The 55624-nt window shown below is 72.1% G+C and carries 53 protein-coding genes, 4 tRNA genes and 2 pseudogenes (2 of these 59 only partly in view); 23 read left to right on the plus strand and 36 right to left on the minus strand.

Going from position 1 to position 55624, the window contains the following annotated elements; genetic code table 11:
* The 4 genes from AB0C28_RS27460 to AB0C28_RS27475 all read right to left on the minus strand — a co-directional run.
* Window positions 1-51, minus strand: partial view of a chitosanase gene (locus AB0C28_RS27460; protein WP_358078407.1) — the start only. 738 nt of this gene lie to the left of the window's left edge; the window shows 51 of its 789 coding nt (coding positions 1-51); it begins with the start codon at window positions 49-51; its stop codon lies off the left edge, out of view.
* A gap of 10 nt (window positions 52-61) precedes the next feature.
* A complete protein-coding gene (locus tag AB0C28_RS27465; protein ID WP_358078410.1) occupies window positions 62-757 on the minus strand; it encodes an FMN reductase in 696 nt (231 codons plus the stop codon).
* A 43-nt stretch (window positions 758-800) separates the two neighbouring features.
* Window positions 801-1895, minus strand: coding sequence for an LLM class flavin-dependent oxidoreductase (locus AB0C28_RS27470; protein ID WP_357850784.1), 1095 nt, complete (start codon window positions 1893-1895; stop codon window positions 801-803).
* 140 nt (window positions 1896-2035) lie between these two features.
* On the minus strand, window positions 2036-2569 hold the full coding sequence (locus AB0C28_RS27475; protein ID WP_358078413.1) for an ABATE domain-containing protein: 534 nt from the start codon (window positions 2567-2569) through the stop codon (window positions 2036-2038).
* 93 nt (window positions 2570-2662) lie between these two features.
* Here AB0C28_RS27475 and AB0C28_RS27480 point away from each other — a divergent pair, with 93 nt between their 5' ends.
* Window positions 2663-4051, plus strand: a complete 1389-nt coding sequence (locus AB0C28_RS27480; RefSeq protein ID WP_358078416.1) for an MFS transporter — start codon at window positions 2663-2665, stop codon at window positions 4049-4051.
* Here the strand turns inward: AB0C28_RS27480 and AB0C28_RS27485 are convergent.
* The 9 genes from AB0C28_RS27485 to AB0C28_RS27525 form a co-directional block, all read right to left on the minus strand.
* Complete coding sequence (locus AB0C28_RS27485; RefSeq protein ID WP_357850793.1) at window positions 4020-4688, minus strand: epimerase; 669 nt, start codon at window positions 4686-4688, stop codon at window positions 4020-4022. The two genes, AB0C28_RS27480 and AB0C28_RS27485, sit on opposite strands and share 32 nt — an antisense overlap.
* Window positions 4689-4727: 39 nt before the next feature.
* Window positions 4728-5459, minus strand: a complete 732-nt coding sequence (locus AB0C28_RS27490) for a helix-turn-helix domain-containing protein (protein WP_357850796.1) — start codon at window positions 5457-5459, stop codon at window positions 4728-4730.
* 131 nt (window positions 5460-5590) lie between these two features.
* Entirely contained in the window at window positions 5591-6727 is a 1137-nt protein-coding gene (rodA, locus tag AB0C28_RS27495) for a rod shape-determining protein RodA (protein ID WP_358078419.1), read from the minus strand.
* Window positions 6724-8577, minus strand: coding sequence for a penicillin-binding transpeptidase domain-containing protein (locus AB0C28_RS27500; RefSeq protein WP_358078423.1), 1854 nt, complete (start codon window positions 8575-8577; stop codon window positions 6724-6726). Before AB0C28_RS27500 ends, rodA begins: the two co-directional genes overlap by 4 nt.
* Before the next feature lie 107 nt (window positions 8578-8684).
* Window positions 8685-9146 (minus strand): hypothetical protein, encoded by a 462-nt coding sequence (locus tag AB0C28_RS27505; RefSeq protein ID WP_357850805.1) that lies wholly within the window; start codon window positions 9144-9146, stop codon window positions 8685-8687.
* 122 nt (window positions 9147-9268) lie between these two features.
* On the minus strand, window positions 9269-10012 hold the full coding sequence (gene mreC, locus AB0C28_RS27510; protein ID WP_357850807.1) for a rod shape-determining protein MreC: 744 nt from the start codon (window positions 10010-10012) through the stop codon (window positions 9269-9271).
* Window positions 10009-11241: a rod shape-determining protein gene (locus AB0C28_RS27515; RefSeq protein ID WP_357850810.1), complete on the minus strand. Its 1233-nt coding sequence runs from the start codon at window positions 11239-11241 to the stop codon at window positions 10009-10011. Before AB0C28_RS27515 ends, mreC begins: the two co-directional genes overlap by 4 nt.
* 192 nt (window positions 11242-11433) lie before the next feature.
* The gene (locus tag AB0C28_RS27520; RefSeq protein ID WP_357850813.1) at window positions 11434-11865 is read right to left on the minus strand and encodes a nuclear transport factor 2 family protein; all 432 of its coding nucleotides are present in this window, start codon (window positions 11863-11865) and stop codon (window positions 11434-11436) included.
* A gap of 57 nt (window positions 11866-11922) precedes the next feature.
* Complete coding sequence (locus tag AB0C28_RS27525; RefSeq protein WP_357850816.1) at window positions 11923-12549, minus strand: TetR/AcrR family transcriptional regulator; 627 nt, start codon at window positions 12547-12549, stop codon at window positions 11923-11925.
* Between the two features lie 71 nt (window positions 12550-12620).
* Here AB0C28_RS27525 and AB0C28_RS27530 point away from each other — a divergent pair, with 71 nt between their 5' ends.
* Window positions 12621-13001 carry an ester cyclase gene (locus tag AB0C28_RS27530; RefSeq protein ID WP_357850819.1) on the plus strand — a complete coding sequence of 127 codons (381 nt, stop codon included), beginning with the start codon at window positions 12621-12623 and terminating at the stop codon, window positions 12999-13001.
* Window positions 13002-13016: 15 nt separating this feature from the next.
* Here AB0C28_RS27530 and AB0C28_RS27535 read toward each other — a convergent pair whose 3' ends face one another.
* The 5 genes from AB0C28_RS27535 to AB0C28_RS27555 form a co-directional block, all read right to left on the minus strand.
* A complete protein-coding gene (locus AB0C28_RS27535) occupies window positions 13017-15971 on the minus strand; it encodes a hypothetical protein (RefSeq protein WP_358078426.1) in 2955 nt (984 codons plus the stop codon).
* 175 nt (window positions 15972-16146) lie between these two features.
* Window positions 16147-16221, minus strand: a tRNA-Val gene (locus AB0C28_RS27540).
* 6 nt (window positions 16222-16227) lie between these two features.
* Window positions 16228-16298, minus strand: a tRNA-Cys gene (locus AB0C28_RS27545).
* Window positions 16299-16313: 15 nt separating this feature from the next.
* Window positions 16314-16385, minus strand: a tRNA-Gly gene (locus AB0C28_RS27550).
* An 80-nt stretch (window positions 16386-16465) separates the two neighbouring features.
* Window positions 16466-17194, minus strand: coding sequence for an SDR family oxidoreductase (locus AB0C28_RS27555; RefSeq protein ID WP_357850825.1), 729 nt, complete (start codon window positions 17192-17194; stop codon window positions 16466-16468).
* Window positions 17195-17329: 135 nt separating this feature from the next.
* On the opposite strand from AB0C28_RS27555, the gene AB0C28_RS27560 reads away from it, so the two are divergent.
* The 3 genes from AB0C28_RS27560 (at window position 17330) to hutH (ending at window position 20246) form a co-directional block, all read left to right on the plus strand.
* The gene (locus AB0C28_RS27560; protein ID WP_358078428.1) at window positions 17330-17881 is read left to right on the plus strand and encodes a hemerythrin domain-containing protein; all 552 of its coding nucleotides are present in this window, start codon (window positions 17330-17332) and stop codon (window positions 17879-17881) included.
* A gap of 90 nt (window positions 17882-17971) precedes the next feature.
* Window positions 17972-18679, plus strand: coding sequence for a winged helix-turn-helix domain-containing protein (locus AB0C28_RS27565; protein WP_357850831.1), 708 nt, complete (start codon window positions 17972-17974; stop codon window positions 18677-18679).
* A gap of 16 nt (window positions 18680-18695) precedes the next feature.
* Window positions 18696-20246, plus strand: a complete 1551-nt coding sequence (gene hutH, locus AB0C28_RS27570; protein ID WP_358078431.1) for a histidine ammonia-lyase — start codon at window positions 18696-18698, stop codon at window positions 20244-20246.
* Window positions 20247-20274: 28 nt separating this feature from the next.
* Here the strand turns inward: hutH and AB0C28_RS27575 are convergent, their stop codons facing one another.
* On the minus strand, window positions 20275-21480 hold the full coding sequence (locus AB0C28_RS27575) for a Rid family hydrolase (protein ID WP_358078434.1): 1206 nt from the start codon (window positions 21478-21480) through the stop codon (window positions 20275-20277).
* A gap of 58 nt (window positions 21481-21538) precedes the next feature.
* Between AB0C28_RS27575 and AB0C28_RS27580 the strand changes: the two genes are divergently transcribed.
* From AB0C28_RS27580 to AB0C28_RS27590, 3 genes are read left to right on the plus strand one after another with little or no spacing between them, the layout of a single operon-like run.
* Window positions 21539-22456 carry a LysR family transcriptional regulator gene (locus tag AB0C28_RS27580; RefSeq protein ID WP_357850839.1) on the plus strand — a complete coding sequence of 306 codons (918 nt, stop codon included), beginning with the start codon at window positions 21539-21541 and terminating at the stop codon, window positions 22454-22456.
* A complete protein-coding gene (locus AB0C28_RS27585; protein WP_358078437.1) occupies window positions 22423-23448 on the plus strand; it encodes a chorismate-binding protein in 1026 nt (341 codons plus the stop codon). The genes AB0C28_RS27580 and AB0C28_RS27585 overlap by 34 nt, the downstream gene beginning before the upstream one ends.
* Window positions 23449-24279, plus strand: coding sequence for an aminotransferase class IV (locus AB0C28_RS27590; protein ID WP_357850845.1), 831 nt, complete (start codon window positions 23449-23451; stop codon window positions 24277-24279).
* A 44-nt stretch (window positions 24280-24323) separates the two neighbouring features.
* On the opposite strand, the gene AB0C28_RS27595 is transcribed toward AB0C28_RS27590, so the two are convergent.
* Complete coding sequence (locus AB0C28_RS27595; RefSeq protein WP_357850848.1) at window positions 24324-25547, minus strand: hypothetical protein; 1224 nt, start codon at window positions 25545-25547, stop codon at window positions 24324-24326.
* A 329-nt stretch (window positions 25548-25876) separates the two neighbouring features.
* On the opposite strand from AB0C28_RS27595, the gene AB0C28_RS27600 reads away from it, so the two are divergent.
* On the plus strand, window positions 25877-26410 hold the full coding sequence (locus tag AB0C28_RS27600) for a DUF305 domain-containing protein (protein WP_358078439.1): 534 nt from the start codon (window positions 25877-25879) through the stop codon (window positions 26408-26410).
* A gap of 33 nt (window positions 26411-26443) precedes the next feature.
* On the opposite strand, the gene AB0C28_RS27605 is transcribed toward AB0C28_RS27600, so the two are convergent.
* Window positions 26444-26860 (minus strand): SsgA family sporulation/cell division regulator, encoded by a 417-nt coding sequence (locus AB0C28_RS27605; protein ID WP_103958541.1) that lies wholly within the window; start codon window positions 26858-26860, stop codon window positions 26444-26446.
* A gap of 462 nt (window positions 26861-27322) precedes the next feature.
* On the opposite strand from AB0C28_RS27605, the gene AB0C28_RS27610 reads away from it, so the two are divergent.
* A tRNA-Val gene (locus AB0C28_RS27610) sits at window positions 27323-27394 on the plus strand.
* Between the two features lie 106 nt (window positions 27395-27500).
* Here the strand turns inward: AB0C28_RS27610 and AB0C28_RS27615 are convergent.
* Window positions 27501-27806 (minus strand): annotated as a pseudogene (locus tag AB0C28_RS27615) (tyrosine-type recombinase/integrase); the annotation flags it as partial.
* Window positions 27807-27870: 64 nt separating this feature from the next.
* Window positions 27871-27972 (minus strand): annotated as a pseudogene (locus AB0C28_RS27620) (hypothetical protein); the annotation flags it as partial.
* A gap of 216 nt (window positions 27973-28188) precedes the next feature.
* On the opposite strand from AB0C28_RS27620, the gene AB0C28_RS27625 reads away from it, so the two are divergent.
* Window positions 28189-28422, plus strand: coding sequence for a hypothetical protein (locus AB0C28_RS27625; protein ID WP_358078442.1), 234 nt, complete (start codon window positions 28189-28191; stop codon window positions 28420-28422).
* A 196-nt stretch (window positions 28423-28618) separates the two neighbouring features.
* On the opposite strand, the gene AB0C28_RS27630 is transcribed toward AB0C28_RS27625, so the two are convergent.
* Entirely contained in the window at window positions 28619-29455 is an 837-nt protein-coding gene (locus AB0C28_RS27630) for a helix-turn-helix transcriptional regulator (RefSeq protein ID WP_357850915.1), read from the minus strand.
* 104 nt (window positions 29456-29559) lie between these two features.
* Here AB0C28_RS27630 and AB0C28_RS27635 point away from each other — a divergent pair, with 104 nt between their 5' ends.
* The 6 genes from AB0C28_RS27635 to AB0C28_RS27660 all read left to right on the plus strand — a co-directional run bounded on the left by AB0C28_RS27635 (window position 29560) and on the right by AB0C28_RS27660 (window position 34475).
* Window positions 29560-30282: an SDR family oxidoreductase gene (locus tag AB0C28_RS27635; protein WP_357850917.1), complete on the plus strand. Its 723-nt coding sequence runs from the start codon at window positions 29560-29562 to the stop codon at window positions 30280-30282.
* 8 nt (window positions 30283-30290) lie between these two features.
* A complete protein-coding gene (locus AB0C28_RS27640; RefSeq protein ID WP_326642252.1) occupies window positions 30291-30659 on the plus strand; it encodes a hypothetical protein in 369 nt (122 codons plus the stop codon).
* Window positions 30660-31047: 388 nt separating this feature from the next.
* Window positions 31048-31596, plus strand: a complete 549-nt coding sequence (locus tag AB0C28_RS27645; protein ID WP_358078445.1) for a YceI family protein — start codon at window positions 31048-31050, stop codon at window positions 31594-31596.
* Window positions 31597-31799: 203 nt separating this feature from the next.
* On the plus strand, window positions 31800-32333 hold the full coding sequence (locus AB0C28_RS27650) for a hypothetical protein (protein WP_358078448.1): 534 nt from the start codon (window positions 31800-31802) through the stop codon (window positions 32331-32333).
* Window positions 32285-32878, plus strand: a complete 594-nt coding sequence (locus tag AB0C28_RS27655; RefSeq protein ID WP_358078450.1) for a hypothetical protein — start codon at window positions 32285-32287, stop codon at window positions 32876-32878. Before AB0C28_RS27650 ends, AB0C28_RS27655 begins: the two co-directional genes overlap by 49 nt.
* Entirely contained in the window at window positions 32859-34475 is a 1617-nt protein-coding gene (locus tag AB0C28_RS27660; protein ID WP_358078453.1) for an FAD-dependent oxidoreductase, read from the plus strand. The genes AB0C28_RS27655 and AB0C28_RS27660 overlap by 20 nt, the downstream gene beginning before the upstream one ends.
* 29 nt (window positions 34476-34504) lie before the next feature.
* Here AB0C28_RS27660 and AB0C28_RS27665 read toward each other — a convergent pair whose 3' ends face one another.
* A complete protein-coding gene (locus tag AB0C28_RS27665) occupies window positions 34505-34933 on the minus strand; it encodes an MEKHLA domain-containing protein (protein ID WP_358078456.1) in 429 nt (142 codons plus the stop codon).
* A gap of 214 nt (window positions 34934-35147) precedes the next feature.
* Between AB0C28_RS27665 and AB0C28_RS27670 the strand changes: the two genes are divergently transcribed.
* Together AB0C28_RS27670 and AB0C28_RS27675 are read left to right on the plus strand one after the other, a co-directional pair.
* Window positions 35148-36497 (plus strand): HAMP domain-containing sensor histidine kinase, encoded by a 1350-nt coding sequence (locus AB0C28_RS27670; protein ID WP_358078459.1) that lies wholly within the window; start codon window positions 35148-35150, stop codon window positions 36495-36497.
* Window positions 36498-36695: 198 nt separating this feature from the next.
* Window positions 36696-38435 carry a peptidoglycan recognition family protein gene (locus AB0C28_RS27675; RefSeq protein ID WP_358078462.1) on the plus strand — a complete coding sequence of 580 codons (1740 nt, stop codon included), beginning with the start codon at window positions 36696-36698 and terminating at the stop codon, window positions 38433-38435.
* 9 nt (window positions 38436-38444) lie between these two features.
* Here the strand turns inward: AB0C28_RS27675 and AB0C28_RS27680 are convergent, their stop codons facing one another.
* The 6 genes from AB0C28_RS27680 to AB0C28_RS27705 all read right to left on the minus strand — a co-directional run bounded on the left by AB0C28_RS27680 (window position 38445) and on the right by AB0C28_RS27705 (window position 44675).
* Window positions 38445-41444 (minus strand): lantibiotic dehydratase, encoded by a 3000-nt coding sequence (locus AB0C28_RS27680; protein WP_358078465.1) that lies wholly within the window; start codon window positions 41442-41444, stop codon window positions 38445-38447.
* On the minus strand, window positions 41441-42769 hold the full coding sequence (locus AB0C28_RS27685) for a lanthionine synthetase C family protein (RefSeq protein ID WP_357850943.1): 1329 nt from the start codon (window positions 42767-42769) through the stop codon (window positions 41441-41443). The genes AB0C28_RS27680 and AB0C28_RS27685 overlap by 4 nt, the downstream gene beginning before the upstream one ends.
* The gene (locus AB0C28_RS27690; protein ID WP_357850946.1) at window positions 42766-43347 is read right to left on the minus strand and encodes a hypothetical protein; all 582 of its coding nucleotides are present in this window, start codon (window positions 43345-43347) and stop codon (window positions 42766-42768) included. The genes AB0C28_RS27685 and AB0C28_RS27690 overlap by 4 nt, the downstream gene beginning before the upstream one ends.
* A 63-nt stretch (window positions 43348-43410) precedes the next feature.
* Complete coding sequence (locus AB0C28_RS27695; RefSeq protein WP_357850949.1) at window positions 43411-43560, minus strand: hypothetical protein; 150 nt, start codon at window positions 43558-43560, stop codon at window positions 43411-43413.
* A complete protein-coding gene (locus tag AB0C28_RS27700; protein ID WP_357850951.1) occupies window positions 43557-43682 on the minus strand; it encodes a hypothetical protein in 126 nt (41 codons plus the stop codon). The genes AB0C28_RS27695 and AB0C28_RS27700 overlap by 4 nt, the downstream gene beginning before the upstream one ends.
* Before the next feature lie 102 nt (window positions 43683-43784).
* Window positions 43785-44675 (minus strand): LysR substrate-binding domain-containing protein, encoded by an 891-nt coding sequence (locus tag AB0C28_RS27705; RefSeq protein ID WP_358078613.1) that lies wholly within the window; start codon window positions 44673-44675, stop codon window positions 43785-43787.
* A 79-nt stretch (window positions 44676-44754) separates the two neighbouring features.
* Between AB0C28_RS27705 and AB0C28_RS27710 the strand changes: the two genes are divergently transcribed.
* The gene (locus AB0C28_RS27710) at window positions 44755-45699 is read left to right on the plus strand and encodes an NAD-dependent epimerase/dehydratase family protein (RefSeq protein ID WP_358078468.1); all 945 of its coding nucleotides are present in this window, start codon (window positions 44755-44757) and stop codon (window positions 45697-45699) included.
* A gap of 6 nt (window positions 45700-45705) precedes the next feature.
* Window positions 45706-46605 (plus strand): aldo/keto reductase, encoded by a 900-nt coding sequence (locus AB0C28_RS27715; RefSeq protein ID WP_358078471.1) that lies wholly within the window; start codon window positions 45706-45708, stop codon window positions 46603-46605.
* 41 nt (window positions 46606-46646) lie between these two features.
* Here the strand turns inward: AB0C28_RS27715 and AB0C28_RS27720 are convergent, their stop codons facing one another.
* Both AB0C28_RS27720 and AB0C28_RS27725 read right to left on the minus strand, forming a co-directional pair.
* Window positions 46647-47018: a cupin domain-containing protein gene (locus tag AB0C28_RS27720; RefSeq protein WP_357850959.1), complete on the minus strand. Its 372-nt coding sequence runs from the start codon at window positions 47016-47018 to the stop codon at window positions 46647-46649.
* A 50-nt stretch (window positions 47019-47068) separates the two neighbouring features.
* The gene (locus tag AB0C28_RS27725) at window positions 47069-48535 is read right to left on the minus strand and encodes an MFS transporter (RefSeq protein ID WP_358078474.1); all 1467 of its coding nucleotides are present in this window, start codon (window positions 48533-48535) and stop codon (window positions 47069-47071) included.
* 62 nt (window positions 48536-48597) lie between these two features.
* On the opposite strand from AB0C28_RS27725, the gene AB0C28_RS27730 reads away from it, so the two are divergent.
* Together AB0C28_RS27730 and AB0C28_RS27735 are read left to right on the plus strand one after the other, a co-directional pair.
* Window positions 48598-49590, plus strand: coding sequence for a WYL domain-containing protein (locus AB0C28_RS27730; RefSeq protein WP_357850964.1), 993 nt, complete (start codon window positions 48598-48600; stop codon window positions 49588-49590).
* Window positions 49591-49787: 197 nt separating this feature from the next.
* Window positions 49788-51317, plus strand: a complete 1530-nt coding sequence (locus tag AB0C28_RS27735; protein ID WP_358078477.1) for a hypothetical protein — start codon at window positions 49788-49790, stop codon at window positions 51315-51317.
* Window positions 51318-51429: 112 nt separating this feature from the next.
* Here the strand turns inward: AB0C28_RS27735 and AB0C28_RS27740 are convergent, their stop codons facing one another.
* The 3 genes from AB0C28_RS27740 to AB0C28_RS27750 form a co-directional block, all read right to left on the minus strand.
* Window positions 51430-53913 carry an FtsX-like permease family protein gene (locus AB0C28_RS27740; protein ID WP_358078480.1) on the minus strand — a complete coding sequence of 828 codons (2484 nt, stop codon included), beginning with the start codon at window positions 53911-53913 and terminating at the stop codon, window positions 51430-51432.
* Window positions 53910-54680 (minus strand): ABC transporter ATP-binding protein, encoded by a 771-nt coding sequence (locus AB0C28_RS27745; RefSeq protein WP_357850972.1) that lies wholly within the window; start codon window positions 54678-54680, stop codon window positions 53910-53912. Before AB0C28_RS27745 ends, AB0C28_RS27740 begins: the two co-directional genes overlap by 4 nt.
* Window positions 54681-54965: 285 nt before the next feature.
* Window positions 54966-55624 carry the 3' portion of a response regulator transcription factor gene (locus AB0C28_RS27750; RefSeq protein ID WP_357850974.1) on the minus strand. The gene runs 7 nt beyond the window's last position, so only the last 659 of its 666 coding nucleotides appear in the window; its start codon lies off the right edge, out of view; it ends in the stop codon at window positions 54966-54968.

The following is a 55624-nucleotide window of genomic DNA, read 5'->3' on the forward strand; positions in this document are numbered from 1 at the left end:
GGGGACGGTGCTCAGGGTGAGGGAGAGGGCCACGAGGGCGGCGGCGATCACGGAGGAGAAGCTACTCCACGGGGCGCAGGGCCGCGAGCTGCTGCTCGAACGGAACGACCTCTTCCTCGTCGTCCTGCTTGTCCCGCTTCGCACCGGGCGCGCGGTGCAGGAGCAGGCCGGCCAGCTCGTCGGCGGCGCGGCCGATGCGCTCGCCGAGCCCGTCGGTGAAGGCGTCGCGGCCGCCGCCCCAGTCCTCCGACGCCGCGTACACGGCGGTCGGGACGACCACCGCGCGCAAGTACGCGAACAGCGGCCGCAGCGCGTGCTCCAGCGCCAGCGAGTGCCGGGCGGTGCCGCCCGTGGCCGCGATGAGCACCGGCTTGCCCGCCAGCGCGGTGTGGTCCAGCACGTCGAAGAACGACTTGAACAGGCCGCTGTAGGAGCCGCTGAAGATCGGCGTGACCGCGATCAGCCCGTCGGCCTCCGTCACGGCCGCGATGGCCTCGCGCAGCCTGGCGTTCGGGAAGCCGGTGACGAAGTTGTTGGCGATGTCGACGGCCAGGTCACGCAGCTCGATCACGCGGACCTCGGCGCCGGTCGGGGCGCCGGTCTCGGTCCCGGTCCCCGTCTCGGCCCCCGTCTCGGCCCCGGTCTCGGTCGGGGTCTCCGCCGCCGTCCGGTGAATGACCGCCTCGGCCAGGCGGTCGGCGAGCAGGCGGGTGGAGGAGGGCTGGGTGAGCCCGGCCGTGACGACGGCGAGCTTCATGATGCTCCTTTCCGGAAATATCAGGATTCGAGGGCCGGGGCTGCTAGGCGCCGACGGGCTCGGACGCGTCCTTGGCGGCGAGCAGGCGCGCGTGCGTCGGCGCGCCGGGCACCTCGGCCGGCCGGTTCTTGGCGAACTCCTTGCGCAGCACGGGCACGACCTCCTCGCCGAGCAGGTCGAGCTGCTCCAGTACGGTCTTCAGCGGCAGGCCCGCGTGGTCCATGAGGAACAGCTGGCGCTGGTAGTCGCCGAAGTACTCCCTGAACTCCAGGGTCCTGTCGATGACCTGCTGCGGGCTGCCCACCGTGAGCGGGGTCTCGGCCATGAACTCCTCCAGCGAGGGGCCGTGGCCGTAGACGGGGGCGACGTCGAAGTAGGGGCGGAACTCGCGTACCGCGTCCTGGGAGTTCTTGCGCATGAACACCTGGCCGCCCAGCCCGACCACGGCCTGCTCAGGGGTGCCGTGCCCGTAGTGGGCGTACCGCTGCCGGTAGAGGCTGATCAGGCGCATGAAGTGCTCCTTCGGCCAGAAGATGTTGTTGGCGAAGAAGCCGTCGCCGTAGTAGGCGGCCTGCTCGGCGATCTCGGGGCTGCGGATGGAGCCGTGCCAGACGAACGGCGGCACCCCGTCCAGCGGGCGCGGTGTGCTCGTGAAGCCCTGCAGCGGGGTGCGGAAGCGGCCCTCCCAGTCCACGACGTCCTCGCGCCAGAGCCGGTGCAGCAGCGCGTAGTTCTCGATGGCCAGCGGGATGCCCTGCCTGATGTCCTGGCCGAACCACGGGTAGACGGGCCCGGTGTTGCCCCGGCCCAGCATGAGGTCCACCCGGCCGTCGGCCAGGTGCTGCAGCATGGCGAAGTCCTCGGCGATCTTCACCGGGTCGTTGGTCGTGATCAGCGTCGTGGCGGTCGACAGCTGGAGGCGCTCCGTCCTGGCCGCGATGTACCCCAGCATGGTGGTGGGGGAGGACGGCACGAAGGGCGGGTTGTGGTGCTCGCCTGTCGCGAAGACGTCGAGCCCGACCTCTTCTGCCTTGAGCGCGATCGTCACCATCGCCTTGATCCGCTCGTGCTCGGCCGGGGTCCTGCCGGTGGTGGGGTCCGTGGTGACATCGCCCACGCTGAAGATGCCGAACTGCACTTTAGTCACCATCCATGACTGTTGAATCTTTGACGACTACGCTAGCGCCAAGGCGCGCCCAGGTATTCCATCATCGAGCACACCCGGCCCCGCAGGGCGGACTCGCGGTGAGCGGACGGCTTGGGGAGCAGGTGGGGCGGTCAGGAGTGGCGGGCGCGGAAGGCCGCCGCCTTGGCCCGGTTGCCGCAGCGGCGCATGTCGCACCATCGGCGCGTACGCCGATGCGAGGTGTCGAGGTAGAGCCGGGTGCAGGGAACGGCCTCGCACTCCCTGATCAGTGTCGCCTGCGGCCCGCCCAGCAGCTCGGCGGCCGAGCGGGCGGCGCTGGACAGCGCGGCGGACAGGTCGCCGCCGCGCTCCACGCCGTGCTCGCCGAGCAGCACGCTCGCCGGCGCGGGCGCGGCGAACCGGTTGAGCGTGCGCCGGTCGGCCGCCTCGAACGCCGCCCCCGTACGGGCCGCGGACGCCAGCCGGTAGATCGCCTCACGCAGCGCCACCGCCCCGGCCAGGTCGTCGTCACCGGCGGTGGGCGGGACGTCGAGCAGCCCGGCGGCGACCGTCCAGCGGGCCAGCTCCGCGGGCGTCGCCAGCAGGTCGACCCGCGCGCCCCGCCGGTCGCCGACGGTGCCGGCCAGGTCGAGCCCGAGGTTCCCGCTGACGAACGTGAAGTCCATGCCCCCATAGTAACCAGGTTGACAAGTTACTTCGGCGGCTGCCACGGTTGATAACCGCTGTAGACGGTTACTTGAAGCAGGAGCAGTGGTGTGATGGCAGTGCCGACCGTGACCCCGGGAGCGACACGGCGCCCATACGGGCCCCACCACCGCTGGGTCGTGCTGGCCGTGGGCGTCGGGGCGCAAGGCAGCTTCTCGGCGATGTTCTCCGGCATCCCGGTCACCGGCGTCTCGATGCGGGCGGGTTACCACCTGTCCACGGGGGCGCTCGGGCTGGCGCTGGCCTGTCTCGGGCTCGGCGTGGCCGTCTCCGACATCGTCTGGGGTCTGCTGACCGACCGGTTCGGCGATCGGCGCGTCCTGCTCACCGGCCTGACGTCCACCGGCGTCCTGCTGGTGGTGATGGCCACGGCCGTCACACCGGCGGACGGGGCCGGGACGGTGCTGCTGGCGGTGTGCCTGACGATCGCGGGCGCGCTCGGCGGCAGCGTCAACGGCGCGTCGGGGCGCGCGGTGATGACCTGGTTCGGGGAGGGGGAGCGGGGGTTCGCGATGAGCGTGCGCCAGACGGCGATCCCGGCGGGTGGCGCGGTCGGGGTGGCGCTGCTGCCGTGGCTGGCCCAGTCGTACGGCTTCCGCGCCGTCTACGCCGTTCCCGCCGCCTTCTGCCTGCTCGCCGCCGCGGCGACCTGGCGCTGGCTGCACGAACCCACTCCGCGGCCGGCCGTCCTGCCGACGACCACGACAGGACCGCGCGGCCCCTCGCCCGTTCCGCAGACCACCACCGGCCTGTCCGCCCCCGTGGCGGAGAGCGCCGCCCGGACGTCGCCGGCTGCGGAGAGCGCCGTTCCGGCGTCACCCGTCGCGGAGGACCTGGGGCTCAGGTCGCCGTTGCGGCGCTGGGACGTGTGGCGGCTCGCGCTGGCCGGAGCCCTGCTCACCGTCCCCCAGTTCGCCGTGCTCACCTTCACCGCGATCTTCCTGCACGACGCCAAGGGCGCGGGCACGGCCCTGGCCGGCCTCACCGTGCTGATCGCCCAGCTGGGCGGCGGCGCGGTCCGCATCTGGACCGGCCGCCGCACCGACCGCGCGGAAGACAGCGCCTCCGCCCGCCGCGCCTGCCTGCGCCGCATCGGCGTCCTGGCCGGGATCGTGATGGCCGGGGCGGCGGTGCTCACCGACGCGCCCACCCCGATCACCGTCACCGCACTCGCCCTCGGCGGCCTGCTGGCCAACTCCTGGCACGGCGTCGCCTACACCGAGATCGCCGCCATGGCCGGCGCGGGCCGCGCGGGCACGGCCCTGGGCCTGATCGGGACCACGCTGTTCGCCATGGCCTTCCTCACCCCGCTGCTCATCCCCGTGGTGCTGGCCCACACCTCATGGGCCACGGTGTGGGGCCTGGCCGCGGCCGCCTCGCTCGCCGCCGTCCCCCTCGCGCCGGCCGCGTTCAGCGCGCGCCGGTCTCGCAGAGCGCGTTGATGTCGGCGGGGCCGAGGATCCGCTTGGGGGCGCCCCGCTCGGCCACCGTGATCATCGCCTGGCCGATCCGCTCGGTCGTGGTGATCCCCGCGCCGAACAGCCGCCGCAGCACCGGGTAGAACGGCCGCACCACCACGTAGGCCAGCCGGTAGAAGCGGGTGCGCGAGGTGACGCCGTACATCGGCTGGATGTAGCCGGGCCGGAACATGTACGCCTCCAGGGGCAGCTCCAGCAGGGCGTTCTCGGTCTCGCCCTTCACCCGCGCCCACATGGCCCGGCCGTGGGCGTCGGTGCCGACGCCGGACACGTACACGAACGTCGAGCCGGGATTGAGCCGCGCCAGCGTCCGGCCGGCCGACAGCGTGAAGTCGTACGTGATGCGCCGGTAGTCGCGCTCCTTCATGCCCGCCGACGAGACCCCGAGGCAGAAGAAGCACGCGTCGTAACCGCGCAGCTCGTCCTCGATCGCGGACAGGTCGAGCAGGTCGTCGTGGCGCAGCTCGCGCAGCTTGCCGTGGGTGACCCCCGTGACGGCCCTGCCGACCGTGAGCACGGCCGTGACCCGGTCGTCGAGCAGGCACTCCCTGAGCACCCCGCGCCCGACCATCCCGGTCGCCCCGAACAAGATCACTCGCATCTCGGCACCCCTCCAGAGCAAGCGTAAGGCGGCGCGGGATCAGGTGAGGTCACGCAGCGCTTCGCGCAGCCGGGCGCGGGCCAGCGCCGGGATGGACAGGCCGCGGGTGGAGATGCCGATCGCCCACTGCGTGCCGGGCACGACCGCGCCCGCGCAGGCCACGTCCTCCCTGAACTGCCCGTACTCCTCCACCACCTGGCCGGGGCGTAGGAGCGCCAGCTCCTCCTCGACGTCCTCGACGCTGGTGGGGGTGGCGGAGGTGAAGCGGCGCAGGCCGTACTCGGTGAGGATGCCCCGCCGGATGCGCGGCGGCAGCGACAGCAGCAGTGCCTTGCCGAGCGCGGTGGCGTGCGGGGCCGTCTCCAGGCCCGCCTGGAGGTCCTCCAGCCACGGCGAGCGCGGCCCCTCCGCCACGTCCACCACCACCAGCCGCGCGTCGGTGAGCTGCGCGAGGTAGGCGGTGTGGCCGGACTCTGCGGCGAGCTGCCGCAGCACCTCCGCCGCCCGAGGCGGGCGCTCGAACGCCTCCAGCATCTCGTGGAAGCGCTCGGCCACCTTCGAGCCGATCATGTAGTCGCCGTCGGGTCGCCGGTGCAGGTAGCCCTCGTAGCAGAGGGTGCGGACGAGATGGTAGGAGGTGGACAGGTTGAGGCCGCACCGGCGGGCTATCACCTTGACCGACAGCGGCCGGTCGGCCCGCGAGACCTCCTCCAGCACGCGCAGGGCGCGTGAGACGCTGCGGATCAGATCGCTTGGTTCATCGTCGGTCATCCTTCAAGCATGTTCGTCATTTGAAAAACGGACGCCTACCTCAGGCGGCACACCCGTCCGACGACGAGGTCATGCCGGAGATACCGCAGTGGGCCAGTCAGGCGCTGTCCGGGGTCCACGACCGGAACCTGCTACGGCTGCATGGCCTTGGTCCTGTGCACGGCCTGTAACAGCCCGACGGCCAGCAGCTCCGCCACCGTGGCCGAACCGCCGTAGGAGACGAACGGCAGCGGCACGCCCACGACCGGCACGAGCCCCAGAGTCATGCCCACATTCATGAACGTCTGGCAGGCCAGCCACGACACCAGCGCCCCAGCCAGCACGGTCCCGTACGGCGACGCGCTGCGCCGCGCGATCGACAGCCCCCGCCACAGCAGCGCGAACACGGCCAGCACGATCAGTGTCGCGCCGGCGAACCCGAGCTCCTCGCCGGCCACGGTGAAGATGAAGTCGGTGTGCTGCTCGGGCACGAAATGCCCCGCCGTCTGCTCGCCGTTGAACAGCCCCTTGCCGTAGAGGCCGCCGGAGCCGATCGCGATGCGCGCCTGGGCGGCGTTGTACCCGACGCCGCCCGGATCGGCCCCGGGGTTCGCCAGCACGAGCAGCCGCTGCACCTGGTACGGCCGTACCAGCCCGAACTGCCACGCCGCCACCGCCGCGCCCGCCGCCCCCAGAGCGAGCACCAGCAGCCACCGCTTGGGCGCCCCCGACACCAGCAGCGCCCCTGCCACCATGGCCGCGAACACCAGCATCGTGCCCAGGTCCGGCTGCAACGCGATCAGGGCGATGGGCACCGCGGCCAGCACCAGCGCCAGCAGCACCCCGCCGAACCCCGGCCGCCGCCGCCCGTCCAGCAGCTCACCCAGGGGAACGGCGAACGCCAGCGCCAGCGCCACCTTGGCGAACTCCGACGGCTGGAACTGCACCCCCGGCGCCAGCACGATCCACGAGTGGGCCCCGTTGACCCGCACCCCCAGCGGGCTCAGCACCCCGGCCAGCGACAGCAGCGCCAGCACGTACGCGAGCGGCACGTACGCCCGCAGCACCCGCAGATCCACCCGCGAGACCAGCCACATCAGCACCAGCCCGGCCCCGACGGAGACCGCCTGCCGCACCAGCAGCCCGTGGTCGCCCTCCATCCGGGTGGCCGACCACACCAGCAGCAGCCCGGTCCCGGACAGGGCGAGGGCCAGCAGCGTCAGCACCCGGTCGGGCGGGCCGAGCGACGCTGCCCACACCAGCGGCCGCCTGCCGGACATCGTGATCATCGCCGCTCCCTCAGCCCGAGAACGCCCTCCCAGATCTCGCGGGCGGCCGGGGCGGCGCCCTCCGCGCCCCTGCCGCCCTGGGACAGCACGACGACCACCGTGTACGCGGGGTCGGGGGCGAACGAGGCGAACCAGGAGGTGTCCCGGTGCCCGAACGACTCCGCCGTCCCCGTCTTCCCCGCCACGGCGATCTTCCCGAACGGGAAACCCCTGAACGCGCCTTCCGCGGTGCCTTCCCTGGGCACCTGGGCGAGGGCCTGCCGGATGAAGCGCAGAGTCCCGGGGGAGGCGGGCAGCCGGCCCGCCACCGGCGGCGTGATCGTGCGTGCCGTGGTGCCGTCGGGGCGCACGACGCGCAGGCCGACACGCGGGCTGTGCAGGGTGCCGCCGTTGGCCACGGCCGCGTACGCCCGCGCCAGCTGCAGCGGCGTGACCAGCACCCCGCCCTGCCCGATGGAGAAGTTGGCGGCGTCGCCGCCCCGCCACGCGCCGCCGCCCCGGCAGTTCTCCCCGGCGATGGTGGTCAGGTAGGCCGCCCGCGCCCGGTCGGCCAGCTCCGGGTAGCCCTTGACGGCCCGGCGGCAGCTCTCCGCGCGGGTGGCCCGCCAGTGCGCCTTCTTCGCGGCCGCGTCAGGCACCGCCCCGGCCGCCTCGCCGGGCAGGTCCACGCCGGTCGGCGCGCCGAAGCCGAACCCGCGGGCGGTCTCCTGCGGCACGCTGGAGCGGCGCTGCCACAGCTCGTCGGCCAGCCGGTAGAAGATCGTGTCGCACGACCGCACCAGCGCGCCGTGCATGGTCATCCGGCCCAGGTCGGCGCTGCCGAAGTTGCCGAAGGTACGGCCGCCGATCGGGTAGCCGGCCGGGCAGTCGTAGGTGGCGTCCAGCGCGTACCCGGCGGACGCGGCCGCCGCCACCGAGGCGACCTTCCACGTCGAGCCGGGCGCCCACTCACCCTGCACGGCCCGTGACAGCAGCGGCAGCGCCCGGTACTCCGCCGCCGTCACGCCGTCGGTCCACACGCCCGGGTCGTACGAGGGCCGCCCGGCCAGCGCGACCACCCGGCCCGTCATCGACTCCATGATCACGGCCGCGCCCGACGTGCCGCCCGTGGCCCGCAGCGCCCGGCCGAGCGCCCGCTCGGCGACGGCCTGGATCCGGGTGTCGATGCTGGTCACGAGCGTGTTCCCGGGGACGGGCGGCACCTCTCGGACGGTCCGCGTGACCCGGCCGGTGTTGTCCACGGCCACGTCCCTGCGCCCGGCCCGCCCGGCCAGTTCCCCGTCATAGACGCCTTCGAGCCCGTCGCGGCCCTCGGCGCCCTGCACGTAGCCGAGGGTGTGCGCGGCGGAGGCGCCGGACGGGTGCGCCCTGACCGGGCGCAGCTCCGTACGCACGCCGGGGAAGTCCTGCTGGCGCTCGCTGATCTGCAGCGCCGTCGGCACGCTCACGGCCTCGGCGACAGGGATCGGCTCGTACGGGGAGCCCGGCCAGCACGGGCGCGGCACCGAAGGCCCGCACAACCGCACCTTCTCCGCGATCTGCCGGTACGACCGCCCCAGCGCCTCGCCCAGCCGCGTCAGCACCTCCCGCCCGCCGTCCGGCTGATGGGCCAGCTCCACCGCGTTGACGGTGACCACCGGCCTGGTCCTGTTGGTCACCAGCGGGCGGCCCGCCACGTCGAGGATCGGGCCCCTGACCGCCGGCAGCGTCACGCTCCTGATCCGCACGTCGGCCGCCGCCCGCACGTACCGCTCGCCGCTGACCACCTGAAGGAACCACAGCCGTCCGAGCAGCGTGATCACCATGCCCGCGACGGCCAGCCGCAACACGAACAACCGCCCCCTAGACACGCCACACCACCCCTCCGGCCGGCCGACTGCCGGACGCGACCCGACACCCCTTGTCCGGCCGCCTTTCAGACACCACGCGACACCCCTCGCCCGGCCATCGTCCGCGTTCAGACATGGCGGGGCACCCTCTCGGCCGGATGCCGTCGAGCGAGCACCGCCCCGACGGCGACCCCGAGACCCACCGTCCAGGCCAGCGTCAGCGGCAGCCCGGCCACCACGGCGGGCCACGGCTCGTCCCCGAGCGCCACCGCGGCGGCGCTCTGCAGAAGCGGCCCCAGCACGGCCCCGGCCACCGCCGCCGGCAGCGGCCTGCGCTCGCGCCACCACCCCACCAGCAGCCCGGTGACCGACAGCGCCAGCGCCGCCCGCCCCACCGTGCCGTCGGCGGGCGGCGTCACGTCGGCGGCCAGCCCGGCGACCAGGCCCGCCGCACACCCCCAGACCGGCCCCCTGGCCACCGCCAGCCACACCACGGCCAGCGCCACCAGGTCAGGGCCGCCCCACGGCGACCGGTTGACCAGCAGCACCTGCAACAGCGGCGCCGCGAGCACCAACATCACCAGCCCCACGGCACACCTCTCCCTGCCGACGCGAGCGGCCACAGGGCCGCGCGCACGCGTAAGTGCGGAAGCGGCCACACCGCCGGGCGCACGCGTAAGTGCGGGAGCGACGCCCGTGCCGACCGCACGGCTCACCGCTCCGGTTCCGGCACGATGACCGTGACGAGACTGAGCGCGGAGAGTCGGGCGGCGGGGCGTACCAGCGCCGTGCGGGTGGCCGCGCCCGGCACCCGCTCGATCGCGGTGACCGCACCGACCAGCACCCCCGCCACGTACGGCCGCCCGCCGGCCGACCCCAGCGTCTCCACCTTGTCGCCGACCTGGAGTGGCGCGTCCGGGTCGAACAGGCTGAGCCGCAGCAGCCCCTCGCCCGGCAGCCCCGTCACCACCCCCAGCTCACCGCTTCCGGCCAGCCGCACCCCCACGGAGGAGGCCGCGTCGGTGATCAGGGACACCGAGGCGGTGCCGGCCCCGGCCCAGGTGACCTTGCCGACCAGGCCGTCGGCGTTCAACACGGTCACGTCCCGCACGACCCCCGAGCCCGAGCCGACATCCACGGTGACCCGCGGCCCCCGCCCGAACCCCACGACATGCGCGGCCACCCCACGCGACGCGGAGACCCCGGAGATCGGACTGCTCACCGAACGGGCGCCCGCGGACACCAGCTCGGCCCGCAGCGCGGCGTTCTCCCGCTCCAGCTCCCGCAGCCGCCCGTCCCCGCCGAACGCCCTGGTCACCGTGCCGGCTGCGCTCTCCGCGCCCCCGTACACGGCCGCGCCCGCCGCCCGCAGCGACGTCAGCGGCACGAACCAGCGGTCGGTCACGACCAGCAGGACCGCGGTGCCGAGCAGGAGCAGGACGAACGTCCGCCTCACCGGCGTGACCAGTCGGGCAGCAGCACGTCACGCATGGCCTGGAACCGCTCGACGCAGCGGCCCGCGCCGAGCGCGACCGAGTACAGCGGCTTGTCCACCACCCGGATGGGCATGCCGGTGGCCTCACCCATGCGCTCGGCCAGGCCCCGTAACAAGGCGCCGCCGCCGGTCAGGACGATGCCGTTGTCCAGCAGGTCGCCGGCCAGCTCCGCCGGGCACTGGTCGAGCGTCGTCTGCACCGCGTCGATGATGGCCTGGACCTCGTTCTCGATGGCCTCGCTGATCTGCTCGGCGGTGATGGTCGCGGTTTTTGGCAGGCCGCTGACCAGGTCGCGCCCGCGTACGGGGGCGGAGGCACGCGGCTCCAGCGGGCGCGGAGCGGCGGCCGGCGCGGCGCTCCGGGGCTTCGGCCGGGACCGGAACGGGTTCCAGCCGCGCGGCGCGGGCGGCTCGGCGGCGTCCTCGTCCGGCACCTCGACCTGCGGCCCGTCAACCGGCAGCTCGCAGACGCCCACCCGGTGCCGGCCCTTCGGCTCGGGATCGGCGTCGCGGGCCGTCACGGGCGCCGGCCTGGCCATGCCGAGGTCGATCTTCAGCCGTTCGGCGGTGCGCTCGCCGAGCAGCAGCGCGTGCTCCTTCTTGATGTGGGTGATGATCGCCTCGTCCAGCTCGTCGCCGCCCACCCGCAGCGACTTGGCCACCACGACGCCGCTCATCGAGACGATGGCCACCTCCGTGGTGCCGCCGCCGATGTCGACGACCATGTTGCCGGTGGCCTCGCCGACCTTCAGCCCGGCGCCGATCGCCGCCGCCATCGGCTCCTCGATGATGTGCACCCTCCGCGCGCCCGCCTCGTACGCGGCCTCCTTGACCGCCCGCTGCTCGATCGAGGTGGTGCCGCTCGGGACCGCCACCACGATGCGGGGCTTGGCGAGGAACCTGCTGGGATGCGCCTTCTGGATGAACATGCGCAACATCCGCTCCGCCGCGTCCAGGTCCGCGATCACGCCGTCCTTGAGCGGCCTGATCGTGGCGATGTGCGGGGGAGTGCGGCCCATCATGCGCTTGGCCGGTCTGCCGACCGCGACGACGGTGTTCTTGTGCAGGTTGATCGCGATGACGGAGGGCTCGTTCAGCACGATGCCCTTCCTGCGGACGTACACGAGCGTGTTGGCCGTGCCGAGATCGACCGCTATGTCATGACCGAGAAGAGCCCATGCGAACGCCATACCGCACAGCCTTTCGACCGGGAAGGGCAGGGGGACACTACCCGCTGTGGCGCTGCCCTCCCCGATCTACCCACAAACGCGATAAATCCGTACCTGTGGTTATTTGCGCAGGTCAGCTTGGGTCGGGCACGTGCCGCGCGCCGGTCCGTACGGCGGCGCGCGGCTCCTCCCGCTGACGGGATGGGCTATCGCTCACCGCGCGGTGCGCCAGCTCTGCTCCTCCACCAGCTCGACGCTGCGCCAGCCGCTGCCGGTGCGGCGCATGCGGTGGTGGTAGTAGCCGCCCCCGTGCAGGAACCCTTCGGTACGGGCCGCGACCAGCTCGCGCGTCGGGGCCAGGGTGTCGGTGAACGGGGCGCTCACCCGGGCCTCGCCGTCCAGGAAGTCGATCCGCGCGGCGCCGATCAGGTGCAGGCGGGCCGGCCAGTGCGTCAGCACCTCGGCCAGCCAGACCTTGACCTCGTCCCGCGTGCCCTTGATGCCTCCCGACGAGCTGTAGTCGATCGACGCGTCCGGGGTGAACACCTCGTCGAGCAGGTCCCACTGACCGGAGTCGATCGCGAAGGTGTAGCGAGCCAGCAGGCCGGTGATCTCTAATCGGTCGGCGATCTCCTGAGTCTCCATGAGCTGATCGTCGCGCCAAGCGGCCCGGATGACCAGATCGTCCGCTCTTGCGAGCGATCACGAGGCCGGCGGGCGGATCCCGACGAGCTTGACGAGGAAGCGTTCGACCTGCTCCTCCAGCGGCGGCCATGGATGGTCGGGCTGGTGCAGGCGCATCGAGACGGCTCCGTGAACGGCCGCGCGCAGGTCGAGCGCGACGGTGGCGGCGTCGTCGGCGGGGGCGCGGCCGGCGTCCATGCAGCGCTGGACCGCGGCGGTGGTGCGCTCGGCCAGGTGCCGCTTGAACGGCATCTCGGCCCGCTCGTTGAGCGCGCTCTCGTGCAGCACCTTGTACAGGCCGGGATGCCGGTGCGCCCAGGCGCCCAGCACCAGAGTGCGCGCGCGGAGCCGGGCCACCGGGTCGCCCGACGCGGCCTCGGCGTCGTCGACGGCCCGGGTCAGCTCGTCGTGGCAGCGGTCGAGCACGGCGAGCACAAGGGCGTCGCGGTCGGCGAAGTGCAGGTAGACCGAGGTCGCGGCGCTGCCGACCGCGCGGGCCACGGCGCGCATCGACAGGGCCTCGTCGTCGCCGAGCTCGTCGAGCAGCCGGGTGGCGGCCTCGACGATGTCCTCCCGCAGCCGCTCGCCCTGGCCTCTCCGGTTGCGCCCGCGCGCCTGGCGGTCGCTCGACGCAGTGGTGCTCATACCCGGCATTGTATCCCGACGCTCGTAGCGCTACAGTCGTAGCGCTACGGCCGTTCAGTCAAGGAGTGCGCATGCCCACCGTCGCGTCGAACAAGCAGACCGTCCTCGACTTCTACGAGGCCGCCTTCAACGAAAAGGACTTCGACACCGTCGCCAAGCTCGTCGGCGACGGCTACACCCAGCACAACCCGCTGATCGCCGACGGCGCCGACGGCCTCCAGGCGCGGCTGCGCCAGCTGAAGGAGACCTTCCCGGCGTTGCGGGTCGAGGTCAGACGCCTGCTCGCCGAGGACGATTACGTCGTCGGGCACGTGTACGCGGTCCGCGTGCCCGGACAGCGGGGCACGGCGATCATGGACATCTTCCGGCTCAAGGACGGAAAGCTGGTCGAGCACTGGGACGTCATGCAGGAGATCCCGGCGGAGGCCCTGAACCGGAACGGGATGTTCTGACGGTGCCCTGTCTTGCTACCCGCGCCTGAGACCGGCGAGCCGTGCGTCCAGGACCCGGACCGTGACCGGGGCGCAGGGGGCGCAGAAGTAGTCACGGCCGAACGCGAACTCCACGGCCCCCGGAGCCAGGTTGACCAGCAGCCGGTCGCTGTCCAGGCTCACGGTCCTCGGCACCTGCCCCTTGGGCATCAGCGGCCGCAGCGCGGCGGCCAGTTGCCGCCGTCCGGCGGGGGTGAAGGCGGCGGGGACGAACAGGTCCCGCACCTCCAGCACCCGCCCCTCGGCCCGCCCGTAGGTGACGGCCCGGCCGACCTCGCCGGACAGTGCATAACGCACGGAAACGACCCCGGCATCGTTACGCACCACCGTGTAGCCCCCGGTCACGGCGCTGGTCGTCGGGGTGGTGGTGGGACCAGTCGCAGGGGTGGCCGTCGGGCCGGTAGCTGGGCCAGGGGCGCGTGAAGGATCCTCCCGGTGCCGCCGCAAGACCTCCTCGACGTGCGTGCGTACCGGAGCAACCAGCGCGGCCCCGGCCCGCGCCGCGTCGGGCCCGTCCGCGACCGCCGGGTAGGAGATCTCGACCGTGAGCCCCGGTGCCCGCGCCCGCCACGTCGCCGTCGTGATCGTGAGAGGCTCACCGGCCGGCGCCCTTCGCACCAACGGCGCCGCCGCGACCAGCAGCAGCACCGCGCCCGCGACCACGAGCACCCTGCGCCGCCCCGCCAGCAGCGGCCCCGCCACCACCCCCGCGACCGCGAACGGCCCCGCGACCAGCCCCAGCAGAAAGCCCGCCGGTGTGGCCAGCCCCGCCGCCACCCCCGCGACGACGGACGCGCCCCACACAGCCGCCCAGACCGCCCCTCGCCGCTCCCGCAGGTTCACCCTCATCAGCGACACGTAGATCAGCCCCGCGAGCAGCACCAGATAGGCCGCACACGTCAGGGTGTCGGCCACCGGCGCCACCAGAGACGGCACCGGAAACCCCAGCCCACCACCCGCCCCAAGCTCCCCACCCGTGCTGAGCCCACCGCCCCATCCGAGTCCGCCACTCGTGGCGAGTTCGCCACCGGACCCGAGCTCGCCACCCGCGGCGAGTCCGCCACCCGACCCGAGCCCGTCGCCCGTGATGAGGCCGCGAGGCGACCCTGCTGCCCCCAGGGGGACCAACTGCACCAGCGCACCGGCCACCACCAGCGGCACCAACGCACCCGCCGTCGCCATGCCGGCGATCATCAACCGCTCACGCCAGGAAGGCACGTGATCGCGCACCCGCTCCCGCCACGCCCGGTACCGTTCGGCCGCCTGCTCCCAGGTCTGCTCGTCCTCCAGATCCACGATCCTGGCGAACCTCGCCACCCCGACCTGCGAGTGCACGATGAACAGCAGCGCCGCGAACACCGGCACCACGAACACGGCGAACTCCACCGCCTGCGCCGCGGGCGAGATCCCCACCGGCTCCTCCTCGGTCACGACCCGCCCGATCACCCCGCCCACGGTCCAGGCCAGCGCGGTGGCCAGCGCCAGCGCCCCCACCAGCACCACGTAGGAGGAGGCGGGAAAGAGCCGGACGAGCTGCCCCCGTGCCGCGACGTAGACCAGCCCGGCCGCCGCCACCGCGAACACCGCCGCCATCGCCCACGACCACACCACCGCCGTCCCACCGAGCACCGGATCGGGCGGGGAGAGCAGCGCGAGCGCCCGCAGCATCACGGGCGTCTCGGCATCGAACGTCCGCCGCGTCAGCAGCGGGAAGCGCGACGTGACGGCCAGGCAGAAGTACGTCAGCGCGAGCGCGGCCCCCGCCACCAGCAGCGCCCACCGCCGGTCCGTGCGCACCGGATCCGGCGTGCCCGCCGCCGCCCTCCGCAGCGGCGGCACCAACTGCACCCCGACCGCGGCGAGCGCCAGCACCAGCGGCGGCAGGGCCACCTGTACGGGCTCGGCCACCAGTACCGCGCCCAGATCACCGAGGTACTCGGCGACCCAGGCCGGGTCCAGCGGCGCGGCCAGCAGCCGTTCCCGCATGCCGAGGTCGATGGCGACGACGGCCGCGTACACGACGGGCGCCACCGACGCCGAGATCCACGCCAGCACGAACGCCCGCCCCGGACGCCTCTCCACGGGTAAGCGGCGCCGCAGCATGCCCTCCACGTATCCGGCCGCGATGCTCCCCAGGATCACCGCCACCTGCGTGAAGTAGCTCAGAGACAGTGGCAGCCAGGCCATCAGGGGCTGCCGGTCCCGCACCAGCACGCTCCACACCACCGCCCACCCGGCCACCAGACACGGCAGCGCCCAGGAGCGAGGGTGAAAGGCCAGACTGCGCACGAGCGTGGGAGGCCGCTTCGGGGACTCCTTCTTACGAGTGGCCGACCGGTCTTTGACCGCCGCCCCCTTGCGACCGGTGGCCGGTGTCCCCTTCCGGGTGGTAGCGGGCGCTTCCTTGGCGGGTGTCCCTTTTCGGGTGGTGGCGGGTGTCTTCTTGCCGGCGGGCGCCGGGACCTGTTCGCCGTCCGGAACGGACGATCCCTCGCTGACCGGGGCGGGCAGGAAGCGCGTGGCGGCCATCGTGAGCAGCGCGGCCAGCAGGGCGGTCGCCATCCCCCACGAGGCCGCGTACCGGGCATACTCCTCGAACGGTACGCCGTGCCCCCGCGCCCACAGCAGCACCGCCAGCACCCCGGCGGGCCCGCCCGCCAGCCCCCAGCACACGAGCAGCCCGACCCGCGACGCACCGAACCCCGACCACCGGAACGCCGCGTACGCCCCGAAAGTCAGCAACACGGCGTAGACCACCAGCGTCACCGCCGTGCCCGCCGCGAGCCCGCGCCCCAGTCCGGGGAAGACCAGCACGGACGCCACGGCCCGCCCGAGCAGGAAACCGCCGACGGGCGGCAGCGCGCACAGGCCGCAGACCCCGAGCGCGATGCCCGCGGCGGCGAGCAGGAAGGTGCGGGTCGTCTTCGCCACGCCCCGTCATGTGCCCGCCACGGAGCTCAGTGCGCATACCGGTGACCGGGAAGTGGCCACCAGGTGAGCGCTTCCGCCTATCGCCGACCCGAGTCGGCCCACGCCGAGCCGGCCTGCAAGACGAAGTCGGGCGAAAAAAACAGGGCCCCGGCTCATCAGCCGGGGCCCTGAAAGGTGGTGGACGATACTGGGATTGAACCAGTGACCTCTTCCGTGTCAGGGAAGCGCTCTCCCGCTGAGCTAATCGTCCTTGCAGAGGTGGCGACGGGATTTGAACCCGTGTGGACGGCTTTGCAGGCCGCTGCCTCGCCTCTCGGCCACGCCACCGAGCCGGAAGCTCCGAGCGGAAGACGGGATTCGAACCCGCGACCCTCACCTTGGCAAGGTGATGCTCTACCACTGAGCCACTTCCGCCTTCGCCCCGTTTCGCGGGGCGACGAGAGAACTCTAGCGAAAACTGGCCCAGTCCCCAAACTGGAATACGCGCGCCGAGGTCACGTGTGGCCGCCGTTGACGGTGATGCGCTGTCCGGTGACGAACGCGCCGCCCTCCGAGGCGAGGTACGCCACCGCCGCGGCCACGTCCTCGGGCGTGCCCATCCGGCCCAGCGGCACCTCCGCGAGGTAGCCGCTCTCGTCCAGCCCCGCGTGCCGCTCGACCGGGATCCAGCCGGGCGCGACCACGTTGACCGTGATCCCGTACGGGCCCAGCTCCTTGGCCCAGACCTCGGTGATCGCGTGCTGGGCGCCCTTGGCGGCGGTGTAGGCGGACATGCCGGGCAGCTTGCGATCCACGATGTCGGAGCCGATCTGGATGACGCGCCCGCCGCCGCGTTCCCTCATGCCCGGCAGCACCGCCTGGACCAGCAGCGTCGGGCTCTTGACGAAGAAGGTGAGCTGGTCGAGGTGGTCCTGCCAGGTGAGCTCCGTGACCGGGACGGACGGTTGCGGGCCGGTCGCGTTGGCCACCAGGACCGACACGGGGCCGAGCCGTTCGGCGACGGCGGCGACCAGGCCGGCCACGGCGGACTCGTCGGTGACGTCGGCGGCGAACGTCTCGGCGGTGCCGCCGGCGGCGCGGATCGCGCCGGCCACCCGTTCGGCCCCGTCACGATCTTTGGAGTAGTTGACGGCGACGGCGAAACCGTCCGCGGCCAGCCGGCGGGCGATCACGGTGCCGAGGCCGCGCGAGGCGCCGGTCACGAGCGCGACATGAGACGTCATAGGACCCGACTGTAGCCAGCGGCGGGCCCCGGGCCGAGGGCGGTCCGTACGGGCAGGCTCCGGGTTCGGTGTCCGGGCGGACTGCGTTCGGTATGGACGCGCGTGCGGGCGGGCCGGACAGGGTAAGGCGCGGACGTGGCTGAACACGATGTCATCGACCTGCTGGTGGCCCAGCACGGCCGGATCAGGGACCTGTTCGACGAAGTGGAGCGGGCGCCGGCGGACAAGGTCGGTGAGGCGTTCGACCGGCTGACGCACCTCATGTCCGTCCACGAGACGGCCGAGGAGGAGATCGTCCACCCGTACGCGCGCAGGAAGCTCGACAACGGCCAGGGCGTCGTAGCCGACCGGCTGACCGAGGAGAACAGGGCCAAGCGCATGCTCGTCGCCCTGCACAAGGCCGGCGTGGACCATCCGCGCTTCTGGGACCGCCTGGCCGAGCTCCGCACCGCCGTGACCGCGCACGCGCGCAGCGAGGAGCGCTACGAGTTCGCCAGGCTGCGCGCCCGCACCTCCGTGGCGGAGCGCAGGGCCATGGCGGCGGCCGTACGGGCGGCGGAGTCGCTGGCGCCGTCACGCCCGCATCCCGGCACGGAGTCCCTGACCAGGAACCTGCTGATGGGCCCGCCCGCCGCGATCATGGACCGAGCGCGCGACCTGATCCGCAAGGCGCTGGGCAAACGCTGACGGCCCCAGACTAAAGCAGGTCAAAGCAGGTAAAAGCAGCACGACATCCTTTGACCGTGGGCGAAATGTCAACGTATTAGCGTGTTGGGCATGGAGTACATCGCTCGTGACGCCGACATCGCGCCCGTCGCCGCGCTGATCGCCGATCCCACGCGGGCGGCGATCCTGACGGCCCTGCTCGACGGTCGCGCCCTGGCGGCGGGGGAACTGGCCAGGATGGCCGGCGTGAGCGCGGCCACCGCCAGCGCCCACCTCGCCAGGCTGCTGGACGGCGGGCTGGTCGACGTCGTACGCCAGGGCCGCCACCGCTACTACCGCCTGTCCGGGCACGAGGTGGCCGAGGTGCTGGAGGTGCTGGCCAGGATCAGCGCCCGCCCCCCGGTACGCTCGCTGCGCCAGTCCCGGCAGGCCAGGCGGCTGGAGGAGGCCCGTACGTGCTACGACCACCTCGCGGGCCGAGCCGGCGTGGGCCTGCTCGACCGGCTCGTGGCGGGCGGCCACCTCGCGGGCGGCGACCTGACCGAGTCGGGGGAACGGCTGCTGGCGCGGCTGGGCGTGGACGTGGCGGGCGCGCGCGGATCCAGGCGGCGCTTCGCACCCGAATGCCTCGACTGGACCGAGCGCAGGGCGCACCTCGGCGGGGCGCTCGGCGCGGCGATCACGGAGGTGCTGTTCGAACGCGGGTGGTACCGCCGGGACAGCGTGCCCAGGGCCGTGACCCTCACAGAGGCGGGGGAGGAGGGGCTGGCGGAACTCTTCGGAAGTAAGGAGCTAACATCGGGTACGCCGGTTACCTGAGTGGGAGAGACGCAACATGGGCGACAACGGAGTCGTGAACGTCGGTCCTGAGCCGCTGAGCTTCGAGGACGTCATCAGGGTGGCCCGCCACGGGGCCCCCGTCCAGCTCACCGACGACGCCATCGCCGCCGTCGCGGCGGCCCGCCAGCGGGTGGACGAGCTGGCCGAGAGCCCCACGCCCGCGTACGGCATCTCGACCGGGTTCGGGGCCCTGGCCACCCGCCACATCGACCCCGCGCTGCGCGCCCAGCTCCAGCGCTCGCTGGTGCGCTCCCACGCGGCCGGCAACGGCCCCGAGGTGGAGACCGAGGTGGTGCGCGCGCTCATGCTGCTGCGCCTGCACACCCTGGCCACCGGCCACACGGGCATCAGGCCGACCACGGCCAAGACCCTGGCCGCGCTGATCAGCTCGGGCATCACGCCGATCGTGCACGAGTACGGCAGCCTCGGCTGCTCCGGCGACCTGGCCCCGCTGGCGCACGTGGCGCTCACCCTCATGGGCGAGGGCGTCGTACGGGACGCCTCGGGGACCGTGCGACCGGCGGCCGAGGCGCTCAAGCAGGCCAGGATCGAGCCGGTCGAGCTGGCCGCCAAGGAGGGCCTGGCGCTGATCAACGGCACGGACGGCATGCTCGGCATGCTCATCCTGGCCCTCGACGACCTCACCAGGCTCGTCAGGACCGCCGACGTGAGCGCCGCGATGAGCGTGGAGGCCCTGCTCGGCACCGACCGCGTGTTCGCCCCCGAGTTGCAGGCGCTGCGGCCGCACCCGGGCCTCGCGCTCTCCGCCGCCAACATGACCAAGGTCCTGCGCGACTCGGGCGTCATGGCCAGCCACCGCGACCCGGACGACTGCACGCGCGTGCAGGACGCGTACTCGCTGCGCTGCGCCCCCCAGGTCGCCGGGGCGGCCCGCGACACGATCGCGCACGCCGCCACCGTGGCCGGCTGGGAGCTGGCCAGCGCCGTCGACAACCCGGCCGTGCTGGACGACGGGAGGGTGGAGTCCAACGGCAACTTCCACGGCGCGCCGGTCGCGTACGTGCTGGACTTCCTCGCCGTCGTGGCCGCCGACCTGGCCTCCATGTCCGAACGCCGGACGGACCGCTTCCTGGACGTCGCCCGCAACCACGGGTTGCCCGCGTTCCTGGCCGACGACCCCGGCGTCGACTCCGGCCACATGATCGCCCAGTACACCCAGGCGGCCATCGTCTCGGAGCTGAAGCGGCTGGCCGTGCCCGCCAGCGTCGACTCCATCCCCAGCTCGGCCATGCAGGAGGACCACGTCTCCATGGGCTGGTCGGCCGCGCGCAAGCTGCGCAGGTCCGTGGACGGGCTGACCAGGGTGCTGGCCGTGGAGGTGCTCACCGCCGCCCGCGCCCTCGACCTGCGCGCGCCGCTGGAGCCGGCGCCCGCGACGGCGGCCGTGGTCAGGGCGCTGCGCGAGACCGTGCCCGCGCCGGGCCCCGACCGCTTCCTGGCCCCGGAGATCGAGTCGGCCGTGCGGCTGGTGGCCGATGGCGGCGTCGTCGCGGCGGCCGAGTCGGTCACGGGCCCGCTCGCCTGAGTGGCCGCCGATCTGCCGGGCCCGTCTCCTAGCGGCCCGGCAGGGCCACGATCAGGTCCACCTCCAGCACCAGACCCGGCAGGAACAGCTTCGACACCTCCACCGTCGTGCTGGCCGGGGGCGTGCCGGTGATGTACTTCCGGCGCACCCGCCCGAGCGCGGCCCTGTCCTCCATGTCCGTCAGGTACGTCCGGATGAACGCCACGTCCTCGAACGTCGCCCCCTGATCGGCCAGGATGCGGGCGATGACCTGGAAGACGTACTCGGCCTGGACCTCCATGGAGCCGGGCCCGACCACCTCGCCCCGCTCGTCGAAGGCCGCCTGCCCGGAGACGTAGAGGGTGTCGCCGGCCCGGACGGCGTGCGAGTAGAAGCCGTTCGTGGCGGGAATCGTGGGCAGGTTCAGCGGCACGGCCCGCCGCCCAGGACGCTCAGGGGAAGGCTCGTCGACGGGGTCCCCGCCGACGTGGACCGCGATGGCCGTCAGGTCGCGCCCGCCCAGCCCGGCGGCCCGTGCTTCCTGCAGCCTGGCCCTCGCGGACGCGGCCATCGAGGCACCCTCCCAGGCCGCCAGCTCCAGGTCCTTGGTGGCGTGCCCGAGCGAGTACCTGGTCTCCTCCGCCGGGGTCCGCAGCCGCTCGGCCATCGCGCCGAGCGGGGTGCCCGCCAGCACGTCGAGCAGCGCGCCACGGTCCACGCCGTGCGCCCGCCCGTACGCGAGCGTCTCCGCCACCAGCACCTGCGCGGGCACGAGCGCGCTCATGACGGCGAGCTTCATGGCCGCGCCTGACCCCAGCGGCCCGGTCTCGCGTACGGAGCCGAACACCGACAGCACCTCGCGGCATCCCGCCACGTCACCGCCGGCCAGCATCGTCAGACCGCCCTCCGCGGCCGGCCCCACGCTGCCCAGCACCGGCGCGTCCACCAGCCCCACCTCCGGCGGGAGCAGCGCGCGCAGCGCGTGCACCGCCTCGGGGCCGATCGTGGACATCTCCACCACCGTCGCGCCGGGCCGCAGCCCCGGCAGCGCCGCCGTCAGCACCTCGCGCACCGCCGCGGGATCGCTGAGCATGGTGATGACCAGCTCGGCCCCCTCGACCGCGTCGGCCACCGCCACGCCGTCCGCGCGCCGCCACGTCGTCACCTTGTGCCCGGCCACCATGAGCCGCCGCGCCATCGGGACGCCCATGCGTCCCTGCCCGAGAAATGCGATCTGTCCGAGAAATGCAGTCACGTGCCTCAGTGAACCCCGTCGCGAGGTATTCCACCACCGACTAGATTGCATACCAGCCATGCCTGACACGAATGCCTTTGACACCGCGGCGCTGCACCTGTTCGACGAGGTCGCGCGGAGCGGCTCGTTCACCGCCGCCGCCGAGCTGCTCGGATACACCCAGTCCGCGGTCTCCCGCCGCGTGGCCGCGCTGGAGCGCGCCGCCGGCGGGCCGCTGTTCGAGCGCCTGGCCCGGGGCGTGCGCCTCACGCCCGCCGGCGCGGCGCTGCACCGGCACGCCGTGGCCGTGCTCGACCGGCTCGACCGCGCGGGGGAGGAGCTGGCCGCCATCCACGGCGGGCGCGGCGGCACGCTGCGGGTGGGCGCGTTCGCCACGGCCAACGTCGACCTGGTGCCGGGCACGTTCAAGCGGTTCGCGAGCCGTAACCCGCGCGTGGAGCTGCGGCTGACGGAGGGGCTCAGCGCCCGCCTGATGGACCGGCTGCACGCGGGCGCCCTCGACGTGGCCGTCATCAGCGACTATCCGGCCGGCCTGCCGGCGGGAGACGCGACCACCGTGCCGCTGATCGAGGACCGGCTGTTCGTCGCCCTGCCCGCCGGGCACCGGCTGGCCGCCGAGCCGGAGGTGGACCTGTGCGACCTGGCCACCGAGACCTGGATCGAGGCCGCGCCGCGCGGCCAGCCGACGCTGCTGGTGACGGCGTGCGCGGCGGCCGGCTTCACGCCGCGCAGCGGGCTGCGGGTGGCCGAATGGTCGGGCAAGTTCGGGTTCGTCGCCGCGGGGCTCGGGGTGACGCTGGTGCCGGAGCTCGCGGCGCGGGCCGTACCGCCGGATCTGGTGCTCAAACCGCTGAAGGGTACGGCGCCCGTACGGAAGGTCTACGCGGCCCTGCCCGATCCGCCACTGCCCGCCGCGCTGGAGCTGGTCCGGATGCTGGGACAATGGAAGACGTGTACGACGGTTTCGCCTACTTAGGTCACATGCTCGCCACCGGGTTGCGCGACGTGGCCTCAGACCTCGCCGCGCTCGACAGCGAGGGCTGGTGGGCCGTCGTCGTCGACTACGAGGGCAAGGTGACGTGCGCCCGGTTCGACCGGGTGCGCCGCGCACCCCTGCCCACTCCCGCCGCCCCCTGGCGTGGCCCCCGCCCCGACCAGTGGCGCAGTTCCCTCGACCGGGCCGGCTACGAGCGCGGCGTGCGCGCCATCAGGGACTACATCGAGCAGGGCGAGGTCTACCAGGCCAACCTCTGCCGGGTCCTGCGCGCGCCCGTCCCGCACGACGCCGACCCGCTCGCGCTGGCCGCCCGGCTCGCCGAAGCCCACCCGGCGTCGTACGCGGCCGTGATCCAGGTCCCCGGCCTCAGCGTGGTCTCGGCCTCGCCGGAGCTGTACCTGTCGCGCGACGGCGACGTCATCGAGTCCGGGCCCATCAAGGGCACGGCCGAGACCGTGGACGACCTGCTCGAAAAGGACTACGCCGAAAACGTTATGATCGTCGACCTCGTGCGCAACGACCTCGGCCGGGTCGCGGCCGTCGGCTCCGTCGAGGTGCCGTCGTTGTGCGCGGTCGAGGAATACCCGGGGATGGTCCATCTCGTCTCCACCGTGCGCGCCCGGCTCGCGCAGGGGGCAGGCTGGCCCGAGCTCTTCGCCGCGACCTTCCCGCCCGGATCTGTCACGGGCGCGCCGAAGTCGTCGGCTCTGCGCATCATCAATGAGCTCGAACCGGTCCCCCGGGGCCCGTACTGTGGGGCCGTGGGCTGGGTCGACGCCGACCGAGGCAGGGCGGCGCTGGCCGTAGGCATCAGGACATTCTGGATCTCGCCCTCGGCCGACGGGCAGGACGAGCTCCGGTTCGGCACGGGAGCGGGCATCACCTGGGGCAGCGACCCCGGGCGCGAGTGGTTCGAGACCGAGCTCAAAGCAGCCAGGCTGATCGCGCTGGCATCCACAGGAGGAATCTGAATGAACATCCCTGTCTGGGTCAACGGGCAAGTGATCGACCCCGGGAAGGCCACCGTCTCGGTGTTCGACCACGGGCTCATGGTCGGCGACGGCGTCTTCGAGACGATCAAGATCGTTGACGGCAAGTCGTTCGCGCTCACCCGCCACCTCGACCGGCTCACGCTCTCCGCCCAGCGCATGGACCTGCCCGACCCCGACGTCGAGGCCATCGCCGACGGCATCGACCGGCTCCTGGCCGTCGCGCCCGCCTGGTCCCTCGGGCGCATCCGCGTCACCTACACCAGCGGCCCGGGCCCGCTCGGCTCCGACCGCGGCGACCAGGGCACCACCTCCGTCGTCATCGTGGACGAGCAGAAGCCGTTCCCCGAGACGGCCAACGTCGCCGTCGTCCCGTGGCCGCGCAACGAGCGCGGCGCCCTGTCCGGCGTCAAGAGCACCTCCTACGGCGACAACGCCAAGGCGCTGCTGCACGCGAAGCGGCGCGGCGGCGGCGAGGCCATCTTCGGCAACCTGGCCGGCAACCTGTGCGAGGGCACCGGCTCCAACATCTTCATCGTCCGCGACGGCCGCCTGCTCACGCCCACCCTCGGCTCCGGCTGCCTGGCCGGCGTCACCCGGGCGCTGGTGCTCGAATGGTGCGGGGGCGAGGAGGTGGACGTGCCGCTCCAGGCCCTGTACGAGGCCGAGGAGGCGTTCCTCACCTCCACCACCCGCGACGTCCAGCCGATCAAGCTGGTCGACGACACCGAGCTGCCCGCCGCGCCCGGCCCGATCACGACCAAGGCCATGCAGGTCTTCGCCGAGCGCTCGGCCGCCGACCTCAACCCCTGACCCGCGACCACCGTGGGCCCTGCACCGGGCCCACGGTCGCTGCGTCAGTACGTCTTCTGCGTCTGAACGTTGAAGTCGTCCATCTTGACCTCCGCGGCCGGATCGGTCAGCGGATCGGTGATCTTCAGAACGTCCAGCCCCTCCAGGATGTCACTGGAGTAGATGTAGCCGTTGTAGTAGTACGCCGACCACGAGCCCGCGATGCCCCCTTCCGGGTGCGGGCCGCGCTCGAAGAACCCGATCTCCTTCGGCGCGGACGAGTCGGTGAAGTCCCAGATCGACACGCCGCCCTGATACCACGCCTGCACCATGATGTCCTTGCCCTTCACGGGCACCAGGGAGCCGTTGTGGGCCACGCAGTTCTCGTCCTCCTGCTGCGCCCTCGGGATCTTGAAGTAGCCGCGCTTCTCCAGCTTGCCGTCGACCAGGTCGTACACGGCGTTCGCGCCCTTGGTGGCCGGGGTGTTGTCGTCGCAGGTGGCCTGGCCGCCGCCGCCCAGCTCGTCGCTGAACACGACCTTCGTCCCGTCGTTGTTGAACGTCGCCGAGTGCCAGATCTGGAAGTTCTCGGTGTCGGTGAGCTGCTGGAGCACCTTCGGCTTGACCGGGTCGGCGATGTCGAGCAGCACGCCGTCACCGAAGCAGGCGGCCGCGGCCAGCTTCTTCTCCGGGTACGCGGTGATGTCGTGGCAGCCGGAGGCGAACTCGGAGTGCTGCCGGTCCGGGAAGATGTCCGGCTTCGCGATGACTTTTGCCTTCTCCGGGGACTTCATGGGAACTTCCACGATCTGGATGAGTTCGTGGGGGGCGGGGCAGGTCTCCGAGTCCGGTTCCGGGCCCGGCGACGAGACGTACACGTAGAGGCTCTCCCCGGCGGGGACCATCGTGTGGGTGTGGGAGCCGCACTCGGTCTGGACCGCGCCGACGTACTCAGGGCTCTTCTTGTCGCTGATGTCGAAGATGCGCAGGCCCTCCCACTTGCGCTGGCCTTCGCCCGAGTCGCACTCCGGGCCGCCGCGCGGCTCGTCGATCGACAGGATCAGCAGGTTCTCGTGCACCGTCACGTCGTTCTGCTGCGCCGGGCAGGCCACCTGGCTGACGACCTCCGGCTTCTCCGGGTCGCTGATGTCGTAGATCGCGAAACCGCCGAAGTTCCCGACATAGGCGTAGTCGCCCTGGAAGGCCAGATCGGTGTTGAAGTCGGCCTCCCCGTCGAACGGGGCCGCCCGCGGGATGTGGGCGACGTGCTCGACGTTCGCGCTCGTCATCACGTCACCCGTGGGCGACGCGGCGGGCGTGCTAGCCGGAGCGCTGCTCTCCTGCGGACTGGCGGACGTCGGCGTACCGGCCGCGGGTGGCTCCGCGGCGCAGGCGGAGGCCATTAACAGCGCCGTGCACAGCAACGCTCCGCGCAATGTGGCAGAGATCAACGCGCATCCCCTTTGTCTCGTAGCTCACTATGGAAGCTATGTCAGCAGGTTCGAGGCCGCGTACGGTAATCATCACAGTTATGGCGACATTTGCGCTTACTGCGTGCACACCGGAGCCACCTCGGCCCGCCGGGCCGTCACCCATAGGTACGCAGGCGCCGGTCATCGTGCCCGGCAGCCCCGGCGTTCCGGCCCGTACGGCCGCACCGGGGGAGCGCGTCGGGCAGACCCCGGCCGCCACGGTCGCCTCGGACGTGCGCTTCGCGGAGGGGATGATCCCGCACCACCGGCAGGCGCTGGAGATGACCTCACTGGTGGAGGCGCGGACGACGACGCCGGCCATCCGCTCGTTCGCCCGCCAGATCGCCGCCGCCCAGACCCCGGAGATCAAGGCCATGACCACCTGGCTACGCGAACTGGGCCGCGACACCCCCGCCGGGCACACGCACACGATGGACCCCGGCTACGGCATGGCCACCCAGGAGCAGCTGAACGCGCTGCGCGCCGCCCAGGGAGGGGTCTTCGACCGCATGTTCCTGCAGCTCATGACCAGGCACCACGAGGGGGCGGTGAAGATGGCGGGGGAGGAACTGGCCGGGGGCCGCGACCAGCGCATGCGGCTGCTGGCCAAGGACGTCTACTCGGGGCAGAGCATCGAGATCGCCCGCATGCGCGAGGTCCTGCAATCCCTCCCGGCCTAGCGCTCGCTCATGAGAAGGGTGCTATGGCCTCGCTCAGGACGGCCACAACATATTGGTCAACTCAGCATCGAGATCCATGTAGTCGGTCTCACGCCCGGCCGGCACTTTCTCGTACGTACGGTGCAGGAACTCCGTCAGCGGGGCCAGCGGCACCTCGAACAGAGCCTGCCCGAACGGGGACGTCAAGCTGATGTGCAAGGTGCGCTCGCCGTCGGCACGTGCGGGCCACACCTGCACATCGCCGTCGCCGACACGCCTCACGATGCCCACGGTCAGCAACTCGCGGGCGAAGATCCACTCGACCGGTTCGTCGTTCCCTACGTGGAAGGCCATGCGGATGGCGTAAGGGTCGTCGGCTGTGTAACTCAGTCCGGCGAGCAGGGGGACGGTCGTACGGTCGGGGACCACAAGCCGAAGGCCAAGCTCGGCGGAGACGGTGGTGCTGTTCATCGTCAGCCAAACCTTTTCGTCGTAGGTCCCCTCTTCGGGGCTTTCACTGCTCTGACGGACTTCGTCGCGAGCTATGACGCGGAACGAAGAAACCTGTAGGAAAGATTCCGCTTCCAGGGCCTTCTGTAACGCACATCACAGCTGGACATTTAGGCATCTACCAGGCTAAACGGCATCAATCGGGTCGTATTTGCAAGGGTTTTGCGTGCTGTGGAGCCTGCCCCGGACGCGCCGCCCATGAACGTTTCTCACCAAAGATCGTGGCCGATGTCTTCCGGGACACGACGATGGTATGCCACCCGCCCGCCGTGCCGATGGGCAACCGCCGCGTTTCACCCGAATCCCTCTGACCCGACACCCTGAGCTACCCCTCCTTGATCGTCCGCCCCCGTATTGGTTTCGCCGTGGGCCCCGGAGTGCGGTATGGTTTTCCACGTCGGCACCGCAAGGCACCGACAGGGCGGGCGATTAGCTCAGCGGGAGAGCGCTTCGTTCACACCGAAGAGGTCACTGGTTCGATCCCAGTATCGCCCACCGCGAAGATGCAGGTGAGAAGGGGTTTCGGAGTCACTCCGAGGCCCCTCTTCCGTGTCTGGGGAGTCGATGGGAGCCAATCGGGGAGCCATCTCACTCGGAGGCTCTACCCGTGTCGGCTGTCGCCGAAGATGGTGTTCATGGTGTGGGCGCCCTTCGTGATCACGGGTCTGAGCTGATGCCGGTAGACCGCTTCCGTGACGCTGGTGCCCGCGTGCCCGACGAGATCGGCGATGGCCTCGATGGGCACGCCCTGGTCGCTCATGATGGAGACGAACGAGTGACGCAGCTCACGGGGTGTCCAGTTGGTTCCGATCTTCGCGTCCTTGGTGATCTTGCGGAAGACCCGCCGGACGTTGGCGGCGTCCAGGGGAGTGCCGACGCTCGTGCAGAACACCAGATTGTGATCTTGCCATGCCTCGCCTGCCCTGAACTTGTGAGCTACTTGGCGGGTGTGATGTTGCCGGGTGGTCGACGCCGAGCACCCGTTCGCAGTCGGCCAGCGTGGCCTCGTACAGTGGGATGGCCCGGCTCAGATCCCCCGCCTCCTGATACGGTCTCGGGGAACAACGGAGCAGCCAATAGCGGTAGGGGCAGACGGCATGTCATCGTAGTGACGACACATCTGTCATCACTTTGACGACACCCGGAGCTGCGTGCCCATGAAGCCTGCCTAAGACCTGACCAGCTCGTACGACGCACGTCGCTTCCTGCGCGAGGAGAGCCCGAACACGCGCTTCGTCCCATCCGGATACGCCACTCACAACGCTGGCGACATCACCAACGTCCACAACTTGACCAGCCCGTACCGCTCCAAGGACGGCCCCCGGCCCTCCGGCGATGAAGCCCTGGCCGCCCTGACCCTGCTCGCCGAGCTGCGCGACTGGCTGACCGAGGTCGAACCCGACCTGATCGACGCTGCCCGCCAGGCCGGGGTCACCTGGGAGGAGCTCGCGCCTGTGCTGCGCGTGGCCGACCGCCGCGCCGCTCAAAGACGGCGCGCTCCCCGTAGCCCGAGGGCTCTCTGACTCACGGTAACGCCCCTTATCAAGGGTCAAACACCTGGTCTGAATGGGGCTCCTGACCAGGCTCGGAACGGCTTACCGCTATTGGCTGTTCGATTGTTCCCCGAGGCCGGTTGAGGAATGTCGGACGGTGACGGTCCGATCCCGGGATGACCCGCAAACATCGAGAGCCACTTGATGAGCCCACTGCGAACCGCCCTCAGACCTGCTGCAGCCCGATCACCCGCAGCATGTCGAGCGCGGTCGCTTCCGGGGACCCCGGTTCGGCCGAGTACACGAGCACGGTTTGGTGACCGTCCGGGAGCAGCATGACGTCGGAGTCGAGCGAGATCGTGCCCAGGCTGGGGTGCTTGATGGTCTTGGTCGCGGTACGCCACGGGGAGGACCGTCCCTCCCGCCAGAGCTCGTCGAACCGCGGGCTGCCCCGACGTAGGTCCGCGATCAGCTGGATCAGGTCGGGGTCGCCGGGGTATCGGGCCTGTGCGGCACGCAGCGTGCCGACCGAGGCGTGGGCGGCCGCGTCGTCCTCCTCCGCCTGCGCGGCGACCTGGCAGCGGCTGCTGCCGAGGAAACGTTGCCAGATGAGGTTGCGCCGCCCCGGCGGCCAGGCGGACATATCGCCTTGGAGCGCCGCCCCGAGGGGGTTCCAGGCCAGGACGTCTCCCTTGGCCGACAGCACCAGCACGGGGAGGTCCGCCATGCGGTCCAGCAGCCGGAGCACGCTCGGCCGTACGACCATCGCGATCCGCCCCGCCTCGGGCGGCTCGTGGCCTGCGAGCCGGAACAGCAGGTCGCGGTCGTCGTCGTCGAGCCGCAGGGCCTGAGCCAACGCGGCGATGACCTGACGGGAAGGACGAGGTCCGCGCCCTTGCTCCAGCCGGACCACATAGTCGACACTCAGACCCGCGAGCATGGCCAGTTCCTCTCGGCGCAGACCCGGCACCTGGCGGCGCGTTCCAGCCGGCAGTCCGACGTCGTGCGGTCGTACCCGAGCCCGGGACGTGCGGAGGATTTCGGCGAGTTCTGCACGGTTCACCCCTCAACTATGCCTCACACCCGGCCTCGGCCCGGGTGGTACGGCCGGTCCTAGGCCACACCGGTCCTGGTGGGCCCCGGGCGCGCTCGGCGAGGATCTGCTCCATGACAGAACCGAAGACAGTGGCGTTGGTCACCGGAGCAAACAAGGGGCTGGGCCGGGAGACCGTCCGTCAACTGGCCGGAAAGGGATGGCAGGTCTTCCTGGCGGCGCGGGACCGCGAGCGCGGCAGCCGAGCCGCCGAGGAGCTGGCGAAGGAGGGCGCCGAGGTGGAGTTCGTCGAGCTCGACGTCACCTCGGACGAGTCAGTAGCGGCGGCTGTGAAGGCCGTCTCCGAGCGGGTGGATCAACTGGACGTGCTCGTCAACAACGCCGGCGTCGGCGGCCCGATGCTGAGTCCGGCCGACATGGACGCCGACGCCCTCCGCGTGCTGTATGAGGTGAACGTGTTCGGCCAGGTGCGGGTCACCCACGCGTTCCTGCCGTTGCTCCACAGGTCGCAGCAACCCCGTATCGTCATGGTGTCCAGCTCTCTCGCCTCGCTGGCATACGCCGGTGACTCCGCCCGCCCCGAGTACGGCTTTCTGAGCCTGGACTACGCCTCGTCGAAGGCGGCGCTCAACATGATCGTCTCCCAGTACGCCCGGGCGCTGCCTGGATTCCAGGTCAACGCCGCGGACCCGGGCAACCCCGCCACTGATATGAACCATCACACGGGTGTCCACACCGTCACGGAGGGAGCCGCCGCGATCATCAAGTTGGCCACGTCGGACCCCGGCGGGCCGACGGCAGGCTTCTTCGGCAGTGATGGCCCCGTTCCATGGTAGGAGTGAAAATGACCAAGATCCTGACGATCGGACTGCACCCGAGCGCGATCGACTACACCGGATTTCCCGGCCTTGACGAGGCGACGCTCACCGCACGGATCGAGCAGGGCAACGCGGCTCTGCGCGCGGCGGGCCTCGACGCGGTGCCGTGCATGGTCGGCACCGACCCGGACGAGGCAGAAAAGACCGTCCGTGACCGGTTGCCGGAGGGGCCCTTCGACGTGGTCATGATCGGAGGTGGCGTGCGCATGGTCCCTGAGCACACCCTCCTGTTCGAACGGCTGATCAACGTTCTGGCGGCGACGACTCCCGGAATTCGTTTCTGCTTCAACACCTCACCGGAAACAACGATCGACGCCATTCGACGTTGGGTTTGACCTCGCTGCGCGAGGGAGACCGTTCTCGTACATCGTCATCGCTTCGAGGAACAGCCGGCGGCTGGTCGGCCGTCAACGGCTCGAGCGCCCGGTGCCAGGCCGGGGCGCCAGATCCCGGTCAGCTCGCCGACCATCGGGCTCACCATGGCCGGGGCGAGCTCTTCTCAATCAGATCCATTTCACCGGCAACGCCGGCCGCCTCCTCTCGATGGACATCACTGTTGGAGCACCATGACCCATCACATGATCGGCTGCGTGCCGATCAACGATCAGGCCGAAACGCTGGAAGGCACTCTCCAGGCCCCTCGTGGCCTGCCGGGCGGGGCGGGCTACCGCATTCCTGTCCCCGGCTTGCACCGGCCACCAGGCACGCTCCCCGGGTCCGCACGTGGTTGAGCGACGCACCGGCTCGCCGGTTCCGGCCGGCCGGGAGTCGTCCCCGCGCGTCGGCGACTATCGCATCGACCCCGACAGGTCCACGATCCGGTTCAGGACCCGCGCCCTGTTCGGGGTGCTTCCGGTACGCGGAACGTTCACGATCGGAGAGGGCGTGATCAGCGTCCGGAGCCCGCTGGACGACTCGGTCGTCGTGGTGGAGGTCCCCGCGGGCAGCTTCGCCAGCGGGCTGCGGATACGCGACCGGCACGTGCGTGCGGCGGACTTCCTCGATGTGGACACTCATCCGACGATGTTCTTCCGAGGTGGGCCGCCCGGTCAGGCGGGAGCGTCAACGGTGCTGCACGGGAACCTGACCGTGCGCGGCGTCAGTCAACCGCTCAGCCTGGTCCTCGGCTCCGCAACGAGCAACGACACCCTCCTGATGGCCGGCGCCACGGTCACGATCGACCGCTACGCATTCGGCCTGACGAAAGGCCGGGGAATGGCCGCCAGGCATTTGAGGATCGCGATCGAGGTCGTCGCCACCCGCATCACCTGACAGGGCGCTCTCCGGGGAGTGGACCGCGGCCCTTATGTGGGCTGACACCCCCAAGCCAACGGCTCATGTACGTGATAATCGACTCTTATCACGTACATGAGCGATCATGACGGCGCGGCGACCAGGACAACCCCTTGCCGGGACGGTGCGCGACTCCGGCACGTTATCCGGTACATCGCCGCCGGCGTGGCGCGGCGGCTGGCATGAGCGCCGCGCCGGAGGTCGCCGCCCTTCGCGGCGGGCACGTCACCCTCGCTGCGGCCGCCGACGCCTTCCTCGCCACTCCGCGCACGGCCAACCCGAACACTCACCGCGCCTACGCCTCGGCCATCGACCGCGTCATCGCCCTGCTCGGCCACGACCGGCCGCTGGCGGACGTCGCCGACACCGAGATCAGCGCCGAGCTCGCCGAGCTCTGGGACGGATGCGCGCCGGCGACCTGGAACTGCAACCGCGCCGCCGTCACCTCCTGGCTGACCTGGTGCCAGACCAAGAAGCACTGGACCGCCCCGTCGGTCCCGGCCGACGCCGAACGCCGCAAGGAGACCGCCGACGAGACCCGCGCCGTGGCCAAGACCACCATCCACCGGCTCCTCTCACGCCGCGACATCCCGCTGCGCGAGAAGACGCTCTGGCGCATACTGTACGAGACCGCCGCCCGCGCCGCGGAGATCCTGGCGCTGCGCCGATGCGGGCGCTGTTCGAGGTGTTGTGCGGCCCGCTGGCGCAGCCGGTGACGCCCGGAGTGCGGTTCGGCCGCTGTCGAACGGTCTCCTTCGACGGCTGCAGCTCACTGAAGGTGCCCGATACCGGCCGGAACCGGGCCTGGCTGGATCGGCTGGCCCATGGCGGCTATCCCCAGCTGGAGCTGATGACCCTGGTGGAGACCGGCACCCGGGCGATGATCGGCGCTGCCTTCGGCCCCACCGCCCTAGGCGAGACCGACTACGCCAGGCGGCTACTGCACCTGCTGCTGTCGGACATGCTGGTGCTGTGGGACAAGGGCTTCGACGGCAACGACTTCCTCGCCGCGGTGACGGGCACTGGAGCCCAGGTCCTGGGCCGGTTGCGCAGCGCAGCCGGTACGGTGCTCGCGGCGCCCGCCGGCGCCGCGTCCCAGTCCAGCGCTCACGCCGCCGGCATGGCCGGTGGGGCGCACGCGTTCTATTGTGCTGCGGCTGTGGGTGAGGCCGGCCGCGGATCTCCAGGTCGCCCGTGCGCCGTCGAGGGGCCGCCCACCTGCGCGACCTATCATGCCGGGCATGGCTACCGAAGACCGTGACCAGCCCGTTCTCGACGAGGAGCAGGTGAATCGTCTGGCTCGCTACGGCCGGCCGGAGGAGGTCCAGGAGGGGCAGAACCTGTACGCCTCCGGTGACAGTGCCTATGACTTCTTCCTGTTGCGGACGGCGACCGTCGACATCTTCAGGGACGCCACGGCGGTCGAGCCGGAACACCTGGTCCACCGTCGGAATCCGGGGGAGTTCCTCGGCGAGCTGAATCTGCTCACCGGTCAGCAGGTCTATCTGACGGCCCGGGTCGCGGGAGCCGGGACGGTGGTGCGGATCACGGCAGCGGAGTTGCGCCGGGTTCTCGCCGAGCAGGTCGACATCGCGGACGTGCTGATCGAGACGTTCCGGGCGCGGCGTGATCTGTTGCGAGCGTCGGCCGGCAGTGCGCTGGAAGTGGTCGGCAGGCCGGATGCGGCCGAGACGCTTCGGCTGCGTACGTTCGTGACGCAGATGCTGTTGCCGCATGTGTGGCTCGACCCGGAGTCGCTGTCCGGTCGTGCGCTGATGAGATCGATCGGGGCTTCCACGGACGATCTGCCGGTCGCGGTGGCGGGTGGGACGGTGTTGCGCCGCGCCACTCCGGGGACGGTGGCCGAGGCGCTCGGTCTGACCTATCACCCTGCGGCGTGCGTCCCGGATCTGGTGGTGGTCGGCGCCGGGCCGGCCGGGCTCGCCGCGGCCGTCTACGGCGCCTCCGAAGGGCTGGCCACCGTGCTGCTGGACGGCAGCGGGCTGGGCGGGCAGGCCGCGACGAGTGCCCGGATCGAGAACTATCTGGGTTTCCCGCAGGGTGTCAGTGGTGAGGAGCTGACCCGGCTGGCGATGATCCAAGCGCTCAAGTTCGGGGTGCAGATCTTCTCGCCGTGCAAGGTCTCAGGGCTGGATCTGTCGGAGGAGCGGAGGCCGGTGGTGGTGCTCGCCGACGGGTCCCGGATCGAGACCTCCACGGTGATCGCGGCGACCGGGGCACACTATCGGCGCCTCGGCATCCCGCGGTGGGCGGATTTCGAGGAGAGTGGCTGCATCCGCTATGCGGCGACGGAGCTGGAGGTGCGCCGGTACGAGTCTCAGCCGGTGGTCGTGGTCGGTGGCGCCAACTCGGCCGGGCAGGCGGCTCTGTCGCTGGCCGCTCATGGCTGCACGGTGAATCTGGTGGTGCGTTCCGGTGACCTGGGAGCGAAGATGTCGGCGTACCTGGCCAATCGCATCCTGGCCGACTCGCGGATCCGCGTCTGGACCGGCAGCACGGTACGGCAGCTCGGCGGGGACGAAGCGCTCACGTCGGTCGTCATCGCGAGTGGCGATGGCCGCTCGCAACGGCTGGATTGCCGGGGGCTGTTCTGCTTCATCGGGGCGGCGCCGGCGTCGGAGTGGATGGAGGGCGTCGCCAAGGACGCACGCGGCTTCGTCCTCACCGACAGCCGGCTGCCCGGGGGCACCCACGACGCCCCGCTGCCGTTCCAGACCAGCGCATCCCATGTCTTCGCCGTGGGAGACCTCCGCTCAGGCTCGACCAAGCGCGTGGCCACGGCGGTCGGCGAAGGAGCGGGCGCCGTGTCCTCCGTCCACACGGTCCTCGGCGGCTGAAGCGGCCTCACCAGCGCCCGGCTGGACCTTCAGGCGTCACTCCAGCGGGGGAAGGTGGCCGCCTGCCCCACGAGCAGGCCGTCTTCCACCAGGTTCCACATCGTGACGTCCTCGATCCAGAACCGGCGGCCGGACTTGGCGATGCGCTGTCCGCGGTAGCCGGTCGCGTAACCCTTCTCGTGCACGGCGTCCAGGAGTCGCTGCCGGTCCTCGCGCCGGTCCGGCTCCGCCAAGAACCGGGACGGAAGGCCCACGAACTCGGCCCAGTCGTACGCGAAGCAGCGTTGGGCGGTGAGGTTGGCGTAGGTGAAGCGAGGGTCGTCCGCCCCGTCATGGGCCAGGACGCCGAAGGGCGCGTCCTCGTACAGCCAGCGTGCGGTGGCGTCGGGGCCTGCCAGCGCGGTGCCGACGAAGCGCAGATGGCAGGCCGCGAGCAGGGAGAAAAAGCGGTCATTCACCCCGAAACCTTACTTAGTCCCAGATGTCGCCGGCGCGCAGGGCTCTGCCCGGGTCAACGGAGACGTACAGGTGAAGGTCATGCATCTCTAGCGATTTGGTCAAACTCATACGTTTTGTCCCTTTATGTGCACCATATACCTGCTTGGGCGACCTACGCTGAGTGTTTGCTGCGGCTGCCGCGGAAGGGGACAGCCGCAATGAGGAGGAGACGAAGTGTCACCGCTTCCAGGTCCACACTCCATCCGGGCGCGTTACACCGCGGCCGCGGCCGGATTCTCGCTGATCATCATGGGAGTGCTCGGAGTGACGGTGGACCTCGCCACCCGCTACCGGATCCAGGAGAACACCTTCAGCCAGGCCGAACGGGTGGCGAGTCAGTGGAGTGCGGCGGCGCGCAGCGGAGTGGTGCCACGAAGGATCCCCGCCGACCCTCCCGCCGACCTCGTCCAGATCGTGAACTCCCGCCAGCGCGTACTGAACGCCAGCGGGAGGGCCTCCACGACCGTTCCGCTCAGCCGGCTCCGGCCTCCGCCCAACAACCGGTTCCAGCGGCGCATCGAATGCGGGGGAGCGGGGTCGTGCGTGTTGCTGAAGGCCATCCGGCTGACCCCGGACACCGACTCGGGCGTCGTCTACGCCGGCATCCGGGAGCCTGACCTGCTGGCCACCCACCGCCTCGACTACCTCGTCGTCGCGGGCATCGGCCTGATCACCGCCGTCGTGGCCTGGATGGCCTGGATGCTGGTGGGGCGTACGCTGCGGCCTGTCGAGGCCATCAGGGCCCGGATCTCCGAGATCACGGTGAGCGACCTGAGCCTGCGCGTCCCCGTGCCGCCCGGTCGTGACGAGCTCACCCAGCTGGCCACCACGGTCAACCACACGCTCGGCCAGCTGGAGAGCGCGGTGGAGGAGCAGCGCCGGTTCGCCTCCACGACCTCCCACGAGCTGCGCACCCCCATCACCGGGCTGCGCATGCAACTGGAGGAGTCGCTGCACTATCCCGACGACGTGGACGCCCACGAGACCATTCGGACGGCGCTGGCGACCACCGGCCGGCTGGAGGCGATCGTCAACGACCTCCTGCAGCTGGCCCGCCTCCGGGCCGCCGATCCGGTGCCCCCGGAGGAGATCGACCTCGGCGAACTGGTCGCCGCCGAGGTGAACGCGCAGCACCGCCGCTTGCCGGCGAAGGTGCACGCACCGGCAGGACTGCGCATCCGCGGCTCCCGGATGCAGCTGATCCGCGTGATGGACAACCTGCTCACCAATGCCCAGCGGCACGCGGAGAGCTCCGTCGAGATCACCGTCGCACCGGTCGACGACGGGGTCGCGGTCACGGTGGCCGACGACGGGCCCGGCATCCCGCCCGCGCACCGCGAGCGGGTCTTCGAACGCTTCGTCCGCCTCGACGACGGCCGCCGCCGCGATCCCGGCGGCAGCGGGCTCGGCCTGGCCATCTCGCGTGACATCGCCCGCGCCCATCACGGCACCCTGCGGGTCGCGGACTCACAGCGTGGGGCCACGTTCGTGTTGTGGCTGCCCCTCATGGACGCGTTCCGCTGAGACGGTGATCCTCGGTGGTCGAGGCTCCGGGTTGCGTTCGGCGGGGGCAGGAGCCGGCTCTGAGTGCCACAAGAAAGCGAAAAATCATGACATATCGCCTCGAAGCCGGGCGGCCATCCATGCGACCGTGCAGGTGTGGAGGTGGTGGTGATGACCACGATGCCGCAAGCGTTCACACAGGCCGCGAGGAGACACGGAGTGCCGGAGAGCGTCCTGCTCGCCGTCTCCTACATGGAATCGCGCTGGGACTGTAACGGTGGCAAGCCCAGCACGGCCGCCGGGTTCGGCCCCATGCACCTCACCGACGGTGACGCGCCCGGCACCTCGCGGCGCCACCCCATCGACCCCTCCCAGCAGGCGGGGCAGGACGGTGGGTCCCTGCACACCCTGGAACGGGCCGCCGAGCTGACCGGGCAGAGCGTCGAGCGCCTGCGCAAGGACCCGGCCGCCAACGTCGACGGCGGCGCGGCGCTGCTCGCCGAGTATCAGCGCGCCCTGGGCGCCCCGCCGAGCGCCGACCCCGCCGAGTGGTACGGCGCGGTGGCGCGCTACTCGGGCGCCACCGACGAGGAGACCGCGGCGGGCTTCGCCGACGAGGTGTACGAGGTCATCCACGAGGGCGCCACCCGGCTGACCGACATCGGCACGGAGATGACGCTGCCGTCCTCCCCGGAGGTGCGCCCGTCCCGCTTCTGGCTGACCAGGCTGAACCTGCCGCATCTGGCCCGCAGCGACGAGGTGGAGTGCCCCGCAGGGCTCTCCTGTGAGTGGATCCCGGCGCCCTACGTCGAACTGCCGAACGGCAAGTACGGCAACCACGACAAGGCCGACCGGCCCACCAGCCAGACGATCCACTACATCGTCATCCACGACACCGAGGAGCTGTACGACAAGACGCTCGACATCGTCAGAGACCCGAAGGAAGCCAGCTGGCACTACACGCTGCGCTCGCACGACGGGCACCTCGCCCAGCACGTACGTACCAAGGACGTGGCCTGGCACGCCAGGAACTGGTATATGAACCCCAAGGCGATCGGCCTGGAGCACGAGGGCTTCCTCGCCGCCGGCGGCACCTGGTACACCGAGGCGATGTACCGCACGTCCGCCAAGCTCGTGCGCTACCTGGCCGACAGGTTCGGGGTCCCGCTGGATCGCGCCCACATCCTCGGCCATGACAACGTGCCCGGCCTGGTGCCGGAGTCGTTTGAGACCATGCACGAAGACCCGGGCCCGTACTGGGACTGGGCCCACTTCTTCGACCTGCTGGGGGCTCCGCTGCGCCCTGACGGCGATGCCGGCACGGCCACGGTCATGATCCTGCCGGACTACGACCGCAACCGTCCGCACTACATCGGCTGCGACGAGGCCCACCCCGCCGCCACCTGCCCGGCGCACGGGTCGGCCTCGATCTGGCTGCACACCGAGCCGCGCGAGGATTCGCCCCTCGTCAAGGACATCGGCAAGCACCCGACGGGAGACTCCACGTTCAGCGTGTACGACCACGCCGCCCGTGCCGTCACCGGGCAGCGCTACGTCGTCGCTGAGCGGCGAGGCGACTGGACCGCCATCTGGTACCTGGGGCAGAAGGCGTGGTTCCACAACCCGGCCTCCGCTCCCGTCGCCGTGCCCAGCCGGGCCCGGATGGTGAAGCCCCGGCCGGGGCTGGCCTCGGTCCCCCTGTACGGCCGCGCGTACCCGGAGGCGTCGGCCTTCCCCGCGGGCGTGGAGGTGCAGCCGCTGGCCCCGCTGCAGTACACGTTCCCGGCCGGGCAGTCGTACACGATCGGCCTGACCACGACCGGCGAGTACTACAAGGCGAACACCTTCGACACCACGCAACATGTGGTGGTCCGGGGCGCCGACGAGTACCACCAGATCCAGTTCGGCCACCGCGTCATGTTCGTCAGGAACGAGGACGTCGTGGTGAGCGAGGCGTGAGGCCCGCGGTCACCGGTGGGCGAGGCCCTCGCCCACCGGTGACCGACGGGAGAGACCCTCGCGGGTGCGGCGAAGGAGCTCGAGAACGCGGTGTTCGAGCTCGTGGCCGGTGCCGAGCAGCCGGTTGCAGTGCAGGTGGACATGGCTGCGGCACACCTCGGGAGCTGGCCGGTCGGACGGCAGGGCCAGGCGGCGGGCGGCGAGCAAGGACGCCAGAGCCCGGTCGTCCGGGGTCGTGCCGGGATCACCGAGGAGCCGGCGCAGCTCCCGGGAGCGCTCGCGGTACTCCAGGCCGCCCTGCGGTGACGGCGTGACGATGTCACGGTAGAAGCGCCTGCGTCGCTCGGCGTCGAGTCCCAGGCCGTCGAGCAGGTCGTCGACGCTGAGCGCGGCCACGGTGACCGGGTCGTAGGGGAAACCCCGGCTTCTGGAAAGCGCGAGCAGGCCGGCGACGGCCCGGCTGTCGGCGATGAACACCTCCTCGGCGGCCGGCATGTGGTCCACGCCGCCGTACCGCTCGATCTCACGCTCGTAGGTGTCGAAGGCGAAGGTCCCGCACGTGCCCGCGGAGACCAGATCGGCCGCCCAGTCGCAGACGTGGCGCATGAGCGGGCCCAGCAGCGTGGCGGGTTCGCCGTGGAAGCGGACGCGCAGGTGCGGGTCGGGGTCGCGGTAGCGCAGGAAGAACCAGCCGTCGGCCAGCCCCGCCCCGGTGACGAACTGGGCGAAGGGGCCGAGCGCGTCGACGATCAGCTCGTCCTCGAAGCGGCGAGGGCCGTACAGCTTGAGGTAGAGCCAGTCGCTGCCGGGCGGCCGCACCCGCGTCCCTGCGGGCACGACGCCGCGGCGCGGGCGCCGCTCCGGAACGGTTTGCCGCTCCCGGAGCGCGAGCGGCACCACCACCTCGCTGAGGTGGGCGCCCTCGGGGCCCGGCAGCCAGGCGTGATCGGGATGGGGCAGGGCCTCCTGGAGCAGAACGGGGCGTCCCGCCGGCTCCGCGCACAACAGTTCGGCCTGCTCGGCGTCGTCCAGGTCGAGCAGCAGCCGGTTGTCGCCGCCGGCCAGGTAGACATGGCGGGGCACGCCGTGCGCCCGGCGCCAGGCGGCCAGGCCGGCCGGGTCGCGCAGGGTCGCGGGATCGACCCGCCAGCGGGCCAGGGACAGGACGATGCCGTCCCGCTGGACACGGGGCAGGAACGGAAGGCCGGCGGCCGGTCCCCAGCCGAACGAGGTGAAGACGCACCGGCCGTCGCGGGCCACGTCCAGCAGGAACCGGGCCGCGGCAGGCGCGTGCGCCGGGTTGAGCATGTGGCACTGGGTCGCGATGACCTCCATGTCGCGTGCGGGCCACCGGACGGTGAAGCGGCCGTCGCGCAGGCCCACGACCAGCTCGCCGGTCGGAACGATCCACTCCTGCGCGATGCCGGTGGCGGGGCCGAAACGGATCTCGTGGCGGTGACCGCACCGGCGGACGGCGACGTTGCCGGAACGGGCGCGCGCCGGTGTGTAGACCACCTCGGCGAGGAGGCGGCCGGGCGCGTGCCGGGATTCGGCCTCCGCCGCCTGCGCCATCGCGGTCTTCGCCGGGGCCCCGAGCAGGTCGGCGAAGCGTCCGAGGGTGCGCCCGGCCGCGTTCGCGCCCAGGTTCGGCCCCACGACGAGCAGGAAGTCGCCCCTGTCGACGGCCTCGGCGCCGGCCGCCGCGACCAGGACCGCGAGGTCGAGCGTCGGCGGGGCGGACGCGGCCGCAGGCGTCCACGTCTGGAGGCGTTCCAGGAGGTCGTCGTCGAGTTCGACGACGGACAGCCGGTCCCGGCAGGCGTTCGCGGCCAGGTCGAGCAGCAGCCGGTCCCGGGACGCGTCAGCGGCCAGGCCGGACGGCGGCCGGTGCCGGGCGGCCGGCGCGGGAGCCCCGCCGCCGTCCACGGGGTTCCCCAGCCCGAAGTCCGGATCCACCAGCTCCAGCAGCGGGACCTCCCGGCCCGCGCCGTAGCGGGCTTCGAACGCGCGGCGGTAGGCGTCGAGGTGCGGCGGCCCCGCCGGGTACGGGCTCAGCCGCAGCAGCAACTCGGCCGCCACCGCCGCCTTGGCGCCGATGCGCCGGCTCAGCCCGGTGCCGGACAGCGGCAGCGCGAGGTCCGTCTGGAGGAGGTTGCGCGGGTCGGTGGCGGGTGCGATCGTGCCGACCCGGTCGAGCAGGCCCGGCCACGTCCTGGCGCGGTCGTCGAGCGGACAGGCGTCCCACTCCCTCATGGCCTCGTGCAGGCCCGCGAGGGCCGCCGCGACAGGGTGGCCGGCGAGCCGTTCCCGCAGGTGGCCGAGAGGGTCGGCGGTGAGCGGTGGCCGCAGGTCGTGGTGCAGGAACCCCTGCCGGATCAGCTCCTCGACCAGCTCGCCCGCCTTCTCCGGCGTGGCGCCGGGCAGCATGCCGAGTGCTGCGGCGATCTCCGCACGCGAGACGGGAGTACCGGCCAGGGCCAGCGTCCGCCGCACCGCCGTGGTGGCACGCACGGAGGCCGGACGGCCGGTGCCGCCTGCCGGGAACGCCCGCCCGGCCCGGATCAGCACGCACGGGTCGGCCACCAGCCGCAGGCCTGCCCGGACCTCAGGATCGGCTTCGAGCCGCGCGACCAGGTCCGTCAGCCAGCCCATGTCAGGCCGGGTACGGGTGCGCGGCGCCTCCTTGGCCAGGGCGAGGTCGGTGCAGCGTCCCCAATCCGCCAGGGCGACCCCGGCGAACAGGCCGAACGGGGTCGGCCGCGTGCTCATGCGGATGAGGTAACGCAGCAGTTTGCGGCCGACCTTGCGCGCCTTGGGGTGTTCGGGCGGCGTTCGCGCCAGCGCGGCGGCCAGATCGGTGCTCGCCACCTGGACGGCCGCCGCCACCGCCGGGGCGCCGGGCGTCAGGCAGGCCGGATCCCCCGGCAGGCCCGCTGTCGCCGCGGTGCCGACGGGCAGCAGCGGGGCGCGCACCAGCGCCCAGTCCAGCGGCGCGTACAGACTCTTCATGACAGGAGGAAGAGCCGATCCCAGGCCGGTTCCACGTCGGTCGCGGCGGCCAGCAGCACCAGGGCGACGCCCGCCGCGCCGTCCAGGAGCCCGGCCCGGTCCACGGGGTGGTCCTGCGGCTCCAGCGAGGCGTACGCGAGCGGCCGCTCCGGCTGGTAGGCGGCCAGCAGCTCGTCGACGAGGTCGGCCGCCGCGTCGCGGAACAAGCCGGTGTCGTGGGTGAAGCGGAGCACGACCTGTAGCAGGCCGCTGACGCCGTGGCAGAACGTGGGGGAGGGGATCGCGCGCAGCCGCGCCGGGCGGCGCAGCACGGCGTCCATGGCCTCCAGCGCCGGCTCGGCGAACCCGTAGTCGTCCAGCGCCTGCGCCGCCAGCCACAGGGCGCGCGCGACCCCGGGCGTCCCGTAGCACCACGCGGTGCGGGTGGACGCGGACCGGCCGGGCCTTCCCTCGCCTGTCAGCGGCACGATCGCGGGCCAGCCGGCCCCCCACTCGTCCCGGACCCGCCGGCCGAGCAGCCAGCGGGCGATGCGTTCGACGGCCTCCGCCTGGCCCGGCACCTCGATGCCCGCGCGCAGGGCGAGCGACAGCAGGGCGAGCGGTCCTGGGATGCCGTGCGCGAGGCCGCAGTCGAGAGCGCCGTGCGGATGCAGCCGCGCCGTCGTCTCGTCGCCCAGCAGGTGGGCGGGGGTCGTCCAGGCGGGCGGCTCCTGCTGTCTGGCGAGCGTCACGAGCCCGCGCAGGATCTCCGGCAGGACCTCGTGCGGGTCGTGCGTGAGCAGGTAGGCGCCTGTCCCGCCGGCTCCGGAGATCAGGTCGAACGCGGTGACGGGGCCCGGCTCGCGCGCCCCGGTGAGCCGCGCGCCGGCGGCCGCCGCCCGGGGCGCCAGCGCGTCGTCCAGCGCGGCGAGCATCCGCCGGTACCGCGTGCCGCCGCGGCTCAGCGACACGGCGGCGAACGCCAGGCCGCTCAAGCCGCCGAACAGGCCAGGCGACGCCGCGTCCACGCCTTCCGCGGCCGCCGTGAGGAACCGGTGGCCTGCCGCGTCCCAGCCTTCGCCGGGCAGGCACGCGTCCAGATAGGCGCAGGTCACCGCGAGGCCCGCGTCGCCGTCCGCCACCGCGTAGGGCCTGCGGGCCAGCGTCGCGGGGAACCGGGTCTGTTCGATGGACGCGGCGAGCGCCGCCGCCACCCGTCCCTGGTCGGTCACCCGCGCGGCGACGTCGCGGGCGACGCGCAGGGCCGACGCCTGCCGGCCTGGGTCGAGCACGCTGCGCCAGGCGGCCTCACGCCGCGCCGCGGGCCCGGACGTGACGGTGCTCACCGGCCCTCACCGCAGAAAGCGTCGCAGGTCACGCAGCTGCCGCAGTTGGTGGGGCCGACGCAGGTCTCGTAGCACGTTCCGCAGTTGGTGGGGCAGGTCTCGCAGGTCGGCTGGCAGGTGCCCGGCGTCACGCAGTCGCCGCCGCCCGCCGCGGTCGGCTCAGGACAGCCGTGCTCGCGCGAGTCGGTCAGGCCCGGGATGCAGCTGCCGCTCCTCGGCGGGCCGAGCCTGATGTCGAGGTCGAACTCGTCGAGGGCGCGCGCCGTACGGGTTCTGGTGAACTCCACCATCGCGTCGCGGCGCAGGACCACCCGGGTGGCCTCCTCGCCTCGGAACGGCTCCTCGTGGCGGCCGACCGTGGTCATGTCGATGACGTCGCCGGTGTGGAACTCCGCGTAGTAGTCCAGTTCGCGGGTGAAGTACAGCCGCCGATGATCCGGCTTGTCGCTGTCCCCGAGAAAACCGGTCATGCGCAGAACCGCCGTCGGCGCCTGCGCCGGATCGGGCCGGAACTTCTCCACGATCGGGTCCTGTGACCTGGTGGCACTCAGTGGTGCCTGCTCGTCCTCGTCTGGCATCGCCTGCGCTCCTTGACGTCCGCGGTTGCCGGGAGGCGGGGCCGCGGCCCCGCCCTTCTGTGGTCAGCCTTCGAGCAGGGCGCTCAGGCGGCGTCCTGATTCCTCGACCATCGACCGCACCACCTCGGCGGACGCCTGCTCCGGCCGGTCGGGCACGTGCCTCGCGGCCACGGTGGAGTGGAACAGTGCCAGGCTCGTGTAGACGTGGCTCATCGTGAGGGCACGATCGCGCCCTTGTCGCTCAACGCTCTCAGATCATCCTCGGAGAGCTGACTGTCGACGATCTCGGTCTCGGAGATGCGCAGGACCATCGGGCCCTCGATGCGCTGCCCCATCGGTACCCCCTCATCGAGCTCATCGGATCGATGTATCTCCTGCTCGGAGTCAGGCAAGCGAGAACCATGGGCTTCTCCAAGGTTCTTCCGTACGGCAGCCGGCTACTTCCGCCGAGCCTGCTCGCGAAGGGCGTGGATGAGAGCCGTGACGTGGGGCCGGTCGTCGCGGCTGATCGCGGCGACGCCGAGGTGCCGGGCCGGTGCCGGCGGCTTGATCGGGACGGTGCTCAGGCCGGGGAGCTCCGGCGTGAGCGCGATGGAGGGGATCAGGGAGATGCCCACACCTGCGGCGACGAGCGAGCGGGCGAAGAAGTAGTCCATGGTGGTGCCGCGTACGTCCGGGTCGAAGCCGGCCCGGTCCGCGTAGCGGCGCAGGTACGCCTCGGTCTTCAGACAGCCGAGCACCCAGGGCTCGGCCGCCAGCTCGGCGAGGTCGAGCGCGTCGCGGCCGGCGAGGCGATGCCCGTGCGGCAGGACCACGTGCAGCGGGTCCTCCATGAGCGGTGTCCACTCCAGGCTGGAGCCGAGGCCCGCCCCGGCGGGGAGCGGGCCGTCGAAGTGGTAGGCGAGGGCGAGGTCCACGGCGCCCTGGCGGACGAGCGGCAGGGTGTGCTCGGGCTCGCCCTCCCTGACGTGGAGCACGGTGCGGGGATGGGCCGCCATGAACCGGGCGAGAGCGGCGGGCAGCAGGAGCCTGCCGCCGCTGGTGAAGGTGGCGACCGTGAGCTGGAGACGGCCGGTGCTGAGCTCGGTGACCTGCTGACGCGCGTGTTCGAGCTCCGCGGTGACGGTTTCCGCGGCGCCGAGCATGATGTGGCCGGCCTGGGTGAGGGTGACGCCGCGGGTGCTGCGGGCGACGACCTCGGCGCCGAGGCTGCGCTCCAGCGCGGCCACCTGCTGGGAGACGGCCGAGGGAGTGAGACGCAGAGCCGTGGCCGCCCGGTTGAAGCTGCCGTGCTCCGCCACCGCCCGCAGGACGCGGAGCCGCTGCACATCGATCAACAGTTTTCCTTAATACGCATCCAGTAAGTCAGGACTTCTGCTGATGACGGTATGGCCTCAGGATCGGGGCGTGCAAAGAATCTGCGTCATCGGCGGCAGCCGGTACTTCGGAAAGATCCTGGTGGAGCGCCTGCTGGCCGCGGGCAACCGGGTCACGGTGATCAACCGCGGCTCGACGCCGCCGCCCGCCGGCGTCGAACACCTCGTCGCCGACAGGAACGACGAGGCCGCCCTGACGGCCGCGCTCGGGTCCCGCGCCTTCGACGTCGTGGTGGACCAGGTCTGCTACACGCCGGTGCAGGCCGCCATCGCCGCCCGCGCCTTCGCCGGCCGTACCCGGCGCTACGTCATGACCTCCACGATCGAGGTCTACGACCCCGCCACCGCGGCGCTGCCGGCGGTGCCGCAGGACACGCCGGTGCCGGAGGAGATCGTGGACCCGGCCGCCTGGCAGGTGGCCGTGGACCTGCCCTGGAACGACGACGCGTACCTGGAGGCGCACTACGCCGAGGGCAAGCGGCAGGCGGAGGCCGTCTTCGCCCGCGCCGGCGGCTTCGCGTTCGCCAGTGTGCGCAGCGCCCATGTGCTCGGCGGCGGCGCGCAGGAGTTCACCGGCAGGCTGGCGTACTACGTCGGGCGCATCGTTGTGGGCGAGGAGATCACCGTGCACGCGCAGGCGCTGCCCACAGTTTTCATCCATCACCAGGAGCTGGCGGACCTGCTGGTGTGGGCCACCACGGCCGGCTTCACCGGTCCGGTCAACGCCTGCTCCGACGGCCCGCTCGACGTACACCGCCTCGTCGCGATCATCGCCGCGCGGGCCGGCCGGGAGCCCGTGCTCAGGACCGTCGCCGCGGGGGAGCGGGCTTCGGCGTTCTCCTTCGACCGCCATTACGCCATGAGCAACGCGCGCGCGAAGGCGCTGGGCTTCTCCTTCGGCCACACCGACGACTGGCTGCCGGGGGCCGTCGCGGAAACGCTCATCAGCCAGCCGTCACCCACCGTGAGGAACTGAGCCGTCATGCGGTACCGCACCATCGCCCACACCGCCGTCGGCGCCGTCGGCCTGGGCGCCATGCCGCTGTCCATCGAGCACCGCCCGGACGAGGCGCGGGCCATCGCCACCGTCCATGCCGCACTCGAAGCCGGCGTCACGCTCATCGACACCGCCGACAGCTACCACTGGCACGCCGGCGAGACCGGACACAACGAGTCGCTGATCGCCCGCGCCCTCGCCCGCTACGGCGGCGACACCTCCGGCGTCCTGGTGGCCACCAAGGGCGGGCGCGGGCGCCCCGGCGACGGCAGCTGGACCGTCACCGGAACCCCCGCCCACCTCAAGCGGGCTGCCGAGGACTCCGCCAAGCGTCTGGGCGTGGACGCGATCGGCCTGTACCAGTTGCACAAGTCGGACCCGGCCGTGCCCTGGGCGGAGTCCGTCGGCGCGCTGCGCGACCTGCTCGACGCCGGAACGATCCGCGCGGCGGGCATCTCCAACGTCACCACCGCCCAGATCCGTCAGGCGCGGCAGATCCTCGGTGACGGACTCGTCTCCGTGCAGAACCAGTACTCACCCGCCGTCCGTGACAGCGAGCCGGAGCTGCGGCTGTGCACCGAGACGGGCCTGGCCTTCCTGCCGTGGAGCCCTCTCGGCGGCATCTCCCGCAGCGCCCTCGACGGCCCCTCCGGCCCCGCCTCCGCCGGCCCCGCCTCCGCCGGCACCGCCTTCCACCGCGTCGCGGCCGAGCGCGACGTCAGCCCCCAGCAGATCGTCCTGGCCTGGCTGCTCGCCCGCTCTCCTGCGGTGATCCCGGTACCGGGCGCCAGTCGTCCGCGCTCCATCACCGACTCGGCCGCGGCCGCGGACCTCACGCTGAGCGCGGAGGAGCTGGCGCTGCTGGAGAACGCCCCACTGGGCTGAGAGAGGCCGCACGACCACCTGCTGGCCTCCCGATCAAGGCCTTATGGGCGTCGATCATCCAGTACGTGATCGCCCTCTCCGGCCGCTCCCCGCGAGCCGTAAGCCGGGCCGAACACGACCAGCAGCGCCAGATCCTCCGTGATGTCCGTGAAGCGGTGTTCCTCACCTGCCGGGACGAAGATCACCGCGCCGGGGCCGACCTCCTCGTCCCCGCTCGGTGTCGTGATCCTGGCCCGGCCCGCGGTCACCACATAGATCTCGTCCTCGGTGTGCGGACTCTGGGTGTCGACCCCGCCTGCCGGAATGCAGTACGTACCGACGGACAGGTCCGGCACCTTGAGCTGCTCGACCCAGTCGTTGGCGGCCCCGGCAGCCGGCCGCGCCCACTGTCCCGCTCCTTTGATGATCCGCATGGCGGCGACCCTACGGCATGCTCCTGACGCCGGCCGGAGCGGCCGGTGGGTTACGCGCTGGGTGCGGCCGCAGTTCGCGGAAGCAGCAGCATCAGTGCGGCGGCCAGCACATAGAGCACGATCCCGACCGGCAGTACGGCCGCGAAGGCGTCGCCGAACCCCTGTAGCGGGGCGGCGTGGTCGTCCAGGGTGGTGAAGAAGAGGGTGCCCAAGGCGGCCACGCCGGCGGCGCCGCCGATCTGGGTCACCGTCGAGAGCACCCCACCGGCCGCGCCGGCGTCCTTGCCCGGGATGCCGGCCAGGATGACATTGACCAGGATCGGCGCGGCCAGGCCCAGCCCGAGACCGCCGACGAACAGTGCCGCCGCGAGCATCCAGTATCCGGGGCTCTGACCGTCGCGGACGGCGAACCACAGCAGCGCCTGCGACGCGGCCAGGGCCAGCGATCCGGTCACCAGCAGCGCCCGGCCCGCTCTGGCCGCCATGGCGACGCCGAGGCCGGAGGTGAGGATGGACCCGATCGCGTAGGGCAGGATCACCAGACCGGTCTCCCAGGCGGTGCGTCCGGTGCCGGTCTGCAGGTAGATCGACAGCGTCAGGAAGAACGCGCCGATGGCGCCGAAGAAGAACAGCGAGGCCGCCAGTCCCGCGCCGAAGCTGCGCACCCGCAGCAGCGCCGGGTCGAGCACGGGCTGCCCGCCACGCCGCGTGACCGTACGCTCGTAGGCGAGGAACCCGCACAGCGCCAGCACTCCGGTGGCCAGCAGCGCGAAACCCCACCACGGCCAGCCCCAGTCGTGACCCTGGACCAGGGGCAGCAGCACCAGCACCACACTCGACGTCAGCAGTGCCGCGCCGGCGACATCAGGCGCCGTCCGGTGCCGCCGCATGGATTCCGGCAGGACGCGGGACCCGAGGACGAGCGCGACGGCCGCGATCGGCACGTTCACCCAGAAGATGGTCCGCCAGCCCAGGCCGAGCAGGTCCGCGTCGACCAGGAACCCGCCCATCAGCGGCCCGGCCACCGCGGCCAGCCCTTGGACGGCCCCGTACGCGCCGAACGCCTTGGCCAGCTCCGCCGGGTGGAACGAGGACCGGATGATCCCGAACACCTGCGGGACCATCAGGCCGCCGGCCAGGCCCTGCAGCACACGCGTGCCGATCAGCATCGACGGGCCCGTCGCCAGGGCGCACGCCGCGGACGCGACGGCGAAGACCGCCAGGCTGGCCAGGAACATCCGCCCCCGGCCGTAGTCGTCGCCGATCCTGCCGCCGATGATCAGACCGGACCCCAGCGCGATGACGTACCCGGCCAGCATCCACTGCACCTGGGCCTGGCTCGCGTGGAGTTCGGCCGCGATCGCCGGCGCGGCGACCGTGACGATCGTGGCGTCCAGCAGGTCCATGAACGAGGCGAACAGCACCACGAGCAGGGCGATCCCGGCGGCCCTGCCGGCCAGCGCACCTGATCGGGGTTCCTCGCGGGAGACGGGGTTGGAAGTGGTGTTTGAGCTCATGCGCCACACCGTGACAGCAGTCGCGGACACCGAATGACCGCCATTCGCCCACAATGGAGGCCATGGCCACCACGTCCTCCCGCCTGCTCAGGCTGTTGTCCCTGCTCGGGGCCCGCTCGAACTGGTCCGGCCAGGACCTCGCCGGCAGACTCGGCATCAGCACCCGCACCCTGCGCCGTGACGTGGAGAGCCTGCGCGAGCTGGGTTACCCGGTCCAGGCCCTGATGGGTCCTGACGGCGGCTACCGGCTCGGCGCGGGCGGCCGGCTGCCTCCGCTGCTGCTCGACGACGAGCAGGCGGTCGCCGTCGCCATAGCCCTCCAGACCGCGCCGGCCAGCGTGGCCGGCCTCGACGACGCCGCCGCCCGCGCCCTGACCAGCATCAGGCAGGTCATGCCCGCCCACCTTCGCGCCGAGGTCGACGCGATGCACCTGACCGCCATCCGCAACTTCTGGGAGTTCCCCGCGCCACCCATCGACTCGGGCACGCTCAAGGCCGTCGGCTTCGCCGTCCGCAACGGGCACGTGCTGCGCTTCGACTACTGCGCTCCCGGCAGCCACCCCCCTCACCCGGGCGACCCCGGCTTCACCCCGCCGCTACGGGTCGAACCCCACCACCTCCTCATGTGGGCCGGGCGCTGGTACCTCGTCGCCTACACCCCGGCCACCGACGCCTGGGGCGTCTACCGGGTGGACCGTATCCACGCCTACGCACCCACCGGGACCCCGTTCCAGCGCCGCGAACTGCCCGAACCCAACGTGGCCCACTACGTGATGACCAGCCACGACAGAGGCGACACCCCCGCTCCGTGGCCGTGCCTCGGCACCGTCCTGATGGAGCTGCCACCCGACGTCGTCGCCCGATGGGCGCCCGGCGGCTCCGTCATCGAGTACGTCACCCCCACGCGGACCCGCATCACCCTCGGCGCATGGTCGTGGGCCGGGATCGCCGGCCTGCTCGCCACCTTCGACGCCGACATCACCGACATAGAGCCGGACGAACTGAAGGACGCCTGCCGCACCCTCGCCCGGCGCTACCGGCACGCCGCCGGGTAGCCGCCGGTCCGCTTGACCCGCACATCGGTCAGAGGGTGTGGACGTCCGTGATTCGCCGGACATACCCGGAACATACTCGGGCTCCTTAGCATCGCTCCACGCAGTATGCGGACGTCTCTCCGCCTACGGCCGGCCGTAGAGTCCAGATCTTCGTTGTAACCGGGACTGAGACCTCGATCAGGAAGGAAATAGTGCGCATGGCAGGAAAGTGGTGGAAGGCCCGTCCGTCCATCTACCGGCAGCTGCGTGACGGTGCTGCGGAACTGCTCGATGAGGGCGGCAGTCCGGAGACGGTGTGGATGCCGGGCGCGCGGGACGGCGTGCTGATCTACCACTGGAACGGGCGGGCCGACGAGGAGGAGCTGCGGCGGCTGTCCGTGGCGATCGACTCGCTCAAGCCCGCCGCCGTGCGCGAGGCGATCGGGGAGGCCCGGATCATCTCGTTGGTGGACGCTCTGCTGGCGGACGTCAGCTCCGCCAACCTGGACCATGACGCGGTCTACGAGCTCGGGTACGCGCTGGCCACCGACTCGGACGAGCGCGAGGCCGTCAAGCTGGGGATCGCGCTGCTGGGGTTGTTCGACGCCGAGAACCATCGCGACGAGCTCATGACGTTCGGGCGGCACGACGAGTTCACCTTGTTCGCGATGATCGCCCTGCGCAACACCGACGGGGACGCGACCGCCGACCTGTGGGCCCTGGCCAGGCAGGTACGCGGGTGGGGGCGGATCCACCTGGTGGAACACCTGGCGCAGGCGTCCGATCCGGCTGTGCGCGAGTGGATCGTTCGTCAGGGTTTCCGCAACGACGTGGCGACCGCCTACCTCGCCGGGACCGCCGCCGGGGCCGGCGACCTCGCGGGCCTGCTCGCCGGTACGCCGGACGACGAGCTGCTGGAGGCGGCGGGCGAGCTCCTGGCGGCGCTCACCGAGGAGGACGGGCCGGTCGTCGGCATGCCGGGCTACCAGGAGGGGCGGCGGGCGGCCGAGCTGTACCTCGGCCACATCGAGGCCCGTACCGATGGGGCCGGTGGAGCCGCTTCCGGTGGGGACGATTCTGCTGCGAGGCTTGGTGCGGGGGAATTGCGGCATTTTCTGGACGTTCATGCCCTGCGCGGGTACGCCGCCGAGCACTGGCCCGAGTTGCTGCCACGGTGTACGGACATCCTGGCCCGCCCGATCTGGGCCGAGCTGGCGCCCGCCGCGCTGGCCGGGGCGGACGACGACTCCGCGTTCGGCCGTGCCGTACGGGTGTGCGAGCTGCTGGGCATCCCGACCGCCAGCGCCCTGCGGGCACGGCTGCGCGCCGATCCGTACGGTGAGGCGCACTGGTACGCCCTGATGCGGCAGGCGACACAGCGGGACGTGGACGAGATCCTCACCCTGGCCGCCGAGATCCTCCCGCTGACCGAGATCGCCTCAGGACCGGGGCAGGACCTCGGGGTCGGCCCGGCCCGCCGCCCCCACCGGGCCCTCGACATGGTCCTGCAGAGCCTGGACGCCTGGCCGGGACACGGCTGGCCGCTGATCGAGGCGGGCCTGGCCAGCCCTGTCGTCCGCAACCGCAACCTGGCCATCCGCGCCCTGGCCGCCTGGGACCACGCCACCTTGCCGCACGAGGCCCGTACCGCCGTGGCGGCGGCCCTGCGCGCGGAACCGGACGCCGGCGTACGGGAGCGCCTGGAACGCCTGCACGAGGGAGGCGCACAGTCCATCGCCCAGCACTGACACCGTCGGAGCCGGTGGAGGTGGGCCGTCCGAGGAAGAAGGGCGTCCGTGGAAAGCCGGGACGTCCGCCGCACCGAGGCCCCCGACGGAGGCCCGGTGAAGGCCAGGTCGGTCAGGTTTCGGCGAGGGCGTCCACCGGGGTCGCCTGGGCCGCGCGCCGGCCGGGCAGGACCGAGGCGAGGATGCCGGCGACGACGGCCACGGCCGTGATCCCGAGCGTCTGCGGCACCGACATGGAGAACTGGATGTTCTCCATGTTCAGCTCGGCCCCGACCGCGTACGCGCCGATCCAGCCGAAGAACGCCCCGGCGGCGACGCCGATGACCGCGCCGGCCAGGCTGAGCAGCATCGCCTCGATGGCGAGCATCCAGCGCAGCTGCCGGCGCTGCAGCCCGAGGGCGCGCAGCAGCGCCGACTCGCGGGTACGTTCGAGCACCGACAGGCCGAGCGTGTTGCCCACGCCGACGAGCGCGATCAGCACCGCCACCGCGAGCAGCATGGTGGACATGGCCAGCAGCCGGTCCAGGGCCGTGTGGTAGACGAGCTTGGCCGTCAGCCCGCCGCCGACCTCCGCGCCGGTGAGGGGCTCGGCCACGGTACGCAGTTGTGAGCGCAGCGCCGTGATGTCGGCCCCCGGCCGGGCCTTGGCCCAGACCGCGCCGAGCGGCGCGTCGGCGTCGAGGGCCGCGAGCACGGAGGGCGCGACGACCAGGCCGTCGGTGGGGGCCAGGGGGTCGCCGCGCACCGGCAGGGTGACCGATCCCGACCGGCCGGTGACGGTGAGGCGGGTGCCGTTCTTGATGCCGGCGTCTTCGAGCAGGTACGGGTCGGCGAGCACGGCCTCGGTGGTGATCGGCGGGCGCGGCGCCCACAAGGTGGTCAGCGCGCCGGCGTCGGGACCCTGTGCCAGGACACGCTTCGTGCTCCCGCCGGCCTTGATGGCGACCCGCGTCGACCGTACCCCCTTGGCGTCGGTGATCCCGGCGATCGCGGCGACGTCGCCGACGGTGCCGGCCGGCAGCGGGCCGGTGAGCATCGACACGGTGACGTCGATCGGGAAACGCGCGTCGAGATTGTCGTCGGCCGTCGCCTTCATGCTCTCCGCGCCGACCTGGAGGGCGACGACCAGCCCGACCGCGAGCATCAGCGCGGCGCCGGTCGCGGCCGCCCTGCCCGGGTTGCGCAGCGTGTTGTCGGTGGCCAGCCGCGCGGTCGGGCCGGTGCGACGCAGCGTGGAGCCCAGGCCGCGCAGCAGCGGCGGCAGGTACGACCCGGTCGCGGCGAGCAGCCCGACGGCGCACACGAACGACCCGCCGATGAAGAACGCCAGCGCGAACAGCGTGCCGGTGGAACCCAGCCCGATCCCGGCCAGCCCGAGGACGGCCAGGGCCGGCGGCACCGCCCGGCGGACGAACGAGGCCCGGCGCCCGATCGCGTCCCCGGCGACTGTACGGAGCGCCTCCAGCGGAGCGATCATGGCCGCCCGCCGCGCCGGCAGCAGCACCGACAGCACCGCGATCACGACTCCCACGACGGCGACGGCGGCCACCTGCCCGGCCGGGACGCTGAGCGCCTGGTCCAGCACGACCGCGACCACGGCCGAGAGCGCCACGCCGAGCCCGACGCCGAGCAGCGCCCCGATGACGCCGATCGCGGTCGCCTCGACGAGCAGCGCGCGCCGGATGTGGTCGCGCCGGCCGCCGACCGCCCGGAGCAGCCCGATCTGCCGGCGCCGCTGCGCGACCAGGATGAGGAACGTGTTCACGATCATGATGCTCCCGACCAGCAGCGCGACCGCGCCGAACACCAGCAGGAGCAGCTGGAAGACGTACACGCCCTGAGTCCGCTGCGAGATGAGGCGCTGGACCATCCCCGCGGACGTCTCCACCCGGGCGCCGCCTCCGGTCACCGCCTCGACCCGTTCGGCGAGCTGACTCTGGGAGAGCGTGCCGTCGCCGATGACGAGGATCTCCGTCTGCTCCGACGTGCGGATCGAGTCCACAGCGGTGTAGTAGGAGGGGGCGACGAAGGAGTTGAGCGTCAGCCCCGACAGCAGCGAGTCGCCCTGATGGGTGAGCCCGGTGACGGTCAGCGTCGCGGACGTGTTCTTGTCGGTGATCGTGATCCGGTCGCCGACGCCCAGGTTGAGCTGCCGCGCGGTGACGTTGCCGAGGGCGATGTCGTCGGGCCCGGCCGGCCAGCGTCCTTCGGCCAGGTCGGTCCAGCGCAGCTTCGGGTTGTCCGGGAGCGACTGCTGCTGCATCCAGTCGGACGAGCCGCTCACCCAGCCGCGGGACAGGAAGCCGAGGTCCGCCGAGGCGACCCCGGCCGCCTTCTCGACCTGGGCGACCAGGCGGGCCTGCGCGGCCCGGTCGTCGGTGCGGACGGTGACCACGACGTCCGTCTCGGAGACCCGGGCGATGATGGTGCGTTCGAACGTCTTCGTCTCGCCGGCCAGCACGGTCACCGAGGCGGTGAGGTAGCCGACACTGATCATGATCGCGACGATGACGGCGACCACGCGGCGCGGGTTGTGCCGCAACTCGGCGAGCGCGTTGCGGGCCATGGGAAAGCGGGTCCGGCGGCCGGTGATCATGCGGCCAGCCTCCGCATCGCGCCCAGGACCGCGTCCGCGGTGGGCTCGCGCAGCTCGTCCACGATCAGGCCGTCGCTGAGCAGCAGCGCCCGGTCGGCGTAGGAGGCGGCGATCGGGTCGTGGGTCACCATCACGATCGTCTGGCCCAGCTCACGGCAGGAGCGGCGCAGGAAGCTCAGCAGGGTCGCCGCGGTGTGGGAGTCGAGTGCGCCGGTCGGCTCGTCGGCGAAGACCACCTCAGGCCCCGTGACCAGGGCACGCGCGATGGCGACCCGCTGCTGCTGCCCGCCGGACAGCTCGGCGGGACGGTGGCCGAGACGGTCGCCGATGGCCAGCGAGCCGACGACGGAGGCGAGCCGGGCGGGATCCGCCCGGCGGCCCGCGAGATCCAGCGGCAGCAGGATGTTCTGCTCCGCCGTCAGCGTCGGCAGCAGGTTGAACGACTGGAACACGAAACCGACCCGGTCCCGCCGGACCCGGGTCAGCTCCCGGTCGCCGAGCACGGAGATGTCCTGGCCGCCGATGTACGCCTGGCCGCCGGTGGGCCGGTCGAGCCCGGCCAGGCAGTGCATGAACGTGGACTTGCCTGAACCGGACGGGCCCATGACGGCGGTGAACGTCGCCCGCCCGAAGTCGGCCGTGACACCCCGCAGCGCCGGCACGGCGGTGTCGCCGGTGCCGTACGTCTTCGTGAGGTCCCGTGCGGCGGCCGCCGCGGTCGTGTCCCGCGGCCCTGAACGGTCCACGGCGGAGCTGTGTGCGGTCATGAGTGCCCTGTCTGTCGCTGGTGATTCGGTTGCCGGGTGCCCAACGTAGGCAGCCGCGGGCGGAAGCGAATCTGTCCACGGTCTGGACTTCGGAACGGGCTCTGCGACCGTGGTCGTAGGGCGAAAGCGCGCAGGTCGTAGGGTGATGGCGCCGGGAACGCGGTGCGGTCCTGGGCGGACGCGGGCAGCCGTGGGCGGACGCTGAGGGACGCGCGAAGGCGGGGAGAACGTGGGGGGCGCTGGGCCACACGGGCGCGAGCGGGCGCGCTGGGACGCGGGCCGAGGTTATCGGCGGTCGGGTGTGGCCAGGCCGGTCTCGAAGGCGAAGAGCACCAGCGCGACCCGGTCGCGGCACCCCAGTTTCGCCAGCAGGTTGCCGACGTGGGTCTTCACCGTGCCCTCGGCCATGTGCAGCCGGGCCGCGATCTCGGCGTTGGTGGCCCCGGAGGCGATCGCGCCGAGCACCTCGCCCTCCCGGGGCGTGATCAGCGCGAGGCGTTCGTCGTCGGCGGCGGGCCCGCCCGGCAAGCGGTCGGCGAAGTGGGCGATCAGCCGCCGGGTCGCGGACGGCGCGACGACCGAGCCGCCGGCGGCGACGCCGCGCACCGCCGCCAGCAGCTCCTCCTGGCGGGCGTCCTTGAGCATGAACCCGGCCGCGCCCGCGCGCAGGGCCGCGAAGACGTACTCGTCCAGGTCGAACGTGGTCAGGATGAGCACCCGCGCCGGATGCCCGAGCCGGGTCAGCCGCCTGGTGGCCTCGACGCCGTCCATGACCGGCATCCGTACGTCCATCAGCACCACGTCGGCGGCGACGCCGCGCAGCCTCGTGACCGCTTCCGCGCCGTCACCGGCCTCGCCCACCACGGTCAGGTCGTCCTGCGACTCGATCATCATCCGCAGCCCGGCGCGGACGAGCCGCTGGTCGTCGACGAGGAACAGACTGA

Source organism: Nonomuraea sp. NPDC048892, assembly GCF_040649735.1.
Taxonomy (GTDB): Bacteria; Actinomycetota; Actinomycetes; order Streptosporangiales; family Streptosporangiaceae; genus Nonomuraea; species Nonomuraea maheshkhaliensis.

What these genes read in the sequence shown, in the direction of transcription:
- AB0C28_RS27520 (WP_357850813.1), bottom strand. Translation starts at nt 11,865, where the DNA reads ATGGAGACTCAGGAGATCGCCGACCGATTAGAGATCACCGGCCTGCTG.
- AB0C28_RS27715 (WP_358078471.1), top strand. Translation starts at nt 45,706, where the DNA reads ATGCGGTACCGCACCATCGCCCACACCGCCGTCGGCGCCGTCGGCCTG.
- AB0C28_RS27690 (WP_357850946.1), bottom strand. Translation starts at nt 43,347, where the DNA reads ATGCCAGACGAGGACGAGCAGGCACCACTGAGTGCCACCAGGTCACAG.
- AB0C28_RS27565 (WP_357850831.1), top strand. Translation starts at nt 17,972, where the DNA reads ATGGAGTACATCGCTCGTGACGCCGACATCGCGCCCGTCGCCGCGCTG.
- AB0C28_RS27490 (WP_357850796.1), bottom strand. Translation starts at nt 5,459, where the DNA reads ATGACCGACGATGAACCAAGCGATCTGATCCGCAGCGTCTCACGCGCC.
- AB0C28_RS27605 (WP_103958541.1), bottom strand. Translation starts at nt 26,860, where the DNA reads ATGAACAGCACCACCGTCTCCGCCGAGCTTGGCCTTCGGCTTGTGGTC.
- AB0C28_RS27555 (WP_357850825.1), bottom strand. Translation starts at nt 17,194, where the DNA reads ATGACGTCTCATGTCGCGCTCGTGACCGGCGCCTCGCGCGGCCTCGGC.
- AB0C28_RS27580 (WP_357850839.1), top strand. Translation starts at nt 21,539, where the DNA reads ATGCCTGACACGAATGCCTTTGACACCGCGGCGCTGCACCTGTTCGAC.
- AB0C28_RS27725 (WP_358078474.1), bottom strand. Translation starts at nt 48,535, where the DNA reads ATGAGCTCAAACACCACTTCCAACCCCGTCTCCCGCGAGGAACCCCGA.
- AB0C28_RS27700 (WP_357850951.1), bottom strand. Translation starts at nt 43,682, where the DNA reads ATGGGGCAGCGCATCGAGGGCCCGATGGTCCTGCGCATCTCCGAGACC.
- AB0C28_RS27660 (WP_358078453.1), top strand. Translation starts at nt 32,859, where the DNA reads ATGGCTACCGAAGACCGTGACCAGCCCGTTCTCGACGAGGAGCAGGTG.
- AB0C28_RS27465 (WP_358078410.1), bottom strand. Translation starts at nt 757, where the DNA reads ATGAAGCTCGCCGTCGTCACGGCCGGGCTCACCCAGCCCTCCTCCACC.
- AB0C28_RS27740 (WP_358078480.1), bottom strand. Translation starts at nt 53,913, where the DNA reads ATGATCACCGGCCGCCGGACCCGCTTTCCCATGGCCCGCAACGCGCTC.
- rodA (WP_358078419.1), bottom strand. Translation starts at nt 6,727, where the DNA reads ATGATCACGATGTCCGGCAGGCGGCCGCTGGTGTGGGCAGCGTCGCTC.
- AB0C28_RS27640 (WP_326642252.1), top strand. Translation starts at nt 30,291, where the DNA reads ATGACCAAGATCCTGACGATCGGACTGCACCCGAGCGCGATCGACTAC.
- AB0C28_RS27525 (WP_357850816.1), bottom strand. Translation starts at nt 12,549, where the DNA reads ATGAGCACCACTGCGTCGAGCGACCGCCAGGCGCGCGGGCGCAACCGG.
- AB0C28_RS27720 (WP_357850959.1), bottom strand. Translation starts at nt 47,018, where the DNA reads ATGCGGATCATCAAAGGAGCGGGACAGTGGGCGCGGCCGGCTGCCGGG.
- hutH (WP_358078431.1), top strand. Translation starts at nt 18,696, where the DNA reads ATGGGCGACAACGGAGTCGTGAACGTCGGTCCTGAGCCGCTGAGCTTC.
- AB0C28_RS27515 (WP_357850810.1), bottom strand. Translation starts at nt 11,241, where the DNA reads ATGGCGTTCGCATGGGCTCTTCTCGGTCATGACATAGCGGTCGATCTC.
- AB0C28_RS27635 (WP_357850917.1), top strand. Translation starts at nt 29,560, where the DNA reads ATGACAGAACCGAAGACAGTGGCGTTGGTCACCGGAGCAAACAAGGGG.
- AB0C28_RS27475 (WP_358078413.1), bottom strand. Translation starts at nt 2,569, where the DNA reads ATGGACTTCACGTTCGTCAGCGGGAACCTCGGGCTCGACCTGGCCGGC.
- AB0C28_RS27745 (WP_357850972.1), bottom strand. Translation starts at nt 54,680, where the DNA reads ATGACCGCACACAGCTCCGCCGTGGACCGTTCAGGGCCGCGGGACACG.
- AB0C28_RS27730 (WP_357850964.1), top strand. Translation starts at nt 48,598, where the DNA reads ATGGCCACCACGTCCTCCCGCCTGCTCAGGCTGTTGTCCCTGCTCGGG.
- AB0C28_RS27695 (WP_357850949.1), bottom strand. Translation starts at nt 43,560, where the DNA reads ATGAGCCACGTCTACACGAGCCTGGCACTGTTCCACTCCACCGTGGCC.
- AB0C28_RS27655 (WP_358078450.1), top strand. Translation starts at nt 32,285, where the DNA reads ATGCGGGCGCTGTTCGAGGTGTTGTGCGGCCCGCTGGCGCAGCCGGTG.
- AB0C28_RS27590 (WP_357850845.1), top strand. Translation starts at nt 23,449, where the DNA reads ATGAACATCCCTGTCTGGGTCAACGGGCAAGTGATCGACCCCGGGAAG.
- AB0C28_RS27735 (WP_358078477.1), top strand. Translation starts at nt 49,788, where the DNA reads ATGGCAGGAAAGTGGTGGAAGGCCCGTCCGTCCATCTACCGGCAGCTG.
- AB0C28_RS27480 (WP_358078416.1), top strand. Translation starts at nt 2,663, where the DNA reads ATGGCAGTGCCGACCGTGACCCCGGGAGCGACACGGCGCCCATACGGG.
- AB0C28_RS27650 (WP_358078448.1), top strand. Translation starts at nt 31,800, where the DNA reads ATGAGCGCCGCGCCGGAGGTCGCCGCCCTTCGCGGCGGGCACGTCACC.
- AB0C28_RS27530 (WP_357850819.1), top strand. Translation starts at nt 12,621, where the DNA reads ATGCCCACCGTCGCGTCGAACAAGCAGACCGTCCTCGACTTCTACGAG.
- AB0C28_RS27585 (WP_358078437.1), top strand. Translation starts at nt 22,423, where the DNA reads ATGGAAGACGTGTACGACGGTTTCGCCTACTTAGGTCACATGCTCGCC.
- AB0C28_RS27595 (WP_357850848.1), bottom strand. Translation starts at nt 25,547, where the DNA reads ATGACGAGCGCGAACGTCGAGCACGTCGCCCACATCCCGCGGGCGGCC.
- AB0C28_RS27680 (WP_358078465.1), bottom strand. Translation starts at nt 41,444, where the DNA reads ATGAAGAGTCTGTACGCGCCGCTGGACTGGGCGCTGGTGCGCGCCCCG.
- AB0C28_RS27485 (WP_357850793.1), bottom strand. Translation starts at nt 4,688, where the DNA reads ATGCGAGTGATCTTGTTCGGGGCGACCGGGATGGTCGGGCGCGGGGTG.